Source organism: Clostridium sp. AWRP, from assembly GCF_004006395.2.
GTDB lineage: Bacteria > Bacillota > Clostridia > Clostridiales > Clostridiaceae > Clostridium_B.
In genome coordinates this window covers 576,714-634,384 of record NZ_CP029758.2, presented here as the reverse complement: position 1 = coordinate 634,384, position 57,671 = coordinate 576,714, and the positions used below count along the sequence as shown (strand labels likewise).

The window sequence follows — 57,671 nt, the reverse complement described above, 5'->3', positions numbered from 1 at the left end:
TGTCTCATCGTCCATAATTTACCCCTATACATTGTAGGTTGAACGCCTCTTGTATAAGGATATTCCCCGGGTAAAGACAAATCTTTCACATAATCAAGTTTGTCTACATCATCAGGAGTATAAGCCCTCTTCACTTCTATATCTGATGTTGTTTTAAAAACCTTCTTTCTTTCAGGAAATCTTCCAAGAGCTTTTGAAAGAGTACCATCTTCCCAATCTTTCTTTGTCCTTTTTACTTCATCTAGTTTTTTTTCATCAAACATTTAATTGATCCCTTCCTTCACATTTACCGGCTTTAATTTTCATGCTGCCGGTTTCTTTATATCTTTGATGCCATGATAGCGCCTCATTAAGTAACATCGGGGTATGAATATTTTTTCCCTGACATGCCCTTTTGAAATAATCTTTTAGCATTGGCCTGTAACAAGGATTACTGCAATTTTCTATTATAACTTTTGCCCTCTCTTTTGGAGATAGTCCCCTAAGGTCGGCTACACCTTGTTCTGTTACTATAACATCTACATCATGCTCTGAGTGATCACAATGAGGCACCATTGGTACTATTGACGATATTTCACCATTTTTAGCTACTGATTCTGTCGTAAATATAGAAATATAAGCACTTCTTGTAAAATCACCTGAACCACCTATTCCATTCATCATTTTTGATCCTAATATTTGGCTCGAATTGACATTGCCATATATATCAGCTTCTATGGCTGTATTCATTGCTATTACACCAAGTCTCCTAACCAATTCAGGATTATTACTTATCTCCTGAGGTCTTAATATAATTTTTTTCCTGTATTCATCAATTTTTCTATAAAATTTTTTCTGACCTTCTTCAGATAGAGATATAGCTGTAGCAGATGCTACTGAAATTTTGCCTTCATCCATTAAATTAAATACTGAATCCTGTGCAACTTCGGTGAATATTTGTAAATTATTAAACTTTGATTTCTCAAGCCCTGCAAGTACTGCGTTTGAAACTGAACCAACTCCTGATTGAAGTGGAAGTAAGTCTTCAGGAAGTCTTTCATGTCTTACTTCATTATTTAGAAAATCCATTAGATTTTCTGCCATTTTTCTACTTACATCATTTATTGGTGCAACCTTTCTGGCATTATCTTTTATATCACTAAAGACTATGCATTTTATTTTTTTAGGATCTGAAACTATATAGTCAGTTCCTATTCTATCTCCTACATGGGTTATAGGTATTGCTTGCCTTAAAGGAGGCTTTTCAGGTATATATATATCATGCGTTCCTAAAAGTGAAATAGGCTGACTTTCATTTATTTCTACAATTACAATATCTGCGTTTCTAACATAAGTAGCTGTATTACCTACAGATGTGGTCGGTATAATATAACCTTCTTCAGTTATTCCAACGGCCTCTACTATTGCCACATCTATTTTCCCCATAAACCCATAATCCACAAATTGTGGTGCCATACTTAGATGAGCATCTACATAACTAATTTCACCTGAATTGGCAGCATTTCTAATATCTTTATGAGTTTGATATGGAAACCTCCTATTAATTGCCCCAGCTCTAGCTAATTCTCCGTCAAGCTCGTCTCCTACGGAAGCACCTGTAAATAAGTTTATTTTAATTTGGGCACCTTCCTTTACTCTATTTGCCAGTGCGATGGGTACTACCTTAGGATATCCTGAAAATGTAAAACCACTGGTTCCTACAGTCATCCCATCTTTTATGAACTGTGCTGCTTCATTAGCCGTACCTACATATTTCAAAAGTTTTTTATCTCTTATTCTATCTGTAATCATACTATCCCCTCTTTAAACAAATAATTAATATATTTAAAAAAACGGCATTAGCATATTTTTCAATATACTAATGCCGTTTTTTTTGTTAATTTTACATAAAGGTATACTCCCTTATACCATAACAAAATGGCGAATTTATTAAATTATTCTTTCCTAGTTTTTCTATTTTCTCTGCCTATCATTTTATATCTTTCATAACAGTTCATTAATACCGCCATAAAAGATTTTTTAGCCATTCCAAAGTAATTGTCTTCTATATCCCTCATTATTTCCTTAGCATCATTCAAATTTCTGCCTATTAATAATTCCCTTGTATATTTTTTTGCGGTATTCGTTATAAACGAGCATTCAACATCTTTTATTTCTCCTGAATGTCTATTTAAAACAACTCCCATTACCATTTCATTATAAAGCTCGGTTATCGTTATTCCGTTTGGAAGTTTAGCATAACCTGTAATAAATATTGTATCTTTTTTCAAAATATACACCTCTAATCTCATATTACTATTTATACTTTAGATGTATTGATTATATTCATATATCATTGCAAAATGTAAAGTATACTATTTTTTTCTTTTCCGCAAAATGAATTAACATCTAAAATATGTTTACATCATTTCTTATTAGCAACTATCGTGCCAATATATTTTTCCCACAATATGAAGCTTTTTCAATTAAGATTTAAATACACTGTTTTACTTCTGAAACATATATATTACACTATGTTAGGTTAAGTACCTTCAATTTGTAAAAATAAAAGGTTGTTTCAAAATTAAAACAGATTTCATTTTTGAAACAACCTTTATACTAATTTTATTTCTCGTTTAGAAACTCTCTATAATTTTAGTCATCTATTAATGATTCCTTTATCCCTCATTCTAAACTCTTCCTCTAAAGTTATACCATCAAAAGTTCTAAAAGCAAAGCCTTCCTTTTTTAAATAACTTATAATGTCTGGCAGTGCTTCCACTGTAGAAGTTTTATAGTAAGAATCATGCATCAAAACTACTGCAATTTTTTTGTCCTTGCATCCATCTATTACATTTTGTTTTATGATATCTTTGGGCACAAAACGTTTATCTGCATCCCCTGAGACCACGTTCCAATCTACATACTTCATTCCGTTTCCCTTTAAAGTCTTCTTTATAATATTTAAATTGCTTACACTTGCTGCTAAATTATCTGACCCACCTGGAAGTCTCACAAATATTATAGAATCTTTTCCCGTTATATTCTTTATTATATTTTTACAAACTTGAAAATCCTCTAAATATGCATCCAAACTGCTGTACATCTCTTTATAATTGTGAGAATATGTATGTACTCCTATACTCATACCGCTGTCACTTATCTGCTTTAATATAGAAGGATTTTCTTTTGCCTTTTCACCTACTATAAAAAAGGTGGCTTTTACTCCATTTTGTTGTAATATATTTAATATCTTTGTAGTGTTATTTACAGAAGGACCATCATCAAAAGTTAAGAATACTTCTTTAGAATACGTTGGTGCATTATCTTTAGCTAAAACAATATTTTTTCTCTCTCCCGCAAAGTTATATTTTACACAATTCCATTTACATATTAAGGTTATGCAAGCAATTACAAATAAATAGATAAAAATACCATATATGATTGAATAGACAGGTTTTTTCATAAAAAGCACCCTCTTTTTTAATCTTCTATCATATATGGTAACCTTTATTTTAATAAATAATTATAGTTTTTCTATTTTAAACTTATCATCCTCATAATCTACTCTTACCCTGCAGCCTGTATATATATCTCCATTAATTATCTTCTTTGCAATAGACGTTTCCAGAACGTTTTCTATATATCTTTTTAAAGGCCTTGCTCCATAAACAGGATCATAACCTTCTTCTGCCATAACTTCTTTTGCTTTTAGGGTTATTTGTATGGATATATTTTTCTCCTTAAGCCTATTTTCTATATCTTTTAGGAATATATCTATTATGAACTTAATTTCTTCTGTATTTAGTGGCTTAAACATTATTATATCATCTAGTCTATTTAAAAATTCAGGCTTAAATTTAAATTTCATATCATTCATTACTTTGTCTCTTACATCTTTATCTATCCCATTACTGCTTTTGTTCTGTAATAAATAACTACTTCCTATGTTAGAAGTCATAATTATAATAGAATTTTTAAAGTCAACTACCTTACCCTGATTATCAGTAAGCCTTCCATCATCTAATATTTGAAGGAATATATTAAACACATCTTCATGGGCCTTTTCTATTTCATCAAATAATATTACACTATATGGTTTTCTTCTCACTGCTTCCGTAAGCTGACCTCCTTCGTCATATCCTACATATCCTGGAGGAGCTCCTATAAGTCTCGAAACAGAATATTTTTCCATATACTCTGACATATCTATTCTTATTATGTTTTCTTCACTATCAAACAGTGTCCTTGCTAAAGTTTTTGCAAGCTCAGTTTTACCTACACCTGTAGGTCCTAAAAATATAAAAGAACCTATTGGCCTTTTAGGATCTTTCATACCCGCTCTTGCTCTAAGTACAGCATTCGAAACTGCTGTAACTGCTTCCTTCTGGCCTATAACTCTCTTTGCAAGTTCATCCTCTAATTTTACTAATTTCTGTCTTTCCCCTTCTACCAATTTTGAAACAGGTATTCCAGTCCATTTAGATACTATCTGAGATATTTCCTGTTCTGTAACTTCTTCCTTTAACATTGCAGCTTCATTGTTTTCTTTAATAGATTGCTCTTTTTCATCTATAGTACTTTCCAGTTTAGGAATAACACCATATTTTAATTCTGCAATTTTATTTAAATCATATTCCCTCTCTGCTTTTTCAATTTGTCCTCTTGCTTCATCAAGCTGTTTCTTCAAATTTCTAACCTCAGTTATATTTGACTTTTCCTTTTCATATTTAGCAGTCATTTCATTATCTTTGTCTTTAAGATTACTAAGTTCCTTTTCTACTGACTTAAGCCTTTCTATAGATGCACTATCTTTTTCTTTGGAAAGAGCCTCTTTTTCAATCTGTAGCTGGAATATTTTTCTTTTAACATTATCCATTTCAGTTGGCATACTGTCAATTTCAGTTCTTATCATAGCACAAGCTTCATCAATTAAATCTATAGCTTTATCTGGAAGATACCTATCTGTTATATATCTATCTGAAAGCTTTGCAGCAGCCACAATAGCAGAATCATGAATTCTTATGCCATGATAGATTTCAAATTTTTCCTTAAGTCCTCTAAGTATAGAGATAGAATCCTGAACAGTAGGTTCATCTATAACCACAGGTTGAAATCTTCGCTCCAAAGCCTTATCTTTTTCTATATATTTTCTGTATTCATCAAAAGTAGTTGCCCCTATACAGTGGAGTTCACCTCTTGCTAGCATTGGCTTTATTAAATTTCCAGCATCCATAGAACCTTCTGTTTTTCCAGCTCCAACTATGGTATGAATTTCATCTATAAAAAGTACTATTTTGCCTTCACTTTTCTGTACTTCTTTTAATACGGCCTTTAATCTTTCTTCAAATTCTCCCCTAAATTTGGCACCAGCAATTAATGCTCCCATATCTAGGGAAAATATTATTTTATCCTTTAATCCCTCTGGTATATCTCCTCTTACAATTCTCTCTGCCAGTCCTTCAATTATAGCAGTTTTTCCTACCCCCGGATCACCTATTAGTACAGGATTATTTTTAGTTCTTCTTGAAAGTATTCTAACAACTCTTCTTATCTCTTCATCTCTACCTATAACCGGATCAAGTTTATGCTTTTTTGCCTCTTCCACAAGATTTCTACCATACTTGGCAAGTGCCTCATAAGTTCCCTCTGGATCCTGAGTTTCAACCCTTTGATTTCCCCTTACTTGAGACAAGGCTTCTAAAAATGCATCCTTTGTAATATCAAATTTCTTAAGTATGCCATCTACGTCAGGAGAGTGAACTTCCATGATACCAAGCATTACGTGCTCTACACTTATATATGAATCTTTGAATTTTTGAGCTATCTTTTCTGCCTGCAAAAAAGCATCTTCAAACCTTCTAGTTGCATAGACGGAGGAACTTTGTGCTCCTTCTCCCATCACTTTAGGCATCTTGTCTAAAACATCTTTAGTTTCCTTTACCAGAGATTTTAAATCTACAGACATCTTTCCAAATATATTTGGAATGAGTCCATCTTGCTCAAACACTAAAGCTGAAAACATATGAATCACATCTACCTGTTGATGATTATATCTCACTGCTGTAAGTTGGGCCTCATTCATTGCATTTTGAACTTTTATTGTAAGTTTGTCTATGTTCATAATAAAAATACGTCACGTAAAACTTAAAACAAGTTTTAACGCAGCTCCTCCTTTCTAAACCTCTTTAGATTAATTTAATTTATTGGACAACAAAATATAATTTTTTCAGTTTTCTAAATAAAACTATAAAAAATTATATTTTTGTTTTAAATCAATGGCAATATTAAAATATTTAAGAGCCTCTTGAACCTTTTTCATATCATAATACATACATCCTATTTCCATATATCTTTCATACTTGCAGGTATTTGTTTCAAATTTAGATAGAGCATCAAGTGAAAGATTCATATACATTTCCCCTTCAGCTAGTTGACCTTTTCTTATAAATATCAATGCTTTATAATAGTATGCTCTTTCTATAAGAACTATATCATTTAATTTTATAGAACAATCTAAAGCTCTATCACATATACTTTCAGCTCTATCCCAAATTTGATTTTTTATCAAAATACCTACTATTTTTATTACAAAATTAGCAAATTCCACTGCACACTCTTTAGGATATATATTCAGTGCTTCATTTATATAAAATACTGCCTTTTCACTCATATTTGAAGTAAACATAACTGCAGCATAGTCAACCATAGATATGGATTTATCTTTTAAATTATCTTTATAAAATTCATTTGCCTTTTTTTCATATAATTTGAATTTCTCAGTATCATTTTTTAAAGAAAGTATTGCTAAAACATGATACATTTTTGCCTTTTTTATGTCTCCATCTATCATGTTTAGCAATTTTGTAATTGCACCAGACAATTCATAAGCCTTTTCATAATCATTAAGAGCAATAAAGCAGATTATTTTATTATATGTAACTTTTGACAATAGTTCATTACTACCAGTTTCTGCTGCAATACCTAACACATTATCATAATAGTTTATCGCCTGCAAAAATTCTTTTGTTTTAAAAAAATATTTGCCAACATCCATATAGTACAGGGCTGCTTTTTCTTTAGAAAAATTTCTTTGTAAATATTCATAATACTTTACAATTATATTATGCAATTTTTCTAATTCACTTTTTTCTAGATAATAGTTAAATAAGAGATGTATTATCCTAAAACATATATCATCATAGTTATACCGTTCAGCAAATTTAAAATTATATACTAAATTTTTTTCATAATTTTTTTTATCTTGTTTTTTCTCAATATCATGTACATTTTTTATTATTTGATTTTTTATATCTAATTTTAGATACTCAAAACTAATTTCAAGTTTGTCTGATAAAAATTCTAAAATCCAATCTTCTGGTTTTATTTTATCATTTTCAATGCAGCTCATTTTAGAAATTGATATCTTACTATTACACAGTTCCTTCAAAGTATATCCCTTATATATGCGTGCTCTTTTAACTTTTTCTCCAGTAGAAAGTATCTCCATAATTATCACCTATTTTATTTAATACTCTTTTAATATTCCAATCTTTTTAAAAATTTCAACACCCTCACTTAAATATTTAGCTGCTTCCTTATCCATCTTACTATCTTCGTAAAATTTTCCAAGTTTTATTGATATATCCGCAGCTTCTTTAGTATAATTCATTTTTTTCGCAAAGTTCAATGCATCAATTAATGTATTTTCTGCTTCGTTTTTATTACATTCAATCATATTTATTCTAAATTTCATCATGTAATAATATACTAATGATTTACTATTTTTTTCGTCTATCTTGTCCCTTATTTCTTCTAGAACTTTCCTTGAATTTATAACATCCTTTAATTTTATATAATTTTCACATATATTTATAAGCGTGTCCACAATCTTGCCATCTTTACATTTCATTCGCAATTCTTTTGCTTTATTTAAATGTATAAATGATTCTTCAATATTATTAAACTCTCCAAAAAGTTTACCTAGATTATTTTCAATTTTTGCAGTATTTATCATATCTTCTAATTTTCTGTATACATTTAATGTTTTTTTAGAATACTTTATTGCATTATTTATATCTCCCTTTTTATTATACTCTTCTGCAAGTAAAAATAAGCTTTTAGCATACTCTTCCCTATTATCTATCTGCCTAAACTTCTCATTTGCCAGATAAGAATAGTTTATTGCTTCTTCCATATTTTCTAATTTAAAATTTATACATGCTGTATAATAATATATTTGTCCAAGCAAGAAATCATTTCCTATATTATTTTCTTTATATACATTCTCTGCCTGCTGCAAATAACTGCTGGAAGCATGATATGATTTCATGCTTATTGTAATCTTCCCTAAATTTATAAAAGTTTTTATAATTTCTTCATATTTATTATTTTTTATAAAAACAACATTAGCAGACAATAAAAGCTGTTGGGCAATAGGATATTCTTTTCTCGCTGTATAGATTGTCCCCTTTAAATATAAATTTTTTGCTTTTTCATATTGTAGGGAATACTTTTCTGAGTAGTATATAGCCTCTTCTATATACTTTTCCGATTGATTCAAACTCCCGCTTATTATATAAGATTCAGCTATATTTTCAAAATAAGTACATATTTTTTGTGCTTGAGTCTCTTCTGACTCCATTAAATACTCAATGGAAGTATTCAATTCCCTTGCTAAGTATTCTAGTAAATCCATACTAGGATTTGACTTTCCTGATTCCACCAAACTTATTTGCCCAGGTGTAATTCTATCCCCTGCCAAATCTTTTAAAGTCATATTGAGTTCTTTTCTTCTTCTCTTTATTTTTTCTCCTAAAGAAAGTATTTCCATCATTCACTCTTCCTTTATTAATCACAATTTTTGTTTCATGCCTATCTGTTCCAATATGCTACATTTTTTTTAATATATAAAAAATAAAAGCCATACTTTGAGATAACAATATCTAGATATTACATATAATTGAAATTATATGTAATATTTAAATTTTTGTTTAGGATAATTTTTAAACCATATTAAAATATTATTCTATATTAGTATCATTATAACATATTTTTAATTATAAAATAAAAACTTTAAAAAAATAAAAGTGCATTACCATAAATCTAAACAATATAGTCTAAATTAATAAAAAAACAATGTAAAATGCACATCTTTATTATTAAAAGTGTACATTTTACATTGCACTTATTTAAGCTCCTATGCTATTTCATCCAATTCATAACTCCACCATACATATTTCCTGCAGTATTTTTTAAGTATTTAGAAGTTTTTCTTATCATTCTCTTTTTAGATCTATCTAATTCTGGTACTACCATCATTCCTACTGCTGCGCCAATTACTGCACCTGCTACAAACTTTCCACGCATTTTGCTACACTCCTCTCTTTAAAAAATGCTTTTTCTTTTACATAACTATGATTTTTACGTCCTTTAAATTAAATTGGAATTAAAATTATAAACTTAATTCTATAGATAGATTATGCAAATTTATTTTTTTTAAACAGCTTAATTTTTACATTTTTATATATCAATAACTATTATATTTTTTTCACCTTTAGGTGCAATTTTTAATATCTCATTTTTTACTTCATCATTAGCTGTCTTTATCTCATTATTCATTAACCATTTTTGAACACTTTTTTTTGATTCTATTTGCAACTTTTCCTTGCACTTTTCATCTGCCAATTCATTAAACAAATCCCCAGTATGACTATCTACTTTAACAAATATAACTTCAATGTTTTTCATAAGCTCGTTCATTTCTTCATAATATTTTATAGATGAAGCTTCTTTTCTCTCCCATAACCCAAGGGCATGCTTGCAGGTTCCTTCATAGTCGTGGAATAAAACAACTTTTTTCTCTCCCTCAGACAGGGCATATTGTACTCCTCTAACTGCTGCTTTCAATTCCCCAGATATTTGCCTAATATTTTTACCTTCTTCACAAGAATGTGCACCGCTTTCTATATAATAAACTACATTACCTTTAACTGCCACCAACGCATAAGAATACATTTCCGTTGAAATGTTATAACTTCCATCCACATATACATGCAAACAATCTTTAGGATAGCTGCCCTCAGATTTTTTTAGAAGCTTATCCTCTCCTTTTAAATATTCCAAAGCTGAATTTATATCTTTAAAGCTCTTATATGCAGCACCTTTAACGCCTTTTACACATTTTAGACATTCTCCCCAGGTGTTTACTATAATATTTTCAACCTTTTCATTTTTTTCAAAATCATATCCTTCTTTTATAGCATATACTTTCTTAACCATATCAATTTACGTGTTATATTAATCCCTTATGTAACACTTCTCCCCTCTTTTTCTTTTCTTTCAGATGATTTGAATACATTGCCTAGCTGATTTAGAACCTTAGAAACATTTGCACTTCCAATTATTTTTGTAATATATTTTACTGCTTCTCTTGTAACCAGAATTATGTTCTCCTCACCCTGCCAATTTTCAATTATAATTTCTTCTGGTATTTCATCTATTATACTATTAAGCGCAAAAAACGCCAGAGCGACATCATCTATTTTCCCAACAAAAGGTATAAAATCAGGTATTATATCTATAGGACTTGCAAGGTAAGCTATTACGCCTGACAACATAATTTTAACCTTTATTTTAACCCTTTTGTCCTTAAATAATCTTATAAATAGCATTATAATATCCGGTATAAGCATCGCATACTCTACAATTTTTTCATATTTTTGCGGCACCTTACTTACAACTTCTTTTCTAAACTTATGATACTTATCTAAAATAAGTATACTTCTTTTCTTTTTCTCTATGTTTGGAAATTTCTTTTTTTCCTCATATCTTATATCTTCTGCTTCAACCTCTAATGCCCTTGGAAGTATTTCTACTTTTTTTAATTTGAGATTAAAGTAAGGTATAAGCTTTACTGCCAGGTTTAAATCAACTCTTACTGTATCTCTGTCCACCTCTACCCCATAAGGAGAAAAGTCATCTAATAACCTCTTAAGAACAATATTTTTTACATTTTTGAATACTTTAAACTTATACACATGTACATCAAATATTTTTAAATTTATTATATTGTTATTTATATTTCCTAGTCCCATATTAACTTGAAAATTTACAGATATTTTGCTCTTATATGTCCCCTCTATTGTTATTATTTCATTTATACTTATATTTTCTATATTAAGTCCCTCTATATTCACATACTCATGAACTATACCAAGTATATCTTGTTCTGTCAAAATGGCTTTTCCAAAGGACACTTTCATATACAAATCTCCTCCCTAAATTTACAAACTTCTTATTATAAAGTATACAGTAAATTAAAATTTCTGCAATAAACAATTCTAAAATTCCTATACTAGTTCCATAAATTACTTTAGCAAAATTTATGATTTTAATTAGACTAATTTATAAAAATATTATAATATCATTATATGATTTTATAAAGTTTCGTTTATTTTTGCAAGATTTGACTATAGAACTTATAATTTTAAGTTAATTAATATATAAATCACTATAGAGAATCTATCTCAAGAAAGGAGAACTTAAATGAAAAAGATAAAAAATAAGTTTATAATAATTCCTATTTTAACCTCTATTTTATCTCTTTGCATATTACTGTTTATGAATTATAGTAACAGCTCTATACCTTATAAGTCATATGTTTCGTTTCAAAAAGATGTATCAAACAAAATAGTACTAGAAGTGTATATGACAGATTCCCCAAAAATAAGAGTAAAATTAAAAAACGGCAGCATATATGATACCGATAATCCTAGAACCCCTAACGCTAAAGAAGTGCTTTTAAAAGATGGAATAAGTGTATCTGAGCAGTATACTATAAATAACAGGCAAGCTTATCCTGCTACTATACTTGTAATTTCTATTATGGCAGCTGTTTTTATGGCACTTAAGTTTTCTAACAAATCTTCCAAAAAAATAGTATCGCTCGATTCTTTAGATGCTTCTGCCATAGAAGATTCTAATTGCAATTTTAAAAGTGTAGCGGGAAATGAAGAAGCTAAAGAGAGTGTCCAGGATATAGTTGATTTCTTAAAGAACCCTAAAAAATATACATCTTATGGTGCAAGAATGCCAAAAGGTATTTTGTTATTTGGTGAGCCAGGAACCGGAAAAACTCTCCTTGCAAGAGCCATTGCAGGTGAAGCAGATGTCCCATTTTATGCTGTCTCAGGCTCTGATTTTGTACAAGTATATGTAGGTGTAGGTGCCAGCCGTATAAGGCAGTTATTTAAAAAGGCTAAAAGCAATAAATCTGGAAAAGCGGTTATATTTATAGATGAGATAGACGCTATAGGTAAAAAGAGAGATGGCTCAGGAAGTACCGGAGGCTCTGATGAAAGAGATCAAACTTTAAATGCTCTGCTTACAGAAATGTCTGGATTTAATGAAAAAGAGGGAATTGTAATAATAGCTGCCACAAATAGATTAGATATGCTAGATCCTGCCCTTTTAAGGCCTGGAAGATTTGACAGACATATAGAAGTAACTCTTCCTGACATTTCTTCAAGGGAAAAAATTATATCCCTACACTTAAAAAATAAACCTGTAGACAATATAGATATACACGAGTGGGCTCAAAAAACTTCTTACTTTTCAGGTGCAAAAATTGAAAGCTTAATAAATGAGGCTGCAATACTCGCCTGTAAAGAAGATAGTACTTATATAGAAAACAAGCACATTGATAAAGCTTTTTCCATAGTACTAACAGGGTACGAGAAAAAAGATAGGAATTATATAAAAGATATAGATAAAAGAATAACTGCTTACCATGAAGTAGGCCATGCTCTAGTATCCTCAAAAGTACTTCCAAATGAAAAGATTTCCAAAATAACAATCATTCCAAGTACTAAGGGAGCTGGAGGTTATACATTAAGCATACCTGAGGACAAGCTCTATCAAAATAAAGATTACTTACGTAAAAGAATAATGGTACTTTTAGGCGGAAGAGCTGCTGAAGAAGTTATCTTTGGAGCAGATTATGTAACCACAGGTGCCTATAATGATCTTCAGCATAGCACAAACATAGCCTTTAAAATGGTGACTCAATATGGAATGGGAAGCACTTTAGGTCTTTTAAACATGAGGGAACTGTCAGATTTAAATATAAGTCAAAATGAGATTATCAAAGAGTGTAAGTATCTTACAGATTCAATATATAATGATGTAAAAAATATTCTTATTGAAAATAGACACTGCCTTAAAGCCACAGTTCAACTGCTTATGGAAAAAGAAACCTTATTTTCAAATGATTTAAAAGATTTATTTATTTAACAATTAATTCATAATGCACGATGCACAATTCACAATTAAGGATGATTTTCTTCCGTTAAAACTTCAGAAAATCTAAAATATAACACTATTGAAGCAAAGCTTCAATAAGCTTTAAATTTAAAATTTTTCGCAGCATAGCGGAGAAAAATCTACCGAAATTGTGCATTGTGAACTGTGAATTGTGAATTCATTTAGATCGTAATTTGCTTAAACTGTGAAAGCTATTTATTGGGCGATGTCCTTTACATTGCCCAATAAATATGTTATAACTACTCCTCCTACAAGTCCTCCTAAGTGTCCAAAATTATCTACATTTGCTATAGAAAATCCTATTATAAGGTTTACCACAATTATAGATAATACATTCATTAAAAATTCCTTACCAATTTTATGCTTCATCTTTATCGCAAATACCAACGCCGCCCCTAAAAGTCCAAATATTGCTCCTGAAGCTCCTACTGAAATAGATGCCGAAAACATAAAACTAAATACCGAAGAAACTAAACCTGATATAATGTACATCACTATATATTTAACTTTGCCATACACTTTCTCAACAAAAGAACCCATTATATAAAGTGAATACATATTTACTCCTAAATGAACTATTCCAGCATGTAAAAACATACAAGTAAAAAGCCTATAATACTCACCTGAAGCTATAAGTGAGTTAACCTTAGCTCCCATAAATACAAGTACATTTACATCACTATCAAATACATTTCCAGAAAGGTATGCTGTTACTACATATACAGAAACATTTAAAGCTATTATTATCCATGTCACAATTAGGTCTTTCATTTTATATATGTTCTTTGACTGTTTATTTGCTAAAGTACTTTGTTTTACATAAATCATACAATTATATATTTCTTTAGCTAATTGCTCTAAATCAGGAGTATACAAAGTTATTTGACTTAAATAAGGATTTAAAAAAATTAATCCACATTGTGGATTATTATTTTTATCCACTGTGGCATGTACTTCCCTATCTAGCACTATTTGTACAAGTCTTACACTTTTATTGTCAGATAGATTTTTTAAACGTAACTTTATATCTTCAACATTTATATTTCTATAACTTTCCACCTTAGAAAAGAAAACTACTTCCATAATAGAATTTTGTTCTCTGCACAACGCCCATCTACCGCATATTCCATTTATGCCTTCTATCTCTATAATATTAAAATTATAGTTTTTGTATAACCTGTCTATTAAATTATCAATATACGAACTCATATTTTTCTCCTAAAAAAACGAATACACCAATAAGTATAACTCAACCTTCGCATTTTAAAAAAATTGCAAAACAATATTTTTATATTATACTAATTTCTTATGTGAAGAAATTGAGTTATTAACATTTCCCACATTTATAATACGCTGTATACGTTATTTTATACTATTTCTTCTACGATTACGCTTAGATTTTGAAGTAAATCGACTTCATAACCTGATATGTTAGCCCCAGTTTCAGAATCTTGTAATACCCTTATCACCGGTCTATCAGGAAATCCTCTGTTTTGCCTTATAACATAACCTTTAACTCCATTTGATAACTTAACACAGCATCCAAGTGGATAAACAGCAAATGTATTTTTGAAATAGGATACTATTTTTTGGTCAAAACTAGTTCCACTACCTGAAAGTACGAGTTCATAAGCATCATTAGGGCGAAATTTTTTTCTATAACACCTATCATTACTAACAGCATCATATACATCACATATACAAACCATTTTTGCAAAATTTGTTATCTGTTTATCAGTAAGTCCATAGGGATATCCTCTACCATCAACTCTCTCATGATGCTGTTCAACTATTTTAATTATAGGACTGTATGTACCCAAAACCTTTTTTAAGATTTTTGAACCATGTAGGGGATGCTTTTTTATTTCAGCAAATTCTCCATCCGTCAACTTACCTTTTTTATTCAATATCTCTATAGGCACCTTTGTCTTTCCTACATCATGTAAGATAGCTCCCACACCAAGTTCCTTTATATTAAATCCATTGTATCCTGCTGAAATTCCTAAAAAAGAAGCCATTACACAAGTATCTATTGAGTGAACAAAAGTATAATTGTCATACGTTTGTATGTCATAAAGACTTTTATTTACATCTCCAACATCAACTATATAATTAATCATTTCTTCTACTGTTTTTAAAGATTGTCTTAATCCCTTTTCATCATAATTATTTAAATTTACCATTACTTTTGACATACTTTTCATAGTAGACTGTTTAAGCTGTGCCAATTTTTCATCTTCGACATATACATCTTCTAATCTTTCATCTTCTACATATACATAAAATACACCTAATTTTTTTAATTTATCTATATAATTACTGTTCAACTTTACTCCTGCTCGTAATAAAACTTGTCCTTCACAGGTTAATATGCTCTTTCCAAGTACGTCTTCTTCCATAACCCTATCTATAAATTCCAGTCTCATAATTTCACCCCAATAAAGTTTTGCATTGTAATGTTTCTTAATAAAATAATACCATACAACCGTAAAAATTTAAATAATTTAGAATTAAAAATGACCTAACTGTCACATAAATTCTAACTTTACAAAATATTTTTCTATATAAATAAAAATAAGTATTTACTTATTTTGTAAATTTGTATATTATAATATTAATACACTATTTCCATTATATGGAGGGAGATTATGAAAAAATTTATAATTATATTTATAAGTATTTTACTTACCGTTACAATGATAGAAAAAATATATGTATCATATAAATGTAGAGATATTAACTACGCAGTTAAAAATTATTTTACTACTGGCATTTTTAATAGATATAAGCTGTACAACATGGGTAATATAAATATGTATTTTTCCAATGGAACAGTTGCATTTATTAAAGTTTCTGGTATATCTGCTAAAATGCCACATGAAAAGCTAGAATATACCATATTTACACAAAAAAATGCTAGAGGAGTGTGGAAAATAAAAAAAGTATATCCCACACAGATAACTTTAAAATAAGATTCTTTAGTTTTTACTACTTTTTATCTTTCTACAATCTGCACATATTCCATTTAATTTAAAATCCAGTTCTTCATCTTCAAATACAAAGCCCGTTTTGCTTTTTATAATTTCCTCTATTTGCTGCATAGGACAGTCTATTTCTACTTCTTTATGGCATATTTTACACTCCAATATATGCTTATGCTTTTTTCTCATTATAGCATAACTATATTTATTTTCACCCAAATCAAATTTTCTAACAATTTTCTTATTTTCAAATAATTCTAAGGATCTATAAATAGTGGATAAATCTACATTTATATTCCTTTCTCTACACTTTTCAAATAAAGTATCAACAGTTATAGCATTATCACTCTTAGATAATATATCTAAAATATTTAATCTTGCTTTTGTAACTTTTATTCTACGTTTTCTCAAGTACTTTTCTACATCCATAAATTCACCCCAAATTTTCACTTAAAAAACATCATTTTAATACCAAATATAATAAGTATTACTCCCCCTATATAATCTGCATATTTACTTACAATATGTATTTTCTGGAGGTACTTCGAAATAAAAAAAGCAAATAAACACATAATAAAGGTAATTAAGCCTATAAACACAGTGCTAATAAATAGCTCTATCCTATTTGCTATATTATTTAAAGTTGTAAATCCTATTACTAATGCATCAATACTTACTGAAACTCCAAGCACTAGAATCATTCCTGGTTTAATGAGTATGCATTCTCCTTTATTCCCCAAACCTTCTTTAACCATAAGGATACCTACTATAGATACTAATGCTCCTCCAATTACCTGAGGGACAGATGCAATATATGTATTAAATAGAAAACCTGCATAAGCACCGCATATAGCAAAAAAAAACTGAAAAAATCCACATGAAAAAGAAAGTTGAAACTTATTTCTTTTCTCCACTGCGCCATTCAATCCCACACACAGTGAGACCCCAAAGGCATCTAAAGAAAGTGCCACTGCAATCAAAAGTAAAAAATAAAATTTCATATTATTTTCCTTTCGCAATTAAAATTACTTACTTAATTTTACTTTATTATTTTTCTAATGTCTATAAGTTTACTTACTATTCATATGTATTTTGGGGGGAAATTAAGCATATATCCATTACATTTAAGCCACTTTCTTCTATCTTTATATTGTGGAATTATAGATTCTACTAATTTCCAGTAATCTCTAGAATGATCCATATGTATCAGATGGCAAAGTTCATGCACAACTACATAATCTATAATTTCCATAGGTGCCATTAATATTTTATAATTGAAATTAATATTACCGTTAGAGGAACAGCTGCCCCATCTAGTCTTCTGGCACCTAATTATTATTTTTTGGGGATAAGTATGTAGATTTTTGTAATAAATATCCACCCGTTTTCTAAGAATCACCCTAGCCTTTTGTTTATAAAATTCGCATATGCTCTTTTTAATATTTTCCTCATTTTTCAATAAAATATCTTTGCCATAAACTACAATTTTATCTTTCGCAATTTCTACATAACATTTCTTTATGTCCACCTGCTGTATTTCTATCTTTAAAATATTCCCCATCCATAAAAGCTTTTTTCCATCTAACAGGCCCATGGACTTCATGGTGTAAATTCTATTTTTTGTAACTTTTACATTCTCTTGTATCCATTCCATTTTACTCTCAACTATTTTCTCTATGGATGGGTAACTAACATTAAGAGGTGCTATTACATATACTTCACCTTTTCCATTAATTTTAATAGTTATATTTTTTATATTCTTCTTTATTACCTTATATTCAAATGAAGAAAATCTATGAGTTGTTTCCATTTTTTACCTTTCGTTAATTTTTAACAGTAACTGGCTTTATAGTGTCATTAACCTTTATATAGTAAGTCTTTCCTTTTTCTAATTTTTCTTGTGGCACAATAACTACCTTGTTGTCTTTTATACTGCCTATTTTAAAAGCAGCCCTTTTACCAGTAGTACCATTTATAATTTCCGTATTTATTTTATCCTTCATATCAGAACTTATTTTTTTGTTAAAAATTACAGTAAATTCTTTGTCCTGTGGCACCTGCTGCATTGTATCTAAAACCTTATCTTCTGGATAAAAAAACTTATATATATTGCTAAAGTATTCTTCCGGAACCTTTGCCCATCCATCTTTAGTGCCTATACAAATTTGTGATCTATCTATATTATTCACTATATACTTAAAGGCAGACCAATATTCCTCATTTTTAGCAATACTTAAATCTATATAAAATTTTTCATTACTTATTGTAACTTTTAGAAGTCCTTGCTGGTCTGTTCCATCTTTGCACTGTCCTGACAATAATTGTGCTACTGCTAAAGAATTCTCATTACCTGTATCAAAATCAGGTTTTATTCCTACTTTTTGTATTGTATTACCTGCAGGAGAATAAAACTTTTCTACAGTTAGCTTCAATGTTCCTCCATCTGAAAGGTCAAACATCTGCTGTGCCACACCTTTTCCATAAGTAGTATTTCCTATAAAAAAAGCTTTTTTATAATCCTTCACTGCTGCAGAGAGTATTTCAGAAGCACTGGCAGTATATTTATCCACCAAAAATATAGTAGGCTTGTCTATCGTATTTCGTTGTTCTCCTGCCAGATATCCTATTTTTTCACCACTCTTATTTTGAACTATAAGTGCTAAATTTTTTCCTATGAAATTTCCTGCTACATTTAGGGCGGAATCCATATATCCTCCACCATTATCTCTCAGGTCTATTATGTACCTTGCAGGTTTATTTGCTTGAAGCTCTTTTAACTTTTCATTAAACTTTTGTGATGTGTCTTCTCCAAAAGATGCTATGTGGATATATGCAGTATTACTATCCACCATTTTTCCATCTACTATTGGAATGCTTACCTCTCCCCTTTTTACAGAAAAACTTAATACCTTGTCCTGTCTTTGAATTACAAGATTAACATTTGTATTTTCATCTCCTTTAATATATGAAGAAGCTTGATCAAGTGTTATATTAGCAAGAGAATGGGAATTTGCAGAAATTATAATATCCCCTTCCTTAAGCCCTACATTTTCTGCTGGAGAATTTGCAACTACAGAATCTATTTTTATCCCTGAAGGAACCTGAGACATATATATGCCTATTCCATAGATTTTATTATTTATTGAATTTAAAAAATTTGTCTCTTCCTCTTTAGAAAAATACTCAGTATATGGATCATTAAGTTTTTTCAGTGCTTCATCTATACTAGATGCATTTAATACCCCGTCTGGTATATTGTCTACATAATAAGTTTTAATATCGTTTTTCACTTGATTTAGTACTTGTGACGGGTCCGCTGCCGCTGCCGTAAATGAAAAACCAAGTAAAAAAAATATAGTCCAAAATACCACAAATAATTTTTTCGCAGATAATCTCATATCTAATCTTCTCATTGAGTTACTTTTCATATAGTAATCCTCCCAAAATTGTTATAGGTTGTAATTTAAATTTGTCATTATATGATATTTTATAATTCAACTTACAATCTAGAAACTCTATAATTAATGAAATAATTATATCATTATTGAACATTTACTTCCATTGAAATTTATGTTATTTGCTCACTGTAACTCGGGAGGATATGGCATTAATTTGACCTTCGGGCACTTTATTATTAGTTATTATAAGATCTTTTAATTTATCTAAGGAATTAACTGCACTTATATCCGATATATAGTTGTCACTAGCATCAATACTTTCTAAACTATAAAGAGATGCTACAGGAGACAAATCCGAAACTAAATTATTTCCAAAAGATAAAGTTTTCAGATCTTTCATTCCTCTAACTGCACTTATGGTACTTATACTGTTTTTATCTATATATAACTTTCTGAGATATTTCATATTTTCAAGACAATTTATATTACTTATGTTGTTACCATATAAGTATAAGTTTTTCATATAAATTAAATTAGAGAGAGGACTTATATCACTTATATAATTTGATTTTAAACTCAAAGTTTCTAAATTTTTCAAATTTGATAAAGCCCCTATATTTTTTATACTATCATTATCTAATCTTAATTCCTTAAGTTCAGCTAAATTTTCAAGTCCACTAATAGATGTAAGATTATTAATGTCACAAGCAGTAATCCATTTTAACTTTGTAAGATTATTCAGAGATTCAAAAGCACTTATACTAGTTTTATTTGCAGATAATCTCTCTAAATCCTTAAGTTTTGAAATTGGACTGAGATTGCTTACTTTATCTTCATTTATATTCAAATCTGTAAGATTTAAAAGATAACTCAGTGGAGATAAATCTGAAACTTTAGTTTTGTCCACATCCAGCGACTCTAAATCCGAAAAATTTTCTATTCCTGAAAGTGAAGATATATTTGTGTTTCCTAAATTTAAAGTTTTCAAATTAACCAAATCTTTAATACAAGAAATATCCGAAATGCTCGTATCTGTGGCTTCTATACAAGTAAGATTAGTTAAATCTTTAATTGGATCTAAAGCACTAACATCAGTATCTGTAATATATAAATTTTGTAAACTTTCTAAATCCTTTAAAGGGGTTAAATCAGATATCCCATTTTTACCTATATTTAATACTTTAAGATCTGTTAAATTTTCTATTCCTGAAAGGTCTGTAATACCTTTATCCCAAAGATTTAATTCTACTACGTTGTCAAGTTCTCCCTTTTTAATATCCCCTTCGGGCTTTTCAATTTTATTCCTAATTTCTCTTTCTAAACTAGCATCTTTAAAGGTTACTACTACATTTGGATCTTCTACCAGCTCATTTAAATTGTTTATGCTATAAATTTCTTTGTTTCTGTATTTCACCCATTGCAATCTTTTAAATTTTTTAAGCTCCTTTAAATCACTTATTTTATCCTTGTCCAAATTAAGTTTTTTCAAATTTGGGAGGTCCTTCAAAGGACTTATTTGTGTAAACGGATTCTCATCAAGGTAAAGTACACTTACATTTTTCAAATTATCCAAATCTTCTATATCATCAATACTGTTTTTACTTAAAATAAGGGTACTAACGTTAGTTAAATCTTTTAATTTTTCTCCATCTTCTATAACATTGTTCTCTAGGTTTACTGTTTTTAGTTTCTTTAGATCTTTAAGATAACTTGGATTATCTATTTGATTTTTCGATAAATCAATTTCCTTTAAATTTTCTAATTTTGAAAGAGGTTCTATGTCTTTAATTTTGTTGTTCCTTAAAACAATTCTTTCTAATTTATATAACTTTTCAAGAGGCGTTAAATCTGATATTTTATTTTTGCATAAGTTTAACTTTTGAATATACCTAAGATATTTAATAGGAGATATATCTTCTATTTCATTATTACTTAAATCTAAAGTTTTAAGATTTTCCAGATATTCGATTCCTGAAATATCCTTTATTCCTTTACCTTCTACATCAAGTTTAGTTAAACCATACACATTATTTCTAGTAATATTTCCTTTAGGTTTATTTATTGCTTCCCTTACAGCCTTATCTAAATTTTCATCTTTAAATTGTATATTATTTGTGTTTTGTATGTTAGTTCCAAATACTTTATTAAATATAGCATTTGTATCCTCTATTTTTGTGGGACCTGCTAAAGCTGAAGTACTATATACACAAGCTATTATTCCCGCAGCGCATATGAAAATTTTAACCTTTCTCTTGTTCATAAAATTGCCTCCTTATTAAAAATATAGGATTTAATCCGTTACATCTATGTCTTTAGATATTGAATTTATTATATATTTAGGAACATCAGTATTTGTAAGAGTTAGATTTTTAAGTGATGTCATATTATTTATAGGACTTATATCATAAATGCTGTTATCTCCTACATCCAAAGTCTCAAGCTTTGTGAGGTTTCCAAGCTTTGATATCCTTGTTATATCGTTCTTACTCAAGTACAAGGTCTTTAGATTTTTCATGCTTGAAAGTGAAGATACATCACTTATTTTATTACTGTCAAGATATACTCTTACCATATTGCCCATTTCCGAAAGAGACACTATATCATTTATATTGTTATTTGAAAGGTATAGACTTTGAATGTTCTTTGCATTTTTAAGTGGTGTTATATCACTTATTTTATTTTTCATAAGGCTTACAAGTTGTAAATCGTTTAATTTCTTTACTGCACTTATATCCTTTATTTGGTTTGAGTCACCGCGTATTTCTTTTAATTTAACTGCAGAATTTATGCCCTCTAAACTTGTAAGTTTATTTTCATCTACTAATAGTCTTGTAAGTTTTGTATTATCTCTTAAAGGAATTAAGGAGCTTACTTTATTTTTATTTATGGATAGTGTTTCAAGTTCAGGCATAAAAGCAGTACAATTTATACTGGATATATTATTTTCATCTAATGAAAGGGAAGTTAAATTTACCAAGCTATCTAAGCTATCTATATCTGTAATATGATTTTTACTCAAATCTAAGCTTTCTAGATTTTCCAGACCTTTAAGACTTTCTATATCCGTTATATCGTTATCACTTAAATTCAAGGTTTCAAGATTTGTTAAGCTTTCAATAGGACTTATATCTGAAATTTTTGTCCCACATACCTGAAGCTTCTTTAAATTAGTTAAATCTTCCAAGTCATCTAGTTTTTCAATTTTACTTCCGTTTAAGTACAACTGCTCCAAGTTATCCAGATATTTTATATTGCTCAAGTCTACTATGTCATCTTTACTTAAATTTAAAGATCTTAATCTTATTAAATTTTCTATACCAGAAAGGTCCTTTATGCCTTTGTCAAACAAATCCAAATCACTTATAAACTCCACATCATATTTATAAAGACTTCCAGAAGGCTTATCTATTTTATTCCTAATTGCTTTTTCTAAATTAGCATCTTTAAATGTAACTTCTACATTGGCATCATCCACTATATTATTCAATTTATCAAAATCAGTTATTTCTTGCCCGTCATATTTAAGCCATACTAAATTTTCAAATTTGCTGTTATTAAAATCTTTTATATTGTCAATCTTATCTTTATCTAAAGATATTCTTTTAAGATTCTTAAGTTCTAAAAGTGGTTTTCCATTATTAAATGGATTTTGATCTAAATATAGCTTAGTTAGGTTTGTCAAATTATTTAAAGGGGTTACATCCTTTATATTATTTTTAGAAAGGTACAAACTTTGCAAATTATAAAGATGCTTTAAATATGATACATCTGATATTTTATTATCATCTAGCATAAGAGTCTTTAATCCATTTAAACTCCACAGTGCTCCTAAATTTTCAATTTTATTGCTGCTTAAAGTAAGTTCTCTCAAGGAGTCCCTTCCTGCTAGCGGATCTATATTTTTAATTTCATTATTTGCTGCATTTAATTTTTCAAGATGCTTTAAATGTATAAGAGGTGTTAAATTTTTTATCTCATTTTCATATAGATATAAAGTATTAAGTTGTTTTAAATTAGCTATAGGGGTCAAATCTTCTATTTTATTAAAGCTTGCATCTAACCTTTCTAGATTATTTAGTCTCTCAAGTCCGCTTAAACTCCTTATATCCTTATTTGTTATACTAAGTTTAGTTATACCTGAAATGTCACTTACAGTTATAGGCTCATTTATCTTATTAAGTTTCTCTCTTATAGCTTTATCCAAATTTTTATCTGGAAAAACTATACCGTTGTCTATATTGTCATAATATGAACTTGAATCACCATTATAGTCTCCTGCATATACTTTTGACACTAAGGGTGGAAAACATGAACATACAAAAGTAATTGCAAGTATTAGACATATTTTTCTCCTATTCATAATTTTATACCGGAATATATTCCGATATATTCACCTCTTTTCAATAAAATTTTCCTTCATGGCCTTCTCTTCAATTTCTCTAAGATCCAAAATTAAATTAAATTTTATAGAATACTTTTTGAATACTAAAGAGCAAATTAAAGATGCTGCTAAAAATATAGATAACACTATCACATCATTTTGGAGGACACTATAGTCTATTCCCCAATCTATCTCTCTCATTGCAGATATAGAATATGTAAAAGGTAAAAATGGACCTATAGTTTTAAAAAATTTAGGTAATAATTCCCCAGGGAATGTACCATTTGAGGAAGTAAGTTGTAATATTAAGGCTATTATTGCCATAAGCCTTCCTGCATCTCCAAATAAAAATACGAAATTTTGTATTATAGCTATAAATACAAAAGACAGAAATATATTAAAGGTAAAATATATTGTAACATTAGAAGGCTTAAGTCCAAGTGCCATAACTGCAGCACTTAAAAGTACAGCTTGAATCGTTCCTACAGCACAATAAGAAAGATATTTGCCTATAATTCTTGCAGGAAGCTTGATTTTTAAATTTGGATTTACATTCTCACTAATTAAAAAGAACATCAAAAGTGCACCAACCCAGATTCCCAGACTTATAAAGTATGGTGCCAGTCCTTGTCCATATCCACCTACATCATACAAAGGCTTATCTTTTACATTTAGTGGACTTGACATAAAATTTCCCATGTCCTTGCTGCTTGGAACCATTTTGTCTGAAAGCTTTTCAGCGCCATCTGCCAATTTGTCATGCAGCTCTGCCACACCTTCATACAATTTATTTACACCATCTTGTAAATCAGGTATCTTATCTTTAAGAGTTTTTATACCATCTCTAAGAGTACCTGAACCGTCATATAATTTAAAAAGTCCATCTGACAAATCTGTAGACCCATCATAAAGTTTCTGAACACCTGACTCAACATCTGGTACCTTGTTATTGAGCTCTCCCAATTTATCTGTTAAAGTTTTAGAACCATCCTGTATTTTAAATAAGCCATCAGATAAATCTACAGAGCCATCATAAAGGGTACTAACTCCGTTACTAAGTTCTGGGACAGAGTCTTTAAGCCTGCCAATTCCATCTGTTAAATTTTGAGAACCATTATACAGCGTATCTGTACCATCTTTTAAATCTTCAGTCTTATCATATAGTTCACCTAATCCATCATTTAATTTTTTTGCACCCGCATCTAGCTTATCAATTCCATCTATAAGTTGTTTCACACTCTCTAATGCCGATTTTATATTGCTTACAGTACTTTCTAAAAACTTCACCTGAGTATCAAGCTCACTGCAAACAGCATATGTATTGCTGCTTTTATCTAATTTACTCATTAAGCTTTCTATACTAGTAGAAACACTTTGAAGGTATGAATTTGTATTATTTAGGATACCCATTATCTTAGAATAATCTAATTCTCCACCATCCGCCAAGTCCTTCAATTGACCCTGCAGCAATTGCAAATTGTAGACTATAATTTGAGATATTGGCTTTAAATTGCTATTATCCGGTATTTGGTTATCTACAGTACTTGCAATATATGTTAATCTCTGAACTTCAGGATAAACATTTCGTACAATATATTGCCTATTTTTTTCTATTTGTACTTTAGCTGTACTCTCTGCATCTCCAACTCCGGATTTAACCTGATCAAGTCCATCTTTTAACTGCTTTGATCCATCTTTAAGTTTTCCCACACCATCCACTAAATCAGGCATATTGTCGTCCATTTCGTGAAGTCCATCTTGCAGTGATGTAGATCCATCATAAAGTTTGTCAATTCCATCTGATAAATCAGGAATCTTACCACTTAATGAATTAATTCCATTTCTAAGTGACTTACTTCCATCTGCAGCATCTCCTATTTTATCAGTTATAGTAGAAGAACCTTTTAAAAGCTTGTTCACCCCATCTATAAGATCAGGCATTTTCCCATTTAAAGTTCCAAGTCCATCCCTCAGCTCATTACTTCCATCTGCAGCATCATTTATTTTATTAGTCAAAGTGGAAGCTCCATTATATAGTTTGTCCATACCATTTTCCATAGATGGAACAGCATCTTTCATATCCGTAACTCCATCTTTAATCTGGGAAGTTCCATTAGATGCACTTTCCATTCCATCTCTCAATTCATACATACTGTCGTAAACTTTTATTCCAATATTATATATCATACTTTTATTTATACTATCTTTTACTGCAATAGCTGCTTTATCAGATATAAGGCCTACTACATAATTTTTTTTCTTATTAGTAACAAATATTAAATTAGGTTTTTCTAAAATTCCTTTATCAGCTTGTACCATACGTTTTGTAAAATCTTTTGGTATAATAAACATTGCATAATACTTACCCTGTTCCAAATACTCTTTGGAGTTCTTAAGATCTTTAGAAAATTTCCATTTAAGATCTTTATTATCTTTTAAATTATTTACAATATCATTTCCATAATTTACTTCTTTATCATCAATTTTACCACCTGAATCTATATTTACAACAGCTACTGGAATGTTTTCTGTTTTTGAATATGGATCCCAAAAAGCTGCAAGATACATACCTCCATATATAAGAGGTATACATATTATAGCAGATAATCCAAGCAGCATAAGTTTACTACTAAGTATATTACGAATATCAGCCCATACTACTTTAAAAAAGTTCATGCTATCTCCTCTCTTGAAACTTTATAAATAAAATCAATGTTGTAAATATAAAAAGATGCCTAAAGTTTACAATTTGTAAATATGCCTAATTTAATATAACTGACTGGTCAGTTATATTAAACACCTTTTTTATATTTCTGTCAATAAGTTACGGGAAACTTAATTATTGATATTTAGTCACATATAATTCCACATTATGTAGTAATATATTATCTTACAACAATTCATAATATTGAAATAGTAATTTATTTATTATATAATTAAATTACATAATAAATTATATTAAATTTATTATTATAATTACATAATAGAAGGAGCTATAACATGAAAGAACAACTTTCTCCAATAGAATTGCACAAAAAGCATATAAAAACTGCTACTACAATTTTTTTTATAGCATTAATATTAGCAGTATCTATAATAACCTATATCATATCATCCACTTAAAATAAAAATGGCAGAACCTTAAAGTTCCGCCATTTTTTAAAGGACAATTGACAGAGGACATAGGACAGTGAATGTAAGTTTTCTTCCTTATGTCAGAAAATTAATTTATTTTTTGAAGCTTGTTTTGCTAATGCAAAACAAGCTTCAAATTTATATAAATCAGCAATATTTTTATATGTGCCAAAGTTGACATATTAATTATTTATTCTAAACTTAATTATATTTTCCTTAAGATTTTCTGTCATACTTTCAAGATTCTCTGCAACTTCATATACTTTATTTGCAGACTTACTCATTTCAGCACTGGAAGCTGCTATTTCCTCAGTAGATGCAGCCATCTCTTCTGCAGTAGCTGAGGTTTCTTCTACACTACTCACTATTTTATCTTTGCTTTTTTCTAGATTGTCTACGGATACATTCACTTTTTGAATTTTAGGTATTATATTATTAACCGCATAAGTTATATTAGTAAAAGCTTCTACAGATTCATTTATGGAATTAGTTTGATTTACAATTTCATTATCCATCTCTGAAGTTTCCTTTACTATGGCTCCTATTTTATTAGAAAGCAATTTAATTAAACTATCTATACTTGTAGAAGACTCCTTAGTTTGTGCAGCTAATTTTCTTACTTCCTCTGCCACAACTGCAAAACCTTTTCCAGCTTCTCCAGCCCTAGCTGCTTCTATAGCTGCATTTAAAGCTAACAGGTTAGTTTGATCTGAAATACTGTTTATAATATTAGTTATATCATTTATTTTCAGCACATTACTGCTAAACTCCGTTATATCATCCTTAAACATTTTAAAAGAATCATTTACTTTTGTAATAGACTTTTCTATATTAGGCAGTTTTTCACTATTTTCTTTTGCCATACTGTCTATCTCATTAGAGCTTCTATCTATTTCATTTATATCCTCAACTATCTTAGACAATTCATTGCTAAAGGAATCTATAACCTCATTTACAGCAACTAATTCTTGTGCCTGATTTGTGTTTGCTCCAGCCACCTGATTTATAGTCTGGGATACATCACTTGAAGATCCAGATAATTCTTTAGAAATCAGAACCAAACTATTTGATTTATCAAGTATAGTTTTAAAATCATTTCTAATTGTATACAATAAACTATTTACAGATTTTCTCATACCTTCTATACCTTTGGCTAAAACTCCTCCTTCATCTTTATAATTCAAGTATTCTCCAGGAACTTCTTTAGTAAAATCTCCTTTTGATAAAGTGTTCATATATCCTGCAGAATAAAGTAATACTTTAGTTATCTTGGATACAAAAATATTTGCTGCTATAACGGACAATATAGCTATTAATATCACAATAATGCCTATGCTTTTAAAAACTTCAAATATTTGATTATTTATTACACTTTTACTAATGCCTATAAAAAACATTCCCAGTACATTTCCTTCATTATCCTTGATTGGTTTATATATTACCTCATAGGGTACATTCAATATTTTTGTTTCTCCCCTAAAATCTTCTCCAGATTTCAACACTTTATTTGAAACCTCAGATAAGGCTTTTGTATTTATAGCTCTATTTCCCTTGTTCATTACCGTCGTAGAAATCCTTGTATCTTTTAAAAATATAGTAACTTCTTCACCCGTCTCCGCTTTTATAGAATCTACAAATTTAGTATCTCCACTTATAAGTTTACTTCCCTTGTATAATTTTCCTTTTTTTTCTTTCCATGCTCCACTATATTTTTCATCTAATAACTTTAAAGCCATACCAGAATTTGATTTCAGTTGGTTTGAATAGCTTTCGTCTGTTATATTACTTAAATTATGATGTACTAATATAAGAACTGAAACACTTAAAATCAGAATGATACATACTATTAAAAGATTTATTTTACCCCTAACTTTTAGATTTTTCATTTACACTCCCCCTGAAAATATAAATATAATTTTATGAAAACGTTTATTTAATTTATTTAAAAAAAGTCAGAGCACTGCTTCCGACTTTTTGTCCTGTTTTTAATTTCTTTCACCTTAAATAAATTAAAAATTTATTTATTTCCTTTATATACTATTATATCAAAAATTTAAATTATATTCCACATTGCAACTAAACTTATCAACGAATCCTATTTAGTCGCTTTCATAAAGTGTGTAAAAGTATTACAATAGATAACCATCAAACAAAATATAGCCCTATCTTGCCTGTTCAAATACACTTTTGACTATAGGAACCACATAATGGCTGCCTCCCTTTTCTTTAGCATTTTCCACCATGGCTATTACTAAAAGCTTTGGGTTATCCACGTTAACTGCAGCAAACCATCCAACTTCTGTTCCACTAGTGTCCTCCTGTGAAGCCTTTATCTCTGCAGTGCCTGTCTTTCCTGCCAAATTCATTCCAGATATATATGCTTCATGTCCCGTCCCTTTAGGATTTGAAACTACCTGTTCCAGGTCATTTAAAATAATATTTGCATCTTCTTTAGGATATACAGCTTTTTTCCATATCTGTGCTCTAGCATTATCTTTATATATAAGGTATGGTTTTATAATATTTCCTTCATTCACAAAAGAATCATACATTGCCATTAAGTGAACTGGATTTAATAGAATTTCTCCCTGGCCATATCCGCTGTCTGCCAGCTGCACCTCTGTTTTTATATTTCCTTTTGAAGCTAATTGTGATTTAGAGAGTCCATACTCAAAAGGCATTCTCTCACCTAGCCCCCAATTTTTAAGTTCTGTCTCCATAGTGTCTTTTCCAATATCCAGTGCAACTTTTGCAAAATATATATTATCTGAATAAACAAGAGCATTCAAAAGATTGCTAGGCTCGCCATAATCCTCTACTCGTGTAACATAATACTTTCCCCAACTGCTGTCTTTTTGCCATTTAAGTCCAGAAATATTTTTAGACACTTGTGGATTTAATTTACCATCCTTTAAACCTATTGCTGCTGTAATAGGCTTGAAAACAGATCCAGGAACCACATTGCTCTGAAATCTATTGTATAAAGGTCTTCTCTTATCTTCATTTAAAGTTTTCCAAGTATCACTTGACATACCCATTACAAAATCATTAGGATCAAAAGAAGGAGTACTTACAAGGGCTAGAACCTCACCCGTTTTAGGATTCATGCTAACACCCATACCAGCATCCTGCTGCAATTCATTATATAGTAAACTTTGAATTTTAGAATCTATAGTAAGTTTTATATCTTTTCCATTATGTACTTTTCTCTTTATAAGAGTCTTTTTTTTCTTATTATTTTTATCTACAATATAAATTTCATATCCGTTTTGAGCTCTTAAAGTACTTTCATATATTTGTTCTAATCCTGATTTACCTATTACATCATCAGGTCCATAATTTTTATTTATTTTTAATTCTTCTGCAGTAACTTTATGTACATACCCTGTTAAATGTGCAGCTGCATTTTTTAATGGATACACTCTCTCCTTTATATACTGTACTTTTACTCCCGAAATTCTTTGAAGTACAGCTAGACTACTATCGTCTTCCTGTACTACCTTTATAGGTACAAACATATCCTTTTTTACATAAGATGCAGAGAGTCTCTTATGTATATCTTCTTTTGAAATGTTTAATAAGGCAGCTACATTTTCCTTAGATTTTTCACCATTTTGTTCTAAAGCTTCAGGTACAATCCCAATTTGTGCTGCCCGCCCATCCTCTGCTATAGGATTGCCATTTCTATCATAAATCGTACCTCTTTTTCCCTGTACAGTATCTATCCTTATTTTATTTCCTTCTTTTAAATCCGGAAATATATTAGAAGGACTCCACTCTACTCTCCAATCTGTTTTGCCGTTGTCCTTTTCTTTTTTCAAACTTATACTGTTTGAAAAATCTAATTTACCTGCTGCAGTATCCATACTTACCTTTATTGGCACTTTTGCAATTCCATCTTCATATTTTATGTCACTGCTGCTGTCAATCTTTACATTTATATTCTTTGCTTCTATTCCACTGTAAATATTATTGTAACGACTCACAAAATCTTTTTTAGCAATCCTAGATTTACTATCTTTATCCATCTTACTGTACATTAAATCATAGTTGTATTTTGTCCATGCATCTATGTAACTATTTAAACTACTTTTTACCATATTACTTTTGCTGCTGCACGCAGTGACTGTAAATATAGATAAGACTATGAAAATACACCACAAAAATTTATATTTCATAAAATCATACCTCTAAGACAAATCCATATTATTTAATATGTTTTTTAACTCCCTCAGTTCTTCTACAGTTAGAGTAACTCCTTTTCCCATTTTGTCATGTTCTTGTGACCAATCCCTTATATCGTATTTAGCCATTCTATCATTCCAGCTTACTAAATTTAATTCTTTCTTCCATCCTTTAGGCGACTCTGATAATACTCCTTTATTCTCTTTTATTTCATATTTTATACCTGCCATTTTATACACCTCTTAAAATCAAAAATTTATTTTCTATATTATACCATAATTACAGAATACTCTCCATTTAAGAATTTTAATCAAAAATTAAACTCCTGAGTATACGATTCTCAGAAGTTCAATTTAAATTTAATCAATGAATCTTACTTAGTAGGAGTGTTACAGTAGATAGACATCAGATAAAAATCTCTATTTTCGTATCTGTCCTTCTCCATAGATTACATACTTTGATGTAGTAAGTTCATTTAACCCCATAGGTCCTCTCGCATGAAGCTTCTGGGTACTTATACCTATTTCGGCACCAAATCCAAACTGCTCACCATCAGTAAATCTAGTAGATGCATTTACATAAACTGCCGCAGCATCAACTTCATTTAAAAATCTTTGAGAGGAATTGTAATCATTTGTTATTATAGATTCAGAATGTTTTGTTCCATATTTATAAATATGATCTATAGCTTCATCCAGTGAATTCACTACTTTTACAGCCAATATCAAATCTAGGAATTCTGTATCATAGTCCTCTTCCGTTGCCAATTTTGCATAGGGAATCAATTTTTTCGTTTCACTGCATCCTCTTATTTCAACTCCCAAACTTTTTAAAGTTTCTCCCAAATGAGGCAAAAACCTTTCAGCAGCGTTTCTGTGTACAAGCAATGTTTCCATAGCATTGCAAACTGCTGGTCTTTGAGTTTTTGCATTTACCACTATATTTTCTGCCATATTTAAATCTGCACTTTCATCCACATAAACGTGACAATTTCCTATACCAGTTTGAATTACAGGCACTGTAGAATTCTTTACTATGGAATTGATAAGTCCCCTGCCCCCTCTTGGTATGAGCACATCTACATATTCGTTAAGTTTCATCAAAGTCTCTACTGCTTCTCTTTCAGTTATATCTATGAATTCAATAGCTCCTTCTGGAAATCCGGCACTCACAGCAGCTTTATTTATTGTATTGTATATAGCTACATTGGAGTTTATTGCTTCTTTTCCTCCTCTTAAAATAACTGAATTTCCACTTTTAAGACAAAGTGCAGCAGCATCCACAGTTACATTTGGCCTAGCTTCATATATTATTCCTATTGTTCCAAGAGGTACTCTAACTTTTCCAATACGCAGTCCATTAGGCCTTTTCCACATTTTAGACACTTCACCGATAGGGTCTGGAAGTGAGGCAACTTTAATAAGTCCGCCTGCCATAGAATCTATCCTCTTTTGGTTTAATTCAAGCCTGTCGATAAAAGCTTTACCTTTACCTGATTTTTTAGCATTATCGAGATCTAACTTATTAGCTTGTAAAATAAGTTCTTTGTTATTTTGAAGTGCCTCTGCCATATCATTTAAAGCTTTATTTTTTAAATTCGGACCCATATTAGATAATATTCTTGCAGCCCTACTTGCAGTTTTAGCTTTTTCTACAACATAACTATCTATATCCACCTCTATAATCCTCCTTTTATTTTTCTGCTTCAAATAAAGTTCCAATTTCCTTATTTGAAACTATATCTTCTATAACAGAATCCTGAGATCCATTTGCTATTATCATAGATATCCCCGATGACACTGCTATTTTTGCAGCCTTAATTTTAGTATACATACCACCTGTTCCAACACTGCTGTGAGATCCCTTACTGCAATCTTCAATTTCCTTAGTTATTTTAGGAACACAGCTTATTAATTTGGCATCTTTATTCGATTGGGGATCGGAACTATAAAGTCCATCAATATCTGAGAGCAATATAAGGAGATCTGCATGAATAGTCTTTGCAATCAAGGCTGAAAGAGTATCATTATCACCAAATTTTATTTCCTCTACCGCAACTGCATCATTTTCATTAACTATTGGTACTACTCCACGTTTTAAAAGTGCTGTGAAAGTATTTTGGGCATTAGTATAATTGTCTACAATATCCAGATCATTTTTTGTAAGTAAAATCTGAGCTACTATTTTGCCATGTTCTGAAAATATTTTTTCATATGTATTCAAAAGTATTCCCTGCCCGATAGCCGCAGCAGCTTGCTTTTCACATATGTCTTTTGGCTTTGTTTTAAGTCCTAGCTTCAAAAATCCAACACCAATAGCTCCAGAAGTTACTAAAACTACACTTTTACCTTGATTTTGCAAATAACAAATTTGTCTTACTATCTCTTCTATTCTATACAAATCCAAAGATCCATCTTCGGTTATAAGAGTAGAAGTACCTACCTTAACTACAACTTTTTTAGCATCTTTTAAATATTTTTCTCTAATGTTCATTTTTTACTCCCCACAAACGATTTTACTTTTATATACTCAACCTTTACACATACGAAATTTTTTTAAAGAACAAAGTTCAAAGTTCAAATATGGAAATCATCTTTATCTGTTCTTTGTTATTTGAACTTTGTTATTTTCAAAAGCTTTGCTTCGTAATTTTCTTAAACTGCTAAAGTTAAGTTATACATATTACAAATTTTAAAATGCCTTAATCTTATTAAAAGGGTATACTCTCAAAACAACATGCCCTCTTATATCTTTCAAATTTATTGGTCCAAGTATTCTGCTGTCAGTACTATTTCCCCTATTATCTCCAAGTACAAAAACATATCCTTTAGGGACTACATATTGTGTAATAAGAGAATTAGGTTCAGTAATAGTCCCCTTAGGAAGATAATCTTCCGAAAGAAGTTGTCCATTTAAAAATACCTTTCCATCCTTTATTTCAACTTTATCTCCAGCTATTCCTATAACTCTTTTTATGTAATCATCATTATTTTCGTCTTTAGAATAAAAAGTAACAATTTCTCCTCTGCTTATATGCCCGGTTTCAGTGCTTACTTTTTCCAAGAATACAGAATCCTTATCATGAAATGTAGGCTGCATAGAAGGTCCTGTCACAGTTGTTCTTGCAAAAACATAGGTCCTAAATACCAATGCAAACACAACTGCTAATATAATATAAAATACATATCCACCTATATTCTTTAAAACTCCCTTATGTTCCATTTATCATACTCTCCTTCAATATTACAAAAATTATAATTAACATTTATTATAGCATAATATAAATTAACATACAGTTAACTTTATATAATATCCATTTAATTTCGAAAATATATAATAAGATTGTCAAATGGTAAATTAAGTTAGGGGGAAAATATTATGAAAAAAAAATACTTATCTATGATAATAGCTGCACTTATTGCTGCCACATCAACAATAGCTCCAATATACTCAGTTCATGCGGCTTACGATAGTACAACTATTAATACTAATTTAAATTCTACTGTGAAACCTGATCACGTTACTTTAACCTGGACTAAAGACCCTAAAACTACACAGACAATCACCTGGAGAACTAGTACAAATGTAACTAAAGGATTAGTTCAATATAAAAATTTGGCTACTGGAGAAACAAAAACTCTTAATGCTACTAAACAAGATTTTTCTACATCAAGCACTGATATAAATACTGGATGTATGAATTTATTTTCAGCTACCTTAGAAAATCTTACTCCAGGAACTAAGTATAGTTATATGGTAGGAGATGGCCAAAATTGGAGTACTAAAAATACATTTAAAACAGAAGCAAGCAAAGAAGACGATGTTAAATTTATTGTTTTTGGGGATTCTCAAAGTGGAAATGCTGCTGTTCCAAATTATGCTCCCTGGAACAAGACAGTTCAAAACGCCTATTCTAAAAATAAAGATGCCGATTTCATGATAAATGTTGGTGATTTAGTTGAAAAGGGCCAAGATTATAGGCATTGGAATAACTGGTTTGATGCTGCTAAAGGAGTTATTGACAATTTACCTGAAATGCCAGTTCAAGGCAATCACGAAACCTACAATGCGGTTGGCTGGAATTCAACTAAACCTAAATATTTTACCAGTCAATTTAAAGTTCCTATGAACGGACCTAATGGTTTCAAAGGGCAAGTATATTCTTACGATTATGGAAATGTTCATTTCGTTATGTTAGACAGCCAGGAAGATGAAGAATCTCCAAATAATGATGAATTTTTAAAAAAGCAGGCCGCATGGCTTGATTCAGACTTGACTTCAAATAAAAAGCCTTGGACAATAGTATCCTTCCATAAAACTCCATATTACAATAAAGCTTCAAGAGCAAATATAACTTTAAAAAATATAATATCACCTGTATTAGAAAGACATCATGTAGATGTAGTTATAAATGGACATGATCATGCAATGTCGAGAACTTTTCCTATTAATAATGGAAAATACTATACCAATTATTCTAAGGGAACAGTATATTATGTAACTGGTAGAAGTGGAGCTAAATATTATCCAGATTTATCATCTAAAGTTTGGGATGCATTCTTCTTTGATCCACAAGATATGCCTTGCTATGAAGTAGCAGATGTGAAAGGAAATGTACTTGCGATAAATACTTATAAACAAGATGGTACCTTAGTAGATTCCTTTATAATAGATAAGGATCATCCTCAAAACAGTACAAAAGTAGTTCTTCCAACTGCATACAATGTAGATATGAATAATAAAGAATTAGCAGCCATAGGTGCTGATCCAAGGTTAGTTATATATGGAACACCAATTGCATTTGGAAGTAATCAAGCTGAAATCATAAAAGGTAAAGCTTATGTAAATCCAAATTATATAGCTATGTACTTAGGTGGAAAATATGATTCATCTAGAATGACATTGACTATAGATAAGCAAACTTATAGTTTCAATGCCAAAGACCTTTCTTCTAATAAAAATGTAGCTTTAAATGCTTTATCTAAAGCAGGTTTTAATTGCAGCTATAATACTCAATTTAACATGATTATGATAGATAAATAGAATTTCTAACTAAAAAATAAACTTATGCGTAAAAATATTTCTACGCATAAGTTTATTTTTCGTTTAGAACCTCTCTATAATTACTTTATTGAATCTGCAAAATCTTTAACTGCCTTATTAAATTCATCCGGTTCTTCCCAAAATGGACAATGACTTGAATTCTTAAAAATCTTTATTTTAGAATCTTTAATGTTATCTTTTATCCACATACCCGCTTCTGGCGGATTAAGTTTTGGATCTTCTCCAAATGCAACAAAAGTTGGCACATTTATGTTTTTAATAGTCTCCCTGTAGTCCTGATAAGTCTGATTTAAAACAATTGCTTCTGCTATTACAGGTGGTATTTTCATAAGTTGACTTAAAAAGAACTCAGAATCTTCTTTAGAAGGAGCGTGCAGCATCAAACCAATTAATTCTTTATAAAATGGTTCTCTGTTTGTTTGTGTAACCTCGGATATTTCCTTCAAATCATTTGTAGTCATTACTCCAAACTTCCAATTTGGCCATGCAAAATCTGATGGTGATTGGTCTACACATACCAATCCACCTACTTCACCAGGGAACATATCAAAATAATCCCAAATCACCATAGAACCCATTGACCAGCCAACTAATATAGGTTTTTCCAAATTTAATTTTTGAATAAGTTCATGAACATCAGAAGCATACGTTTTTACTGTATACCCTTCCAGAGGTTTATCGGAATCACCATGTCCTCTAAGATCTACAGCTACAGCATGATAATCCTTATCTTTGAAAAAAGAAATTTGTTTTTGAAAAAAATCTTTGGAACAAAGCATACCGTGAATAAAAACAATTGCTTTTTTACCTTTACCACTTTCTGCATAGGTAAGTCTTACACCTGATTTTGTGTAGAAATTACTCATTTTATATCACTCCTAACAATTTAATATAAACAGATTTCTAAACTTCTTGGATTTTCTAAAATATAAGCTTTAAACTTATTAAACTTTTTTTAATCTAATAAAATTTAGTACTTATAATTAAGCATAAATAAATTGTTTTCTATTTTATACGAATCTTGACACTTGCATTAGTTCCTAAAACTAATCCCTTAGTTTTATTGAACTGAATTTTAACCGGTACTTTATGGTTTACTTTTTCAAACTTACCACTTTTATCTTTAGAAGATTGATTTAGTCCATTTTGTGATACTAATCCAATGGATTTTACTTTTCCATTAAACTTTTTGCCATTAAATTCATCAAACTTAACGGTAACAGCTTGACCAACTTTTATATTTTGAATTTCTTTTTCATCTATATTTGCAGTTACATAAACATTATCCTCATCTGCTACAGTAGCTATAGTTTGACCAGCTAGTTTAAATTCTCCCTGAGTACTCTGCTTTTTCACAACTATACCACTTATAGGAGCTCTCACTAAAGATGAATCTATGCTTGAATCCGGGGTATTTGTAACTTCCTGTCTGGCCAATATCTCATCTTTATTAACTTCATCACCCTCATTTATATCAAACTCTAGTAATTTACCTTGAATTTGAGTATTTACATTAACTAAATCTGCACCCACTACTGCATCATTTGTTGAAATATAATAAGTGTTTTCATACCAAAAATAAGATATTATACCGCACACTATTACTACAATTCCTACTAATATTCCAATAGCTGCTATTTTATATTTCTTAATCATACTAACTATTTTATTAACCATGCTGTATCCCCCCTTTTCACTACTCTAATCCGATTTCCGCAAACATACCCGGTTTCAAAGATGGATTTTTACCATTTATAGTAACCTTTACTAAAACATCTGAACTTTGCGACTCTACTTTAGAATTTATGACAGTTACTTTTCCTTGAAAATCCTGATTTGGAAGATCAGGTACTCTAATAATTACATTTTGGCCAACGTTAATCTTATTTAAAATATAAGATGGTGCATATGCATTTACATATAATTTATCAGAATTAACTATTGATATAAGAGGTTTACCTGGATAAGCCATATCGCCAACATTTACATTTTTAGCACTAACTGTTCCTGAAATAGGTGATGTAATAGTAGCATTATTAAGCGAATTTTGAGCAGCTTTTAATGCAGCCTGTGCCTGATTTACTTGACTTTGATAAGTACTTACATTGGACGATGCAGAACTACCTGTTAAGCTTGTACTATTATACACACTATTTTGTGCACTAGTTAAACTCGAATTTGCAGCATTTAATGTATTCTGTGCTTGATCAACTTGATTCTGAAGATCTTGGGTATCCAATTTTATAACAACTTGTCCATCTGTTACTTTTGTTCCTATGTCTACAGATACTTCTGAAACCCTTGCCGAAATGTTTGAAGTTATTTGAGTATCTTCATTTGTTGTAATCTTTCCTCCCATTATAAACGAACCCTTATCATTCTGTTCATTAGAATTTGTAATTGTCTTTGTAGGAGCTGAATTTTTATTATAACTACAGCCACCTAAAAACACCCCTATAACCACTAAACAAACTAAAATAATCTTTTTCATTTCCATCCTCCTCTTATGTAGGCACTGTAAAATAACTTTTTAACATTTTTATTATAAGCTTAATGTTGTTTAAAATAAAGAACTTTACCCTAAAACTTTAAAATAAATTTAGTAAGCATTTCCTCCAATATACAACAAATCTTCAACTTCACTTATATGAGGGTTTCTAAGTTAGAATACCTATATTCATAAAGTTAAGAAGTGATAATTAAAAAAGTAACTAATCCTTATTATTGCTAATTGTGGAGTAAGATATATAATTATATCAACAGAACTATACAATTTGATAATACTATTCAAAAAAATTTCTAAAAGGGGATTAGTATATGATTAAAATAGGTAATAACACAATTGAAATCAAAAAAGGAGATATAACAAAAGAACACAGTGATGCCATTGTAAATCCTGCAAACAGCAGATTACAACATGGAGGAGGTGCAGCTCTAGCCATAGTCTCTGCTGGTGGATTTGAAATACAAAATGATAGCAATAAACTTATATCCATAATTGGAAGTGTTCCCGTTGGAAAAGCAGTCATAACATATGGACATAAGCTACCTGCCAAATTTGTTATACACACCGTAGGTCCTGTAATGGGTGAGGGCAATGAAAATGAGAAACTAAAAAAAGCTGTAACAAGTGTGCTCAATCTGGCAGAATGCTATAATTTACATTCTATATCCATTCCAGCCATAAGTTCTGGTATATTTGGTTTTCCAAAAGATAAATGTGGAAAAATACTCATTGAAACTACTATAGAATTTTTCAAAAAGAAAGATACAAGTTTAAATAAAGTTGTAATGTGCAATTTTGACGAAAAGACCTATAACATTTTCCTGAAAGAATCAAAAAAATATCTACTTAAATAAAATTAGGCTTCCTTTTTGTCTTAATTTTATTTTATGAACCAAATAATAAGTTGCATAAAAAATAAAGATTCCAATCAAGCTTCCCAAAAAATCTATCAGTACATCACTTACAAGAGAACTTCTGCCAGGAACAAACATTTGATGAAATTCATCTGTAACAGCATAAAAAAGACATACAAACATTATGTATATTAGAGCTTTTGCACCTTTTACATTAAATTCAAATAATAGTCCACTAACTAAAATAGCAAGTATAAAGTACTCGAATGCATGTGCATTTTTTCTTATAATTAAATTCAGCTTTTCTTCTCTATTTTCTGTAGGATGCACATATGCACTTTTAACTTGCTCTTTTTGAGTTTTAATTTGAACATTGCTATTTACATTTTTACTTAAAATTTTGTTTTCCTTGATTTGTCTGTACTCTTTTCTTAAATTGTCCAATATGTTATAGCTTCTTGCATTAGAGATGTCACCACTATTTGATGAGTTGTAAAATATAAATCCCATCCAAAGAATACATAAAATAATCAAAATTACCTTTTTAATACTTGTCACCTTCTTTGTTTTAATGCAATTATTATACCTCAAATTAAGGTAACAAGCACCTTCTATTTTATATTTAAATGAGGTATAATTTGCTATAGTAACACTATTATGTATTAAAGTAAATTTGTTGAATGGAGGAATAATATGTCATACACCAAGGTTAAGTATGAAGATATAAAAAAGCTATGTAATTTGGTTTTTGAAAAATTTGGATTCAATCAGGAAGATAGTGAGACCATAACTAGCGTTTTACTTTTGTCAGACCTATATGGAATTGAATCACATGGTATCCAAAGGCTAGTCAAATACTACAGTGAAATAAAAAGCGGCCTTATAAATATCAATTCTAAAATAAAAATAGTAAAGGAAACACCTGTATCTGCAACAATAGATGGCATGGGAGGTATGGGACAGCTCATCGGTAAAAGAGCCATGAATCTGGCAATTAAAAAGGCTAAAACTTCAGGAATGGGTATGGTAGTAGTTAGAAATTCAAATCACTATGGTATTGCAGGCTACTATGCTAAAATGGCTGAGGAGGAAGGACTTCTTGGAATTTCAATGACCAACTCTCCAGCTGTAATGGTACCAACCTTTGGTAAAGAGGCTATGCTTGGTACAAATCCTATTGCCATATCTTTCCCAGCTAAACCCTACCCATTTTTAATGGATATGGCTACTAGCGTAGTTACCAGGGGAAAAATTGAAGTTTATAATAAAAGGCATGAACCTCTTCCCATTGGTCTAGCTTTAAATAGTGACGGTGAAGATACTACAGATCCATTAGATGTACTTCTTAATGTACGAAAAAATTCTGGAGGAGGACTACTTCCTCTTGGAGGATCAAAAGAATCAACCGGAGGACATAAAGGTTATGGTTTTGCACTTGCAATTGAAATGTTTACAGCAATTTTGTCTGGAGGATTTACTGCAAATAAAGTTAGCTTAGATAGGGAAAATGGATCTGGAACATGTCATTATTTCTTTGCAGTGGATTATGGTATATTTGGGGATAAACAATCCATTGAAAGAAGCTTTTCCAGTTACCTGAATGAACTTAGAAATTCAAAGAAAGCAAAAGGTGCTGCAAGAATATATACTCATGGTGAGAAAGAAGTAGAATCTTATAAGGATAAAATGGAAAATGGAATTCCAGTAAACGACACTACTCTTAAAGAAATATACGACATATGTGACTACTTTAATATAAAAGCTAGTGACTATGTAACTGAAGTAACACAATAAATTAATCAACTTTCTCACATACAAGATTAACTTAATATAAAAAAATTACGACGTAATCAATTCACGATTCACAATGCACAGTTAAGGATGACTTTCTTTCGCTAAAACTTCAGAAAATCTAAAATATATCACTATTGAAGCAAAGCTTCAATAAGCTTTAAATTTAAAATTTTTCGCAGAATTAGCGGAGAAAAATCTACTGAAATTGTGAATTGTGAACTGTAAATTGTGAATTATTAAAAAGGGGGCAATATTTTTGAATTCAGAAATAATTGAAAATCTAAAAAAAATTACCGGGACAGACTGGGTTACAGATGACCTATCTCAGATGCAAAGTTACTTGCAGGATGAAACGGAAGCTTTAATTCGTGTTGAATCCTCAAAAGATTGTGTAGTAGTTAAACCCGGTTCACCAGAAGAAATATCAAAAATATTAACATATGCAAATGAAATCATGATACCTGTAATTGCCAGGGGCGGTGGTACAGGTGTATGTGGTGCGGCAGTTCCCATAAAACCAAGTATAATCTTATCTTTGGAAAGATTAAATAAAATCGTGGAATTTGACAAAAAGAATCTAATGATTACAGTGGAGTCTGGCGTAACTTTAGCAAATTTACTTGAAGAATTAAATAAACAGGATAAATTATTCTTCCCAATACATCCAGGTGATGAAGGCGCACAAATTGGAGGAATGGTAGCTGTAAATGCAGGCGGTACAAAAGCTGTAAAACATGGAATTATGAGAAATCATGTTAAAGCTTTAGAAGTCGTTTTTCCTACAGGAGAAATAGTCACTTTAGGTGGAAAATTAATAAAAAACAACATGGGTTATGATTTACTTCAAATGATGATTGGAAGTGAAGGAACTCTTGGTGTGATTACAAAAGTAACTTTAAAATTATATGCAAAAAATAAATACACAGGTACACTTATAGTTTCCTTTGATTCACGAAGAGATGCCTGCGACTGCGTTCCTAAAATACTTCAGGAAGGAATTACACCTTTAGCTATTGAATACATGGACAGGCCTATTTCAGAAAAAGCTGCAGACCACCTTGGAACCAAATGGCCTGCAACCAAAGGCTCCGTGGATTTAATGCTCATGCTGGACGCTAAAACTGAAGATGAACTTTATGATACTAGTGAACAAATCGTAGGAATATGTGAAGAACATAATGCAGTAGACAGCATTATAGCTGAAACTTCAAAGGATCAGAAGGAAATTTTAGCTATAAGGAGCAATGCCTACACTCCTTTTAAAGACCATGTAGCTGATGGACTTGACATGGCAGTTCCACCATCCGCAGTACCTGATTTTTTTGACGATATATCGGCTTTATCTGAAAAATACCACACTGAAATTCCAGCAGTTGGCCATATAGGCGATGGGAATATTCATAATTTCATACTAAGTGACAATGGTAAATTGCCTTCTTACTATGAAGAATTTAAACAGGAAATGTACAAAATTGCATTAAAATACGGTGGAACAATAACTGCAGAACATGGAACTGGAAAAACTAGAAAAGAATATATGCCTCTTCAATTTACCAAAAGAGAAATTCAAATTATGGAAGGCATTAAGAAAGCATTTGATCCTAATGAAATTTTAAATCCAGGTACTATAGTGGATTAAAAATAGGGGGACAGTATTCCCCCTATTTATTTTTCAAGCCTATCAATGTTTTGCAAATGTTGTTTACATCTTCATTGGACAAGCTATCAAAGTGATCTAACTCTTCCTTAATAGTATCCAAGACCTTGTATTTAAAATTTTTACGTACTTTTTTAGCCTTTCTATCTATAAAGTATGCAGAAATGGTACTTGTAAGTGTTCCTATAAATCCTATACCCGTAAGCATTAAAATAGATGCTATTATCCTTCCTGCTATAGTGGATGGAGAAATATCACCATATCCCACTGTAGTTGTGGTTACAAAACTCAGCCAAATTGAGTCTCCAAGTGTCCTGCCTTCTGCAAAATGCATTCCAACTCCTCCCATAAGTATAGTAACTATAGTGAGTTGAAGTATATAATTAAACTTATTAGTTTTTATAAATTCATTTAAACATTTTTCAAACTTAAAGAAGAATGCCAGAGCCCGTAAAGATCTTAAAAAGTTTACTAATTTTAAAGTTTTAAATAATTTTGTACTTTCAACTATCCTTAAACTTTGAAATATCATATTAAAGGGTATTATGGCAATTAAGTCTATAATATTTTTCTTTATGAAAATCTTTTTATTTTCTGAAATTATAAGCCGTGTGAAATAATCCACTACAAAAATCATCCATATTATATTATCTATTTTGCGAGCTGTATCCATGCCTCTAGCTGTAAGATTTCCTGCATCTTCAAATATGAGTATAATTATAATACTTAAAGACAATATTCCTATAAAAACATTGTAAATTAATTTTAAGCTTTTTTTAGAAATTTTATGAATCATAACTTTCCTCCAGATAAGTTTCACCCAGATAAGTTTTTCTTCTGTAAAAATATTTTTAATCTAGTGTATTCAAAATGTCCTTTATTTTTACCACCGCAAGTCCAATGGAATTATCACATATTCCATAATATATATATAATTCATCTTCCTGCAAAACAGCACCACAAGGGAAGATAACATCTGAAAAGAACCCCGATTTTTCATAATTTTCTTCAGGTTTAAGAATGGGCTCTTTGCTTCGTCCAATAACTTTCTCCGGGCAATTTATATCAAGTAAAAGTGCTCCCATAGAATAGTGCTCCATATCATCTACCCCATGGTACAATTCAAGCCATCCTTCATCTGTTTTTATTGGAGGTACCCCTGCCCCTATTTTGGCAGAATCCCAAGAGTTTTCTCTAGTACATGCCAATATTTTGTGATTTCCCCAGTTGATCAAGTTATCCGATTCAGATATCCATATTACAGGATTTCCGGTACTCTTTGATACCGGCCTATTTAATGCAAAATACTTTTCACCTATTTTTTCAGGAAAAATCACTGCGTCTTTATTTTCAGTATTAAAAATATTACCTAATTTTTTATAACTTTTAAAATCATTGGTTACAGCTAACTCCACTACTATACCATACTTGGATACTGCACTATAAGTCATATAATAATTATGGTCTATTTTAGTTATTCTTGGATCTTCAATTCCAAAGCTTTCATATTTATTTTCCGGGAAAATAAAAGGAACATCGTCTATTTTAAAATTTACACCATCGCAGCTTCTTGCAATTCTTATATGTGACATAGAAGTAAGATAGTCAAAATCAACATTGCTGTCTACTTTTTTTATAACTCTTGAATCACTAAAATCATAGTCTGCATCTTTTTTATTTATAGTTAGCAATTTAAGTTTATTATTTTCATCTAAAAGGGGTATTCTCATATAATCTTCCGTTTCCTGCTTAACTCTTTCAGCTATTCTCAGAGCTAAAACTACTTCTCCATTACACTCTGCTGCTCCTGGATTAAGCACCCCTATAACCTGAAAGTCTTTACTGGAAGGAGTTATATCGCTGCAGGTTATAATTGGATTATTTTTATATCTTCTTATATCCATTTTCCCTCCTATAAATTATCGAAGTATAATTCTGGATTTTTATTCATATAATCATAAAATGGATTATCTATTTCAAGTGTCTGTGCTTCAATATCACTTATTCCTGCATATAAAATAGCTTTCTCACCTTTAAATGTGAGTCCTCCACTAAAAACTACATCATAAAGTGTTTCATTTTTACTAGGTCCCGGTAAAAAATCATTTCTGCTTGCAATTATCTGTACATCTTTATATGCCATAGAATTTATATCAAGTACAAAAGTCATGGAGTAATAGTGCTTCATTCCCTTCTCGTCTACTTTTGCTATATGCCCTAAAAGCCCTATATTATTTTGATCAATAGGATATATGCTGTTGATTCCTCCCCATTCATCATTATTAAAAAAGTCATTTAAAATAGGGGCGTCTTCAATAACTCCCATACTCAAATCGTTTAATCTTTTAATCTTTGCAAATCCTATCTTTCCTCTTCCACCTTTAGCTCCTTGAGGGCGAGTTAATACACCTATGGTACCATCCTTTAACTCAGTTATGCGTAGATCCTTCATTCCTTCAGGTCCTACAAAAAAAAGCTTAAGATGAAAAATGTCCTTGCCTTTATATATCATAGTTCTCCATATAAGATTATTAGGATCATTTATATCATTAAAAACTTCAACTCCACCTACTACCATCTCATTACCTATCTTTGTGAAAAATGGATCTTCCAAGTTCATAATAGGTGATTCTATTATATGACACCATGCATCTTCATACTTTTCAAAAAAAAGAACCATGGAATCGTTGCTTCTCTTTGATTCAACTCTGCCAGCTATTACTATTCTACCATTACTTAAAAATGGAGCTGTTATATTATAGACATCCTTGTTAAATATTCCTATGAATTTAACTCTCCTGGCTATCTTTTTTGCTTTTTTGTTATCATACTCCTTCAATAATTTGTCACAAGTAACAAGCATATTTTCACCTTCTTAGTTTTAATTAACCTAATTATATTATAATTCTTATTTTTTCAATTTTCTATATTTTTGCCAAAATAAAACCAGAAAGCATAATTTTACTTTCTGGCTTTATTTTAAAGTAATTAATTTACAATGCATGATGCACAATTCACAATTTAAGGATGATTTTCTGTTGTCACAGAAAATCTAAAAATTTAACGTTAATACCACTTAGTTTTTAGATTTTTCATAGCATTAGCGAAGAAAAATCTACCGAAATTGTGCATTGTGAACTGTGAATTATTAATTATTAAACTTGCTTCCCATATCATTTATATATTGGACAAAAGTTTGTCCTATATCATCCAGAGACCAAAGACCTGTAGCTTTATAGCCATATTTACTATATGCAGCATAATCTTCATAATTTATGCTGTAAGTTTGTATTATAGGATACAATGGCTTGTCCAATCCATATGCTTTATAATCTGCAGCCATTTGATCCAAACATCTATTTACAGACCACTGCATTTCTCCCCAATAACACTGAGGTGCTGAAAAGTCACAGTATTTGTTAAAAACGGAATAAGCTATATCCTGGTGATAACTGGCTATTGGAAAAGATGTATACCCAATTATTGCGTTAGGACACTGGCTTCTTATAAGCTCACATATTTCCTCTGTCTGCTCGGTTTTATTTTCTACAGCATTTTCTGCATCAAAAACATAGTAATCGCTGTTATTTAACGCATCTATTATTAAATTACCCTCACCTTGAACATCATCAAAATGATTGTAACCCCATGTTCCTACTTTAAATCCTGCCTCTTTGAAATATCCAACATACTTTAAAAAATCATCTCTAAAATTGGTGCCACCACCTGAAGGTTTGGAACCCTCATTGTATTTAATACACACATTGTTTATACCCATAGATTTTAATTTTGCTATTAAATTATCTATGCCTCCATAAGCATCCACTTGATTTTGAAGTTCCCATATCCACATAGAAGTAGAAGCTATACTATCAACATTTTTAGTGGAAGGGTTTATAGTTAAAGACAGATCAACCTCTTTACTGTACCCTTTTACCTGTCCTTCATAAACATACTTTCCCGGTGAAGCTAAAGTATTTACTTTCTTATTCCACTCAACTACTACCTGCTTTTTTTCTCCATCAGACATAACTGCAGTCACCTCATCCGGCAGCTTATAACTATCACCTTGATTTATGGACACACTGATATCATCTATATTCTCTATTTTTGCCCCAGTTTTAAAATTCATGGCAAGAGCAGTTTTTAAAACCTTGTTATATCTACCCATTAAATTATTACTTACTTTTAATATATAATAACTTTCAGGATCATAAGCTGAAACTGTAGATATAGTCATATAACTATCGTAATTGCTTAAAGATATATTTATAGGCACTTCTGCATTAGTTTTTTTGTTTATAATTTTTACATTTTCTTTAGCTGAAGACAAATCTATAGGTTGGTTAAAGTGAATTATCCAGCTTTTATCCACAGGGACGTTGTCCACATTATCCGCATTTGCTGGCAAAAGGTTACCACTACTTTCACTTACTGGAGAACTAGAATTACTTTCTGATATGTACTTAGATTCCCCTTGTGATGCTAAAATTTGGGATGTATCTTGTAATGTTTGGATTTTTGAATTGTCTTGATTCGATACTACTTGAGTTTGAGGTTGGGTTGTATTAGTAGAAACATCACTCGCTAATACAACATTACACGGATTTAGCTGATACATTGCAACAATTGATGCAAACATTAAAAGATTCTTTAAATTTTTAATCAATTTTTTCTCTCCTTTCACATAAGCAAAAAATATTTTCTATTTTTTGCAAATTTCTATTGACTTTTAATACACCAGTATACTACCATATTATCTCCTCAAAATCAACAATAGGTGGACGATGTACATTATTCCACTTGTTACATATTATCTTTATAAATACATAATTAGATACATATTCAAAGCAAAAGTAAATAGTGGTAGCATTGTATCTTATTATGAATATACTATAGGAGTAACCATACTATAGGAGGAACATAATGCACTTATTACCTTCATTTTTATTTGCCTTATCCGCAAATATAGACAGTTTCACTGTAGGGATATCCTATGGTATTAAAAAAATGAAAATTAGTCCATTAAGCACTATTCTAATAGCCCTAATTGCTACTGCAGGAACATTTCTATCTATGGTTCTAGGTAAATTTCTAATTAAGTTTATGTCTGAAAATATAGCCAATGTTATTGGCAGCGGTTTTTTGATATTATTGGGCATATGGTTTATAATTGACGCTGTTATAAAAGAGCACTGTAACGAAAACAAAAAACTGTGTAATGCTGAAAATAATATTTTACCCTATAAAAATCTTTTGGAAAATCCAGAAATAGCAGACGTTGACAATTCAGGCTATATAGATGTTAAAGAATCTATATTTCTAGCCTTCGCCCTCACAATAAATAATGTTGGAGTAGGTATAGGCGCAAGTATAACCGGTATCAACATATTACTTGCAACTATATTTACCTTCATTCTCAGTACAACAGGACTAGTTTCAGGATGCGTTATAGGAAGCAGCTGTTTGTCCAAATTTTTCGGAAAATATGCTCCTTTTGTATCTGGCATCAGTATTATAATTTTAGGTATCTATGAACTACTCATTTAAATTTTCATTTTGTGTATTGGGGTCAGTCCCTTTCCTGGCCTACTGGTATTATATAGGGCTTCCCCGTCACTGGATTTTTTATCATGCATACATTTATTTTATACACCTTTTTTATATTTTCCTCTGTAAGTACTTCAAGGGGAGTGCCCTGCATTACAACTCTTCCGCTATTTACAAGTATTACATGATCACTATACTGTGCTGCAAAATTTAAATCATGAAGTACCATTATAACTGTTATATTTTTGCTGAGTGATTTAACATTATCCAAAATTTCAATCTGATGGTATATGTCAAGATTAGATATGGGTTCATCCAGCAGTATAATATCCGTATCTTGCGTAAGTGCCCTTGCTATTAAAACTCTCTGCTTTTCTCCACCACTGAGCTGATTTATATATTTGTCATGAAATTTCCAGGTATTAGTCATTTCCATAGCATGTTTGGCAATAACATAGTCATTTTCTGATTCACTTTGAAGTTTCGAAAAATAAGGAGCTCTTCCCATTAAAACTATATCTTGTACGGAAAAATCCATATCCAAATCACTGTTTTGGGGAACTACCGCAAGTTTTCTTGCCAGTGCCTTATTTTTCAAATCAAGTATATCCTTATCTTTTATAAAAACCGTGCTCTTATAAGGCTTTAAAGTTTTAGCAATATTTTTGAGTAAAGTAGTTTTACCGGAACCATTAGGCCCTATAATCGAATAAAATTTATTTTTTTTAAAATCTATGTTTATATCATGAAGTATATCAACTTCATCAAAACTGTAATTTAAATTTTTAACTTCAACTGCACACAAATTTGAATTATTCATTATATCACTCTCTTTTTAGATTTTATTAAAAGATAAATAAAATATGGAGACCCAAATAAAGCAGTTACAGCGCCCACAGGTATTTCAGAAGGAGCAGCTATAGTTCTCGCCACCGTGTCACAAATAATCATAAACACAGCTCCAATTATCAATGAGAAAGGCAAGAGCACCCTATGATCAGGTCCAAATACCATACGCACTGCATGGGGAATTATCAGTCCTACAAATCCTATTACACCACTTATAGACACACAGGCTGCAACAATTATTGAAGAAACAGCAAGTACTATTTTTTTTACATTTTCAACTTCTATGCCTAAACTTTTAGCAGTATCATCCCCTGTAAGCATTATATTTAGATCTCTTGAAAATAAAAGTATTATAATTATACCCAGGAATATGAAAGGTATCAACATCAATATTTGATTATAAGTTGCTGCAGAAACACTTCCCATTGTCCAAAAAACAATTTTTTCAACCTGCTGCCTGTTAAATACCATTATTATAGATATTATTGAAGATAAAAGGAAACTCACAGAAACACCTGCCAGAAGCAGTGTAGTTGGTGGTATCTTGTTTTTTACCCTGGCTATGTTATAAACCAAAACAGTAGTTGCAATAGACCCTACAAAAGCCATCATAGTAATAGCTGTAGACCCTAAAAGCAAAGTATCTAGCTGCAGCATAAATCCAATTGCAGCTCCAAGAGCAGCCCCTGAAGATACTCCAAGTACGTAAGGATCTGCCATTGGATTTTTAAATATTGCCTGAAAGGATGCACCTACTACTGATAATCCCATTCCAACTAATGCTGAAGTTATTATCCTTGGTAAACGTATCTGTAATATTATGAGAATGTGATTTTGTGATATTCCTATTGTAGAAACTAAACTTCCCACAATAGGTACTTTACTTAGTATCACATATAGTGTTTCCTTGAAGGATATGTCTGCAGAGCCAAGCATAGCTGATATTACTGCCGAAAAAAATAATATTACTATGCAAATGCAAAAAAACAACTTAAAATGCTTTTTCCGGGAAAATTTCATAAGCACATTCCTCTCTTATATATACTTAAAATGCTTCAGGATGAATTATCTTTGCCAGAGCTTCTAACCCATCTGCAAGTCTAGGTCCCTGTCTGCTTATAATATCTTCATCAATTTCGAAAAGTTTATTTTTCTTTACAGCATCCAAATCTTTATAACCCTTTGTAGCCTTAATTCCATTTTTACTATTAAATTTATTGGAACATATAAGTATATCAGGATTTTTTTCAACAAGTTTTTCAAGACTGTAATTCCAACCTGTAACATCAGAAGCAGCATTTTTGCCTCCTGCCATTTCAATCATCTTGCCTATAAAAGTATCTTTTCCTGCAGTAAAATCACCACTTGTACCATAACTTACCACATAATATACTGTAGGGGTACCCTTTCCTTTTATCTTTTCTTGTACAATTTTAACCTTTGCTTTCATATTTGAAACTATACTATATGCCTTTTTATTAGCGTTCACTATTTTTCCTATATTTTCTATATTATTATAAGTATTTTCAAAGCTTTCATTTTTTGAAATAGTTAAAACCTTTATATTAAGCTGCTGCAGCTTTTTTAAAATGTCCGGTTTAGTTAAATTAGAAGCTATTACCACATCAGGTTTAAGTTCAACAATTTTTTCAACACTTGGGTCAGTTATAGTACCAACAGATGGTATTTTAGAAGCTTGTGTAGGGTACGTGCAAAAATCAGTTCTACCTACCAAAACATTTTGTTTGTTTAATGCATAGATTGTTTCTGTAACATTAGGAGATAAGGATACCACCTTCTTAGGCTCACTTTGAATTGTAATTTCCGTATTAGTTGAATCTTTTAATTTTAAAGGATAAGTGGTATTTTTAATAGATTCACTTTTACTGCTGCTGTCTGTATTAGAATTGCTTGTATTAGATGCTCCACATCCCGCCAAAAACACCGTAATCGTAATCATAATTAGTAAAATAAATTTTTTGTTACTCTTAAACATTAGTTACTCCCTCCAATTAATTTAACAAACTAAAAAAACTATTACCCATAGATAACAGTTTTTAAGTAAATTATTTTACTTTAAAGCCTATCCACGTAAGCCATCCGTAAATTTTAGGCAGGTCTCCTGGCTCTGATTCATTGCATATTTACGCCTTCCCTGTTCCCAAGTGGCAAATTTATAAATATACTCCTCATTACAGTGGCGGGACCGCATAAGCTCTTCACTTATTTCCCTTTTAAACTTAAAAATCAAGTACCTAAAATTTAATATTAAATTATAGAATAAGTATATCATTTCTCCTATTTTATATCAAATTCTACTTTTTATACCCCGATCATTTTTAGAGAAATAGCCAATCAGTATGCTAGCCTATTTCTTATAATAATCTGCATCATATCCAGGTGATACATATTTTCCACGACCTTCTGCTGTTAATATGACTTTTACATTATGCCTCTCAAGTGCAGAAAGTTCCTTGCCATCATTGGTATACTTAGGATTAGGCTTATACCAGGACTTACTTGCAAAATAACTCTTATATGGTTCTGTAGGAAATGTGTAACCATGCCTTGCAAATATTTCATTTCTAGCAAGTGCCATCTGTTTTTTACTCATACCTTTGAGATCAATACTAGTAAGTGCCCTTGTATTACTGTAAGGTATCACATATTCTCCTGAATTGTTATCTGAACCATTTTCATAATTGTTATTTGAATCGGAAGAAACATTCTGTTTGGATTCCACATTTGAAACATTTTTGCTGGGGCCTTTACTTATAAGTGAGGATATCATCTTAAAGGAAACAACAAATACAATTATAGTTAAGATAGTTATACCTATCATTTTAAAATTCAACGGCCGTTTATCCTTAAGTGGAGTATCACCTAACTCCCGGGTAAATTCCTCTTTATCTTTTCTATCTGTCCTCTTTTGTTCATGAGATGAACTAAAATCAAAAGTATCGCTGTGCTTTAAGCTATCTTCATGCTTTTTATTTTCTTTTTTATAGTCACTATTTTCTTTCCCATAATATTTTGTATTATCATTTTTATCCTCTTCTCCTTCATGTCCCTTTTCCTGTTTTGCACCGCAGTATACACAAAACTTATCATTTTCATTAATCTCCGTACCACATTCTCTACATTTAGCCATCTACTTTCACCTCTAATCTTTATTTAAAAATAACTTCTTGAAAAAATACACTAGATTATGTTTATGTTCAACTTGTTCATTTTCTTTCATACATATAGGGATTTCTTTAATTTCTTCATTTTGAGAAGCTGGGCACAAAATATTATCATACATATCAATCGTAAATCTTTCTCTAGAACAATCATTATCTGCGTTAATAAAAAATTCATTTAAAGCTCTTTCATTTTCTATATTATCCATAACAAAATCTATAAAAACATGATGTTTTTCATCAATTCCTTCAAGATAGAAATTATTATCTGCCATATCAAAAACATATCCTGCTTTTACATCTTGAGTAAGCCTTTTTATGCTTCCTTCAAGGAGAAATTCAATATTTATAAACTCCTTTATCTCAGGCTGTTTCACATAAGTTGTAAAGCCAACTTTTCTCCTTACTGCAAAAGGAAGTGCCCTATACAAGTATTTTAGTATTCCTTTTATAACTTTATCCATATTTTTATTATAAGGAACCACAATATATAGCTTTTTATTAAAAGCAGCTGCATCAAAACAAGCTTTTACCATATTTATAAATGTATTTTTATCTATGGAAGCAGCTAAAAACAAGTCTTCTATAGAGTTAAAAACATCATAAGTTCTATCAATTTTTATTTCTCTCAAACTTTCTATAGAAGTTCCCTTCTCCATATCATAATTTTCTACAAACCCTGAAGCATATATTATTTTTTCAGGATTTTCTATGTATAACTTTCTTTCGCTCTCAGGTATTACGCAGCAGTGAGTAAAATACCTATTCCTTTTTAATGTATAGTCCTTCCCTGCAAAAACTGACTGTCCTATTATAATTTCACCATATCCAGTATTTGCATAAAAAAGTGCCTTAGGATATTTACTTAAATTTTTTTCTCCGGCTAAAAATGCAGGAGCAGCATAAAAGCATAAACTGTGAATAGTATCTTTTATGAATTCATCTTCAAGTCCACTGCTTTTTGCAATAGTATCATAACCTGGAGTACTGCTGAATATTCCTCTTTTTTCCCTAGTATAATACTGCTGCTCTATCATATCTATTTCCTTCCCCCATCCAGATAATTCATTTTATAAAGCAGCCACAAAAAAGGCTCATCCACTCTAATAGGATTTATACTGCTGCTTCTATCTATTTCAAGATGATTGGAATTAGAACCCAGGGAAGATACTGCAAAATAACCTGCAGTTTTAAAGCAAGCATCCACAGCACCTTTAAATGGAGCATCAGCTTTTAATAAAAACTTTCTAACTTCACCATCGATATTTTCAAATTCATTTAAATTAAAAAATCCTTCATGATTGTAATTTTTAAATATATTACTGTTTTCTCCTATATATTCTTCATCCTTTAAATTCTCAAGCATATCACTTTTAGTAACCACTACTGCCGTAGGTATATGCGTTTTTTCTTTAGATTCCTTGGATATAAAGTTTTCAAACAAATACACTATTATATCCTTCGGTTCCTGATACTTTTCCGTAAAGTCACCTTTTTCCCTATTTACAATACTTAACTTTTTCCTCAAAGTCCTCATTTGAAGTGGATCTACAAGAAATATTATTCCATCTGAATTTTTTATATGTTCTGCATGATTTTCCATATAGGTCTTATCTGTCATACCCTCACCTGGTATATCGTAAAAAATCAGAGTCAACGGTGGAATTTTATCTTCTTTAAACTTTAAATTTTCTATTAAAGGTTCTATATGTTGTTTTGGAGTAGGATCGAGCATTAAATTTTTCTCAAAAATTCGCTCTTGATTTTCTCTTATCTCATCATTGTACCCGGAGTTTCCTGCAATGAGAGAGGCACCTATTCTTTCACAAGTATACTTTTCAAGCACATAAAGAAGAGTTGTCATATATACAGATTTTCCTACTTGGGAAGCACCTATAACGGATATAATTTTAGAAGGTCCTCTTCCTGAAGTTATAGGCAAATCATTGTGACAGTAAGGACATAATCTTTCATCTGTACTTGCATCGTATTTATCCTTAATTTCAACTAGTACTTTGTCCACTCTCGTCTTATTTCTTTCAGGAAGTGCTTGACCCTTAACAACGGGATTCATTGGTCCTAAAGTTCCTTTTCCTATCTTTTTATAGTATCTATTAAGAAGCTCATCCTCTACCTTTTCATATTCAGGATCTCCCTTTTCCGAGTGAGAAGCCCTAAATACCACATGATCTGATTTAAATTTTTTAAAGCAAAAAGGACATGTTATCATAAAAGGTCCTCTTTCATAAGTTGCCTTCTCATAAGTATTTCTAGGCTCACTATTACCATTCCTGAAAAATTTAAAGATTCCCATAATCTCACTCCTCCATATTAAATCTTCTAAGTTGAAAATATACACATAGTGCTTGCTATAAATATTTCTTCATATTTTCAAGAATAACTGAATACGCATTTGGCCACATATGTATACCTTCTATTGAAAATTCTTCTTTCAAGTTTCCTTCTTCATCCATTAATCCATCATTTACATTAATAAATTTATAATTATGTTTTTTAGCTAATTTTTCAACATCTTTATTTGCTTCTACAATAACAGTATTTGTACGTGTCTTAAATCTACTTTTTTTAAATTCTTCATCTAATCCAGGAAAGTCAGCTTTTGCATTCAATGGATAATAAGCCATTAAATACACTTTGCAATTGGGGAGCTTTTCACTTATTTGAGTTAAAATCTTATCATAGTTCTCAATTAAACTTTCTTTCTTATAATCTGGTGTATTCATATCATTTGTTCCTATATTAATAAATATTTTTGATGGTTCCAATTCAAAAATACATTCGTTCATAGAAGCTAATAATTCTGTTGTTACAAAACCCGCAATTCCACGATTATAGATAATACAATCTTTTTCTAAAGTTTGCTGCATCTCATTAATTGGGAAAAATTCCATTAATGAAGAACCAACAAACAAAATTTGTCCTTTCTTAACAGATTGATTAAGTATCTTATAACTTTTTAATTTGTTTCTCTTTTGCCTCTGTATATACTTATATAATATAGCCTCACGTACACCCTTCATATCTGGTTTTCTTAGTATTTCCATAGTTTTTTCATCCATCACTTTAATACCTCTATTCCATTGATTATTTTAACTTAGACTTATCAAAATATTTAATGAGCTGAAGGTTGTAAAAATAGCAAAGAAGATATATAGAATTTCTAAAAAGAATTTATAATAATGTCTGCAACTAATTTAAGTTTTGATTCATCTATAAGTGAAATTGTGTCTTTTGGACCATTTATTTTTAAATTTTTATCGTAAACCTGCCCTATACATAATGATGGAATTCCGGCTTCATCAAATATAGTATAATCGCTCAATTCTTTAGACATTTTTTTTACAACCATATACTTAGGAACTTTTCTTAATAGCATAGTAGCAAAATTATTATTTCCATTTACAGTAAAGATACATGGTTTGCCACCGTCTTTTTGTGCTATTGAATCAATATTTATAACTGCTTTTATGTTTTTTTTATCATCAGATGACAAATTTTTTATGTACTGTCTAGAACCTAATCCTCCTATTTCTTCACCACTAAAAAAAATAAATTTTAATTCATAATCACTGGATACATTTTTTAATAATCTAGCACACTCCATAACTACCGATACTCCAGAAGCATTGTCATTTGCTCCTACAGAAGTTTTATCACAATCATAGTGAGCACAAATGATTACAACTTTCTTATTATGATTTGAGTTACTGTTATTAATTGCTATTATATTTTGGCTGTTGTTTAATTTTGATTTACCATTTGGTGCGTAATCAGTAGGCATAGGAAATGTTTGTATTTGTGTTTTATATCCATAGGATTGAAGTTTATTTTTTATGTATTCACAAGCTTTTTTTTCATTGTCTGATCCAACCCATCTGTTGCTAATAGCTAACGCTTTAATATTACTCATCATTAATTTCTCATTTGATTGATTTAGTGTATTATTAGTTATTGTCGATTGCTTTTTATTATTAGAGAATAAATTATTACAACCCGAAAAAAAACAAGAACTTATTAGTATAAAAATGAATACTGAAATTATATATATTTTTTTCATAACATACTTCCTCTACATTTATACAGTTAATTACATCCTGCAGCCCATTAAATATTTCCGTATATAATTTATAATGTAAGAATAAAGTGTACTAATCTTACTTTGCATTGAATTTAAAACCTTCTAATTAAGACACCTTTCATATTTGCTGAATCATTATGAATATGATAAATCTTTTCTTTTTCTTCCTCAGTACATCCAATTAATATTTTAATTTCTGAATCCTTTTTTATTAAATCTATAGTACACATTATCGCATCTATTTTTTGTTTCTTGTCTGTTCCTTTCCAAAATTCTACGTTATATTCCATAAACCATTTTCCCCCTACACGATTGCCAATTTTAGTTTATCATAATTTACTTTCAAGTCACATAAAAAATTGCCAAACAATATTTTTGAGAAGACAGAGGAAAGTGTGTGAACTAAATTAAATTATAGACTTTATAAGAAAAATGAAATTTTAATTACAACACTAAAGATAAATATACTGCATAAAATTAACAGTATTCCATCTGATTTTTTACCTTGCTTATAAAAGTGCAAACCATTAAAAATTTGAAAAACACCTAAACAAGTAAGCATATATGGCATTACTATTCTACTATTAGTATTTCCAATAAATATGCTTATGGATAATATAATTATTAATATTCCAAGTATAAATCTAACTATTGAAAAATTTCTTTCCAAAGTCCTCCTCCTTTTGATATTTATATTTCGTTCGATTTGAATTCAAATATTGCTAATTATCAAA

At 30.3% G+C, this 57,671-nt stretch carries 50 protein-coding genes, 1 pseudogene and 1 riboswitch (1 of these 52 only partly in view); of the genes and pseudogenes, 8 read left to right on the top strand and 43 right to left on the bottom strand.

All coding sequences use genetic code 11. The features are described from left to right. The 10 genes and pseudogenes from DMR38_RS02850 to DMR38_RS02805 all read right to left on the bottom strand — a co-directional run. On the bottom strand, positions 1 to 263 hold the beginning of the coding sequence (locus DMR38_RS02850; protein ID WP_127719913.1) for a methylmalonyl-CoA mutase family protein. Its footprint begins 1,402 nt before the window's first position; the window shows 263 of its 1,665 coding nt (coding positions 1–263); its start codon is at positions 261 to 263; its stop codon lies off the left edge, out of view. Further along, positions 256 to 1,791, bottom strand: coding sequence for an acetyl-CoA hydrolase/transferase family protein (locus DMR38_RS02845; protein ID WP_127719912.1), 1,536 nt, complete (start codon positions 1,789 to 1,791; stop codon positions 256 to 258). Before DMR38_RS02845 ends, DMR38_RS02850 begins: the two co-directional genes overlap by 8 nt. Before the next feature lie 143 nt (positions 1,792 to 1,934). Then, complete coding sequence (locus DMR38_RS02840) at positions 1,935 to 2,270, bottom strand: DUF3870 domain-containing protein (protein ID WP_175412906.1); 336 nt, start codon at positions 2,268 to 2,270, stop codon at positions 1,935 to 1,937. A 368-nt stretch (positions 2,271 to 2,638) separates the two neighbouring features. Further along, positions 2,639 to 3,445, bottom strand: a complete 807-nt coding sequence (locus DMR38_RS02835; protein ID WP_127719910.1) for a polysaccharide deacetylase family protein — start codon at positions 3,443 to 3,445, stop codon at positions 2,639 to 2,641. 60 nt (positions 3,446 to 3,505) lie between these two features. Further along, a complete protein-coding gene (gene clpB, locus DMR38_RS02830) occupies positions 3,506 to 6,103 on the bottom strand; it encodes an ATP-dependent chaperone ClpB (RefSeq protein WP_127719909.1) in 2,598 nt (865 codons plus the stop codon). 123 nt (positions 6,104 to 6,226) lie between these two features. Next, positions 6,227 to 7,489, bottom strand: a complete 1,263-nt coding sequence (locus DMR38_RS02825; protein ID WP_127719908.1) for a helix-turn-helix transcriptional regulator — start codon at positions 7,487 to 7,489, stop codon at positions 6,227 to 6,229. An 18-nt stretch (positions 7,490 to 7,507) separates the two neighbouring features. Next, a complete protein-coding gene (locus DMR38_RS02820; RefSeq protein WP_127723876.1) occupies positions 7,508 to 8,812 on the bottom strand; it encodes a helix-turn-helix transcriptional regulator in 1,305 nt (434 codons plus the stop codon). 371 nt (positions 8,813 to 9,183) lie between these two features. Then, on the bottom strand, positions 9,184 to 9,348 hold the full coding sequence (locus DMR38_RS02815) for a YtxH domain-containing protein (RefSeq protein WP_127719907.1): 165 nt from the start codon (positions 9,346 to 9,348) through the stop codon (positions 9,184 to 9,186). Between the two features lie 162 nt (positions 9,349 to 9,510). Next, positions 9,511 to 10,260: pseudogene (locus DMR38_RS02810) on the bottom strand (ribonuclease H family protein); the annotation flags it as partial. 26 nt (positions 10,261 to 10,286) lie between these two features. Further along, entirely contained in the window at positions 10,287 to 11,243 is a 957-nt protein-coding gene (locus tag DMR38_RS02805; RefSeq protein WP_127719905.1) for a DUF1232 domain-containing protein, read from the bottom strand. Between the two features lie 283 nt (positions 11,244 to 11,526). Here DMR38_RS02805 and DMR38_RS02800 point away from each other — a divergent pair, with 283 nt between their 5' ends. Then, positions 11,527 to 13,272, top strand: a complete 1,746-nt coding sequence (locus DMR38_RS02800; RefSeq protein WP_127719904.1) for an AAA family ATPase — start codon at positions 11,527 to 11,529, stop codon at positions 13,270 to 13,272. Positions 13,273 to 13,497: 225 nt separating this feature from the next. On the opposite strand, the gene DMR38_RS02795 is transcribed toward DMR38_RS02800, so the two are convergent. After that, positions 13,498 to 14,511, bottom strand: coding sequence for a rhomboid family intramembrane serine protease (locus DMR38_RS02795; RefSeq protein ID WP_127719903.1), 1,014 nt, complete (start codon positions 14,509 to 14,511; stop codon positions 13,498 to 13,500). 158 nt (positions 14,512 to 14,669) lie between these two features. Beyond that, entirely contained in the window at positions 14,670 to 15,728 is a 1,059-nt protein-coding gene (locus DMR38_RS02790) for an HD-GYP domain-containing protein (protein WP_127719902.1), read from the bottom strand. Positions 15,729 to 15,950: 222 nt separating this feature from the next. Between DMR38_RS02790 and DMR38_RS02785 the strand changes: the two genes are divergently transcribed. Next, positions 15,951 to 16,274: a hypothetical protein gene (locus DMR38_RS02785; protein ID WP_127719901.1), complete on the top strand. Its 324-nt coding sequence runs from the start codon at positions 15,951 to 15,953 to the stop codon at positions 16,272 to 16,274. Positions 16,275 to 16,280: 6 nt separating this feature from the next. Here DMR38_RS02785 and DMR38_RS02780 read toward each other — a convergent pair whose 3' ends face one another. From DMR38_RS02780 to DMR38_RS02750, 7 genes are all read right to left on the bottom strand, one after another. Then, positions 16,281 to 16,712, bottom strand: a complete 432-nt coding sequence (locus tag DMR38_RS02780; protein WP_127719900.1) for a Fur family transcriptional regulator — start codon at positions 16,710 to 16,712, stop codon at positions 16,281 to 16,283. Between the two features lie 17 nt (positions 16,713 to 16,729). Beyond that, positions 16,730 to 17,284, bottom strand: coding sequence for a manganese efflux pump (locus DMR38_RS02775; protein ID WP_127719899.1), 555 nt, complete (start codon positions 17,282 to 17,284; stop codon positions 16,730 to 16,732). 80 nt (positions 17,285 to 17,364) lie between these two features. Continuing rightward, on the bottom strand, positions 17,365 to 18,093 hold the full coding sequence (locus tag DMR38_RS02770) for a SprT family zinc-dependent metalloprotease (protein ID WP_127719898.1): 729 nt from the start codon (positions 18,091 to 18,093) through the stop codon (positions 17,365 to 17,367). A gap of 13 nt (positions 18,094 to 18,106) precedes the next feature. Further along, entirely contained in the window at positions 18,107 to 19,711 is a 1,605-nt protein-coding gene (locus DMR38_RS02765; RefSeq protein ID WP_127719897.1) for a S41 family peptidase, read from the bottom strand. A gap of 145 nt (positions 19,712 to 19,856) precedes the next feature. Next, complete coding sequence (locus DMR38_RS02760; RefSeq protein ID WP_127719896.1) at positions 19,857 to 21,941, bottom strand: leucine-rich repeat domain-containing protein; 2,085 nt, start codon at positions 21,939 to 21,941, stop codon at positions 19,857 to 19,859. A 30-nt stretch (positions 21,942 to 21,971) separates the two neighbouring features. Then, complete coding sequence (locus DMR38_RS02755; RefSeq protein ID WP_127719895.1) at positions 21,972 to 24,041, bottom strand: leucine-rich repeat domain-containing protein; 2,070 nt, start codon at positions 24,039 to 24,041, stop codon at positions 21,972 to 21,974. A 30-nt stretch (positions 24,042 to 24,071) separates the two neighbouring features. Continuing rightward, positions 24,072 to 26,738 (bottom strand): YhgE/Pip domain-containing protein, encoded by a 2,667-nt coding sequence (locus DMR38_RS02750; protein WP_127719894.1) that lies wholly within the window; start codon positions 26,736 to 26,738, stop codon positions 24,072 to 24,074. 324 nt (positions 26,739 to 27,062) lie between these two features. Between DMR38_RS02750 and DMR38_RS22475 the strand changes: the two genes are divergently transcribed. Continuing rightward, entirely contained in the window at positions 27,063 to 27,185 is a 123-nt protein-coding gene (locus DMR38_RS22475) for a hypothetical protein (protein WP_279230802.1), read from the top strand. 194 nt (positions 27,186 to 27,379) lie between these two features. On the opposite strand, the gene DMR38_RS02745 is transcribed toward DMR38_RS22475, so the two are convergent. From DMR38_RS02745 to lepB, 6 genes are all read right to left on the bottom strand, one after another. Continuing rightward, positions 27,380 to 29,083 (bottom strand): methyl-accepting chemotaxis protein, encoded by a 1,704-nt coding sequence (locus tag DMR38_RS02745; protein ID WP_127719893.1) that lies wholly within the window; start codon positions 29,081 to 29,083, stop codon positions 27,380 to 27,382. Between the two features lie 276 nt (positions 29,084 to 29,359). Then, a complete protein-coding gene (locus DMR38_RS02740; RefSeq protein ID WP_127719892.1) occupies positions 29,360 to 31,375 on the bottom strand; it encodes a penicillin-binding transpeptidase domain-containing protein in 2,016 nt (671 codons plus the stop codon). A gap of 12 nt (positions 31,376 to 31,387) precedes the next feature. After that, positions 31,388 to 31,612 carry a PC4/YdbC family ssDNA-binding protein gene (locus DMR38_RS02735; RefSeq protein WP_127719891.1) on the bottom strand — a complete coding sequence of 75 codons (225 nt, stop codon included), beginning with the start codon at positions 31,610 to 31,612 and terminating at the stop codon, positions 31,388 to 31,390. Positions 31,613 to 31,801: 189 nt separating this feature from the next. Then, complete coding sequence (locus DMR38_RS02730) at positions 31,802 to 33,058, bottom strand: glutamate-5-semialdehyde dehydrogenase (protein WP_127719890.1); 1,257 nt, start codon at positions 33,056 to 33,058, stop codon at positions 31,802 to 31,804. Between the two features lie 16 nt (positions 33,059 to 33,074). After that, positions 33,075 to 33,875, bottom strand: a complete 801-nt coding sequence (proB, locus tag DMR38_RS02725) for a glutamate 5-kinase (RefSeq protein ID WP_127719889.1) — start codon at positions 33,873 to 33,875, stop codon at positions 33,075 to 33,077. A 198-nt stretch (positions 33,876 to 34,073) separates the two neighbouring features. Next, on the bottom strand, positions 34,074 to 34,604 hold the full coding sequence (gene lepB / locus DMR38_RS02720) for a signal peptidase I (protein WP_127719888.1): 531 nt from the start codon (positions 34,602 to 34,604) through the stop codon (positions 34,074 to 34,076). A 156-nt stretch (positions 34,605 to 34,760) separates the two neighbouring features. On the opposite strand from lepB, the gene DMR38_RS02715 reads away from it, so the two are divergent. Further along, complete coding sequence (locus DMR38_RS02715; RefSeq protein WP_127719887.1) at positions 34,761 to 36,425, top strand: metallophosphoesterase family protein; 1,665 nt, start codon at positions 34,761 to 34,763, stop codon at positions 36,423 to 36,425. A gap of 80 nt (positions 36,426 to 36,505) precedes the next feature. On the opposite strand, the gene DMR38_RS02710 is transcribed toward DMR38_RS02715, so the two are convergent. From DMR38_RS02710 to DMR38_RS02700, 3 genes are all read right to left on the bottom strand, one after another. Further along, positions 36,506 to 37,312 (bottom strand): alpha/beta hydrolase, encoded by an 807-nt coding sequence (locus tag DMR38_RS02710; protein ID WP_127719886.1) that lies wholly within the window; start codon positions 37,310 to 37,312, stop codon positions 36,506 to 36,508. Between the two features lie 139 nt (positions 37,313 to 37,451). Next, on the bottom strand, positions 37,452 to 38,123 hold the full coding sequence (locus DMR38_RS02705) for an efflux RND transporter periplasmic adaptor subunit (protein WP_243124419.1): 672 nt from the start codon (positions 38,121 to 38,123) through the stop codon (positions 37,452 to 37,454). Between the two features lie 19 nt (positions 38,124 to 38,142). Further along, a complete protein-coding gene (locus tag DMR38_RS02700; RefSeq protein WP_127719885.1) occupies positions 38,143 to 38,937 on the bottom strand; it encodes an efflux RND transporter periplasmic adaptor subunit in 795 nt (264 codons plus the stop codon). A gap of 326 nt (positions 38,938 to 39,263) precedes the next feature. Here DMR38_RS02700 and DMR38_RS02695 point away from each other — a divergent pair, with 326 nt between their 5' ends. Continuing rightward, positions 39,264 to 39,806, top strand: coding sequence for a macro domain-containing protein (locus tag DMR38_RS02695; protein ID WP_127719884.1), 543 nt, complete (start codon positions 39,264 to 39,266; stop codon positions 39,804 to 39,806). Here DMR38_RS02695 and DMR38_RS02690 read toward each other — a convergent pair. After that, on the bottom strand, positions 39,795 to 40,355 hold the full coding sequence (locus tag DMR38_RS02690) for a VanZ family protein (RefSeq protein WP_175413101.1): 561 nt from the start codon (positions 40,353 to 40,355) through the stop codon (positions 39,795 to 39,797). The two genes, DMR38_RS02695 and DMR38_RS02690, sit on opposite strands and share 12 nt — an antisense overlap. Positions 40,356 to 40,499: 144 nt before the next feature. Here DMR38_RS02690 and DMR38_RS02685 point away from each other — a divergent pair, with 144 nt between their 5' ends. Together DMR38_RS02685 and DMR38_RS02680 are read left to right on the top strand one after the other, a co-directional pair. Beyond that, the gene (locus DMR38_RS02685; protein ID WP_127719883.1) at positions 40,500 to 41,600 is read left to right on the top strand and encodes an Ldh family oxidoreductase; all 1,101 of its coding nucleotides are present in this window, start codon (positions 40,500 to 40,502) and stop codon (positions 41,598 to 41,600) included. 256 nt (positions 41,601 to 41,856) lie between these two features. After that, positions 41,857 to 43,239, top strand: coding sequence for an FAD-binding oxidoreductase (locus DMR38_RS02680; protein WP_127719882.1), 1,383 nt, complete (start codon positions 41,857 to 41,859; stop codon positions 43,237 to 43,239). A gap of 22 nt (positions 43,240 to 43,261) precedes the next feature. On the opposite strand, the gene DMR38_RS02675 is transcribed toward DMR38_RS02680, so the two are convergent. From DMR38_RS02675 to DMR38_RS02660, 4 genes are all read right to left on the bottom strand, one after another. After that, positions 43,262 to 44,053, bottom strand: a complete 792-nt coding sequence (locus DMR38_RS02675; protein ID WP_127719881.1) for a potassium channel family protein — start codon at positions 44,051 to 44,053, stop codon at positions 43,262 to 43,264. 55 nt (positions 44,054 to 44,108) lie between these two features. Then, complete coding sequence (locus tag DMR38_RS02670; protein ID WP_127719880.1) at positions 44,109 to 45,161, bottom strand: glycoside hydrolase family 130 protein; 1,053 nt, start codon at positions 45,159 to 45,161, stop codon at positions 44,109 to 44,111. A gap of 8 nt (positions 45,162 to 45,169) precedes the next feature. Further along, positions 45,170 to 46,096 carry a DUF1861 family protein gene (locus tag DMR38_RS02665; protein ID WP_243124418.1) on the bottom strand — a complete coding sequence of 309 codons (927 nt, stop codon included), beginning with the start codon at positions 46,094 to 46,096 and terminating at the stop codon, positions 45,170 to 45,172. Positions 46,097 to 46,405: 309 nt separating this feature from the next. Next, positions 46,406 to 47,926, bottom strand: coding sequence for an Ig-like domain-containing protein (locus DMR38_RS02660; RefSeq protein ID WP_127719878.1), 1,521 nt, complete (start codon positions 47,924 to 47,926; stop codon positions 46,406 to 46,408). A 257-nt stretch (positions 47,927 to 48,183) separates the two neighbouring features. On the opposite strand from DMR38_RS02660, the gene ytaF reads away from it, so the two are divergent. Continuing rightward, positions 48,184 to 48,807 (top strand): sporulation membrane protein YtaF, encoded by a 624-nt coding sequence (gene ytaF, locus DMR38_RS02655; RefSeq protein ID WP_127719877.1) that lies wholly within the window; start codon positions 48,184 to 48,186, stop codon positions 48,805 to 48,807. 22 nt (positions 48,808 to 48,829) lie between these two features. On the opposite strand, the gene DMR38_RS02650 is transcribed toward ytaF, so the two are convergent. From DMR38_RS02650 to DMR38_RS02605, 10 genes are all read right to left on the bottom strand, one after another. After that, complete coding sequence (locus DMR38_RS02650) at positions 48,830 to 49,627, bottom strand: ABC transporter ATP-binding protein (RefSeq protein ID WP_127719876.1); 798 nt, start codon at positions 49,625 to 49,627, stop codon at positions 48,830 to 48,832. Next, a complete protein-coding gene (locus DMR38_RS02645; RefSeq protein WP_127719875.1) occupies positions 49,627 to 50,676 on the bottom strand; it encodes an iron ABC transporter permease in 1,050 nt (349 codons plus the stop codon). Before DMR38_RS02645 ends, DMR38_RS02650 begins: the two co-directional genes overlap by 1 nt. A gap of 25 nt (positions 50,677 to 50,701) precedes the next feature. Further along, entirely contained in the window at positions 50,702 to 51,652 is a 951-nt protein-coding gene (locus tag DMR38_RS02640) for an ABC transporter substrate-binding protein (RefSeq protein ID WP_127719874.1), read from the bottom strand. Positions 51,653 to 51,750: 98 nt separating this feature from the next. After that, positions 51,751 to 51,930: riboswitch (cobalamin riboswitch) on the bottom strand. A gap of 94 nt (positions 51,931 to 52,024) precedes the next feature. Beyond that, complete coding sequence (locus DMR38_RS02635) at positions 52,025 to 52,807, bottom strand: YARHG domain-containing protein (protein WP_127723870.1); 783 nt, start codon at positions 52,805 to 52,807, stop codon at positions 52,025 to 52,027. 12 nt (positions 52,808 to 52,819) lie between these two features. Next, on the bottom strand, positions 52,820 to 53,875 hold the full coding sequence (locus DMR38_RS02630; protein WP_127719873.1) for a hypothetical protein: 1,056 nt from the start codon (positions 53,873 to 53,875) through the stop codon (positions 52,820 to 52,822). A gap of 2 nt (positions 53,876 to 53,877) precedes the next feature. Continuing rightward, positions 53,878 to 55,152: a GTPase domain-containing protein gene (locus DMR38_RS02625; protein ID WP_127719872.1), complete on the bottom strand. Its 1,275-nt coding sequence runs from the start codon at positions 55,150 to 55,152 to the stop codon at positions 53,878 to 53,880. Positions 55,153 to 55,207: 55 nt separating this feature from the next. Beyond that, positions 55,208 to 55,918, bottom strand: coding sequence for a GDSL-type esterase/lipase family protein (locus DMR38_RS02620; protein ID WP_243124416.1), 711 nt, complete (start codon positions 55,916 to 55,918; stop codon positions 55,208 to 55,210). A gap of 101 nt (positions 55,919 to 56,019) precedes the next feature. Beyond that, positions 56,020 to 56,916 carry a M28 family peptidase gene (locus tag DMR38_RS02615; protein WP_127719871.1) on the bottom strand — a complete coding sequence of 299 codons (897 nt, stop codon included), beginning with the start codon at positions 56,914 to 56,916 and terminating at the stop codon, positions 56,020 to 56,022. Positions 56,917 to 57,029: 113 nt separating this feature from the next. Then, a complete protein-coding gene (locus DMR38_RS02610) occupies positions 57,030 to 57,227 on the bottom strand; it encodes a hypothetical protein (RefSeq protein ID WP_175412905.1) in 198 nt (65 codons plus the stop codon). Positions 57,228 to 57,358: 131 nt separating this feature from the next. Further along, positions 57,359 to 57,607, bottom strand: coding sequence for a hypothetical protein (locus DMR38_RS02605; RefSeq protein ID WP_127719870.1), 249 nt, complete (start codon positions 57,605 to 57,607; stop codon positions 57,359 to 57,361). Positions 57,608 to 57,671 lie beyond the last annotated feature (64 nt).

Coding starts and splice junctions, on each gene's coding strand:
- DMR38_RS02845 (WP_127719912.1), bottom strand. CDS start 1,791: ATGATTACAGATAGAATAAGAGATAAAAAACTTTTGAAATATGTAGGT.
- DMR38_RS02835 (WP_127719910.1), bottom strand. CDS start 3,445: ATGAAAAAACCTGTCTATTCAATCATATATGGTATTTTTATCTATTTA.
- clpB (WP_127719909.1), bottom strand. CDS start 6,103: ATGAACATAGACAAACTTACAATAAAAGTTCAAAATGCAATGAATGAG.
- DMR38_RS02825 (WP_127719908.1), bottom strand. CDS start 7,489: ATGGAGATACTTTCTACTGGAGAAAAAGTTAAAAGAGCACGCATATAT.
- DMR38_RS02820 (WP_127723876.1), bottom strand. CDS start 8,812: ATGGAAATACTTTCTTTAGGAGAAAAAATAAAGAGAAGAAGAAAAGAA.
- DMR38_RS02815 (WP_127719907.1), bottom strand. CDS start 9,348: ATGCGTGGAAAGTTTGTAGCAGGTGCAGTAATTGGCGCAGCAGTAGGA.
- DMR38_RS02805 (WP_127719905.1), bottom strand. CDS start 11,243: ATGAAAGTGTCCTTTGGAAAAGCCATTTTGACAGAACAAGATATACTT.
- DMR38_RS02800 (WP_127719904.1), top strand. CDS start 11,527: ATGAAAAAGATAAAAAATAAGTTTATAATAATTCCTATTTTAACCTCT.
- DMR38_RS02795 (WP_127719903.1), bottom strand. CDS start 14,511: ATGAGTTCGTATATTGATAATTTAATAGACAGGTTATACAAAAACTAT.
- DMR38_RS02790 (WP_127719902.1), bottom strand. CDS start 15,728: ATGAGACTGGAATTTATAGATAGGGTTATGGAAGAAGACGTACTTGGA.
- DMR38_RS02785 (WP_127719901.1), top strand. CDS start 15,951: ATGAAAAAATTTATAATTATATTTATAAGTATTTTACTTACCGTTACA.
- DMR38_RS02780 (WP_127719900.1), bottom strand. CDS start 16,712: ATGGATGTAGAAAAGTACTTGAGAAAACGTAGAATAAAAGTTACAAAA.
- DMR38_RS02775 (WP_127719899.1), bottom strand. CDS start 17,284: ATGAAATTTTATTTTTTACTTTTGATTGCAGTGGCACTTTCTTTAGAT.
- DMR38_RS02770 (WP_127719898.1), bottom strand. CDS start 18,093: ATGGAAACAACTCATAGATTTTCTTCATTTGAATATAAGGTAATAAAG.
- DMR38_RS02765 (WP_127719897.1), bottom strand. CDS start 19,711: ATGAAAAGTAACTCAATGAGAAGATTAGATATGAGATTATCTGCGAAA.
- DMR38_RS02760 (WP_127719896.1), bottom strand. CDS start 21,941: ATGAACAAGAGAAAGGTTAAAATTTTCATATGCGCTGCGGGAATAATA.
- DMR38_RS02755 (WP_127719895.1), bottom strand. CDS start 24,041: ATGAATAGGAGAAAAATATGTCTAATACTTGCAATTACTTTTGTATGT.
- DMR38_RS02750 (WP_127719894.1), bottom strand. CDS start 26,738: ATGAACTTTTTTAAAGTAGTATGGGCTGATATTCGTAATATACTTAGT.
- DMR38_RS22475 (WP_279230802.1), top strand. CDS start 27,063: ATGAAAGAACAACTTTCTCCAATAGAATTGCACAAAAAGCATATAAAA.
- DMR38_RS02745 (WP_127719893.1), bottom strand. CDS start 29,083: ATGAAAAATCTAAAAGTTAGGGGTAAAATAAATCTTTTAATAGTATGT.
- DMR38_RS02740 (WP_127719892.1), bottom strand. CDS start 31,375: ATGAAATATAAATTTTTGTGGTGTATTTTCATAGTCTTATCTATATTT.
- DMR38_RS02735 (WP_127719891.1), bottom strand. CDS start 31,612: ATGGCAGGTATAAAATATGAAATAAAAGAGAATAAAGGAGTATTATCA.
- proB (WP_127719889.1), bottom strand. CDS start 33,875: ATGAACATTAGAGAAAAATATTTAAAAGATGCTAAAAAAGTTGTAGTT.
- lepB (WP_127719888.1), bottom strand. CDS start 34,604: ATGGAACATAAGGGAGTTTTAAAGAATATAGGTGGATATGTATTTTAT.
- DMR38_RS02715 (WP_127719887.1), top strand. CDS start 34,761: ATGAAAAAAAAATACTTATCTATGATAATAGCTGCACTTATTGCTGCC.
- DMR38_RS02710 (WP_127719886.1), bottom strand. CDS start 37,312: ATGAGTAATTTCTACACAAAATCAGGTGTAAGACTTACCTATGCAGAA.
- DMR38_RS02705 (WP_243124419.1), bottom strand. CDS start 38,123: ATGGTTAATAAAATAGTTAGTATGATTAAGAAATATAAAATAGCAGCT.
- DMR38_RS02700 (WP_127719885.1), bottom strand. CDS start 38,937: ATGAAAAAGATTATTTTAGTTTGTTTAGTGGTTATAGGGGTGTTTTTA.
- DMR38_RS02695 (WP_127719884.1), top strand. CDS start 39,264: ATGATTAAAATAGGTAATAACACAATTGAAATCAAAAAAGGAGATATA.
- DMR38_RS02685 (WP_127719883.1), top strand. CDS start 40,500: ATGTCATACACCAAGGTTAAGTATGAAGATATAAAAAAGCTATGTAAT.
- DMR38_RS02675 (WP_127719881.1), bottom strand. CDS start 44,053: ATGATTCATAAAATTTCTAAAAAAAGCTTAAAATTAATTTACAATGTT.
- DMR38_RS02670 (WP_127719880.1), bottom strand. CDS start 45,161: ATGGATATAAGAAGATATAAAAATAATCCAATTATAACCTGCAGCGAT.
- ytaF (WP_127719877.1), top strand. CDS start 48,184: ATGCACTTATTACCTTCATTTTTATTTGCCTTATCCGCAAATATAGAC.
- DMR38_RS02650 (WP_127719876.1), bottom strand. CDS start 49,627: ATGAATAATTCAAATTTGTGTGCAGTTGAAGTTAAAAATTTAAATTAC.
- DMR38_RS02645 (WP_127719875.1), bottom strand. CDS start 50,676: ATGAAATTTTCCCGGAAAAAGCATTTTAAGTTGTTTTTTTGCATTTGC.
- DMR38_RS02640 (WP_127719874.1), bottom strand. CDS start 51,652: ATGTTTAAGAGTAACAAAAAATTTATTTTACTAATTATGATTACGATT.
- DMR38_RS02635 (WP_127723870.1), bottom strand. CDS start 52,807: ATGGCTAAATGTAGAGAATGTGGTACGGAGATTAATGAAAATGATAAG.
- DMR38_RS02630 (WP_127719873.1), bottom strand. CDS start 53,875: ATGATAGAGCAGCAGTATTATACTAGGGAAAAAAGAGGAATATTCAGC.
- DMR38_RS02625 (WP_127719872.1), bottom strand. CDS start 55,152: ATGGGAATCTTTAAATTTTTCAGGAATGGTAATAGTGAGCCTAGAAAT.
- DMR38_RS02620 (WP_243124416.1), bottom strand. CDS start 55,918: ATGGATGAAAAAACTATGGAAATACTAAGAAAACCAGATATGAAGGGT.
- DMR38_RS02615 (WP_127719871.1), bottom strand. CDS start 56,916: ATGAAAAAAATATATATAATTTCAGTATTCATTTTTATACTAATAAGT.
- DMR38_RS02610 (WP_175412905.1), bottom strand. CDS start 57,227: ATGGAATATAACGTAGAATTTTGGAAAGGAACAGACAAGAAACAAAAA.